The 57,671-nt window shown below is 58.8% G+C and carries 47 protein-coding genes (1 of these 47 running past the window's edge); 34 read left to right on the forward strand and 13 right to left on the reverse strand.

All coding sequences use genetic code 11. The features are described from left to right. Positions 1-419: 419 nt before the first annotated feature. Entirely contained in the window at positions 420-602 is a 183-nt protein-coding gene (csrA, locus tag M5G11_RS16490) for a carbon storage regulator CsrA (RefSeq protein ID WP_273912027.1), read from the forward strand. On the opposite strand, the gene M5G11_RS16495 is transcribed toward csrA, so the two are convergent. The 5 genes from M5G11_RS16495 to mnmC all read right to left on the reverse strand — a co-directional run bounded on the left by M5G11_RS16495 (position 603) and on the right by mnmC (position 7,871). Further along, positions 603-830 (reverse strand): YheU family protein, encoded by a 228-nt coding sequence (locus M5G11_RS16495; RefSeq protein WP_273912026.1) that lies wholly within the window; start codon positions 828-830, stop codon positions 603-605. 62 nt (positions 831-892) lie between these two features. Further along, positions 893-2,080 carry an osmoprotectant NAGGN system M42 family peptidase gene (locus M5G11_RS16500; RefSeq protein ID WP_273912025.1) on the reverse strand — a complete coding sequence of 396 codons (1,188 nt, stop codon included), beginning with the start codon at positions 2,078-2,080 and terminating at the stop codon, positions 893-895. Positions 2,081-2,092: 12 nt separating this feature from the next. After that, positions 2,093-3,838 (reverse strand): N-acetylglutaminylglutamine synthetase, encoded by a 1,746-nt coding sequence (gene ngg / locus M5G11_RS16505; protein ID WP_273912024.1) that lies wholly within the window; start codon positions 3,836-3,838, stop codon positions 2,093-2,095. A 3-nt stretch (positions 3,839-3,841) separates the two neighbouring features. After that, positions 3,842-5,629: an N-acetylglutaminylglutamine amidotransferase gene (locus M5G11_RS16510; protein WP_273912023.1), complete on the reverse strand. Its 1,788-nt coding sequence runs from the start codon at positions 5,627-5,629 to the stop codon at positions 3,842-3,844. A 247-nt stretch (positions 5,630-5,876) separates the two neighbouring features. Beyond that, positions 5,877-7,871, reverse strand: coding sequence for a bifunctional tRNA (5-methylaminomethyl-2-thiouridine)(34)-methyltransferase MnmC2/FAD-dependent 5-carboxymethylaminomethyl-2-thiouridine(34) oxidoreductase MnmC1 (mnmC, locus tag M5G11_RS16515; RefSeq protein ID WP_273912022.1), 1,995 nt, complete (start codon positions 7,869-7,871; stop codon positions 5,877-5,879). 112 nt (positions 7,872-7,983) lie between these two features. On the opposite strand from mnmC, the gene pap reads away from it, so the two are divergent. Together pap and M5G11_RS16525 are read left to right on the forward strand one after the other, a co-directional pair. After that, a complete protein-coding gene (gene pap, locus M5G11_RS16520; RefSeq protein ID WP_273912021.1) occupies positions 7,984-9,477 on the forward strand; it encodes a polyphosphate:AMP phosphotransferase in 1,494 nt (497 codons plus the stop codon). A 75-nt stretch (positions 9,478-9,552) separates the two neighbouring features. Continuing rightward, complete coding sequence (locus M5G11_RS16525; protein WP_273912020.1) at positions 9,553-10,509, forward strand: DMT family transporter; 957 nt, start codon at positions 9,553-9,555, stop codon at positions 10,507-10,509. 111 nt (positions 10,510-10,620) lie between these two features. On the opposite strand, the gene M5G11_RS16530 is transcribed toward M5G11_RS16525, so the two are convergent. Then, entirely contained in the window at positions 10,621-12,015 is a 1,395-nt protein-coding gene (locus M5G11_RS16530; RefSeq protein WP_273912019.1) for a class II fumarate hydratase, read from the reverse strand. 159 nt (positions 12,016-12,174) lie between these two features. On the opposite strand from M5G11_RS16530, the gene M5G11_RS16535 reads away from it, so the two are divergent. The 7 genes from M5G11_RS16535 to M5G11_RS16565 all read left to right on the forward strand — a co-directional run bounded on the left by M5G11_RS16535 (position 12,175) and on the right by M5G11_RS16565 (position 19,939). Then, a complete protein-coding gene (locus tag M5G11_RS16535; RefSeq protein WP_273912017.1) occupies positions 12,175-12,699 on the forward strand; it encodes a DUF2059 domain-containing protein in 525 nt (174 codons plus the stop codon). A gap of 12 nt (positions 12,700-12,711) precedes the next feature. After that, the gene (locus M5G11_RS16540; protein ID WP_273912016.1) at positions 12,712-13,011 is read left to right on the forward strand and encodes a BolA family protein; all 300 of its coding nucleotides are present in this window, start codon (positions 12,712-12,714) and stop codon (positions 13,009-13,011) included. Positions 13,012-13,118: 107 nt separating this feature from the next. Beyond that, positions 13,119-14,057, forward strand: coding sequence for an oxygen-dependent tRNA uridine(34) hydroxylase TrhO (gene trhO, locus M5G11_RS16545; RefSeq protein ID WP_273912015.1), 939 nt, complete (start codon positions 13,119-13,121; stop codon positions 14,055-14,057). 3 nt (positions 14,058-14,060) lie between these two features. Continuing rightward, positions 14,061-14,711, forward strand: a complete 651-nt coding sequence (locus M5G11_RS16550; RefSeq protein WP_273912014.1) for a DsbA family protein — start codon at positions 14,061-14,063, stop codon at positions 14,709-14,711. Further along, positions 14,704-16,536 (forward strand): ABC transporter ATP-binding protein, encoded by a 1,833-nt coding sequence (locus M5G11_RS16555; protein ID WP_273912013.1) that lies wholly within the window; start codon positions 14,704-14,706, stop codon positions 16,534-16,536. Before M5G11_RS16550 ends, M5G11_RS16555 begins: the two co-directional genes overlap by 8 nt. A 106-nt stretch (positions 16,537-16,642) precedes the next feature. Then, positions 16,643-19,102: an EAL domain-containing protein gene (locus tag M5G11_RS16560; RefSeq protein ID WP_273912012.1), complete on the forward strand. Its 2,460-nt coding sequence runs from the start codon at positions 16,643-16,645 to the stop codon at positions 19,100-19,102. A 72-nt stretch (positions 19,103-19,174) separates the two neighbouring features. Continuing rightward, on the forward strand, positions 19,175-19,939 hold the full coding sequence (locus M5G11_RS16565) for an iron-containing redox enzyme family protein (protein WP_420793837.1): 765 nt from the start codon (positions 19,175-19,177) through the stop codon (positions 19,937-19,939). Positions 19,940-19,942: 3 nt separating this feature from the next. Here M5G11_RS16565 and M5G11_RS16570 read toward each other — a convergent pair whose 3' ends face one another. The 4 genes from M5G11_RS16570 to M5G11_RS16585 form a co-directional block, all read right to left on the reverse strand. Then, the gene (locus M5G11_RS16570) at positions 19,943-20,683 is read right to left on the reverse strand and encodes a YciK family oxidoreductase (protein WP_273912010.1); all 741 of its coding nucleotides are present in this window, start codon (positions 20,681-20,683) and stop codon (positions 19,943-19,945) included. Between the two features lie 121 nt (positions 20,684-20,804). Next, positions 20,805-21,476 carry an N-acetylmuramic acid 6-phosphate phosphatase MupP gene (mupP, locus tag M5G11_RS16575; RefSeq protein WP_273912009.1) on the reverse strand — a complete coding sequence of 224 codons (672 nt, stop codon included), beginning with the start codon at positions 21,474-21,476 and terminating at the stop codon, positions 20,805-20,807. Positions 21,477-21,478: 2 nt separating this feature from the next. After that, a complete protein-coding gene (gene ubiG, locus M5G11_RS16580; RefSeq protein ID WP_273912008.1) occupies positions 21,479-22,177 on the reverse strand; it encodes a bifunctional 2-polyprenyl-6-hydroxyphenol methylase/3-demethylubiquinol 3-O-methyltransferase UbiG in 699 nt (232 codons plus the stop codon). Positions 22,178-22,238: 61 nt separating this feature from the next. Further along, positions 22,239-23,570, reverse strand: coding sequence for a TRZ/ATZ family hydrolase (locus M5G11_RS16585; RefSeq protein ID WP_273912007.1), 1,332 nt, complete (start codon positions 23,568-23,570; stop codon positions 22,239-22,241). Positions 23,571-23,679: 109 nt separating this feature from the next. On the opposite strand from M5G11_RS16585, the gene mtnA reads away from it, so the two are divergent. From mtnA to M5G11_RS16685, 20 genes are all read left to right on the forward strand, one after another. Then, complete coding sequence (gene mtnA, locus M5G11_RS16590) at positions 23,680-24,753, forward strand: S-methyl-5-thioribose-1-phosphate isomerase (protein ID WP_273912006.1); 1,074 nt, start codon at positions 23,680-23,682, stop codon at positions 24,751-24,753. A 317-nt stretch (positions 24,754-25,070) separates the two neighbouring features. Then, the gene (gene gyrA, locus M5G11_RS16595; protein WP_273912005.1) at positions 25,071-27,716 is read left to right on the forward strand and encodes a DNA gyrase subunit A; all 2,646 of its coding nucleotides are present in this window, start codon (positions 25,071-25,073) and stop codon (positions 27,714-27,716) included. A 99-nt stretch (positions 27,717-27,815) separates the two neighbouring features. After that, on the forward strand, positions 27,816-28,901 hold the full coding sequence (gene serC / locus M5G11_RS16600) for a 3-phosphoserine/phosphohydroxythreonine transaminase (protein ID WP_273912004.1): 1,086 nt from the start codon (positions 27,816-27,818) through the stop codon (positions 28,899-28,901). Position 28,902: 1 nt separating this feature from the next. Further along, positions 28,903-29,997, forward strand: coding sequence for a prephenate dehydratase (gene pheA / locus M5G11_RS16605; protein WP_273912003.1), 1,095 nt, complete (start codon positions 28,903-28,905; stop codon positions 29,995-29,997). A gap of 40 nt (positions 29,998-30,037) precedes the next feature. Continuing rightward, complete coding sequence (locus M5G11_RS16610; protein WP_273912002.1) at positions 30,038-32,278, forward strand: bifunctional prephenate dehydrogenase/3-phosphoshikimate 1-carboxyvinyltransferase; 2,241 nt, start codon at positions 30,038-30,040, stop codon at positions 32,276-32,278. Further along, positions 32,275-32,961 (forward strand): (d)CMP kinase, encoded by a 687-nt coding sequence (gene cmk / locus M5G11_RS16615; protein WP_273912001.1) that lies wholly within the window; start codon positions 32,275-32,277, stop codon positions 32,959-32,961. The genes M5G11_RS16610 and cmk overlap by 4 nt, the downstream gene beginning before the upstream one ends. Before the next feature lie 125 nt (positions 32,962-33,086). Then, on the forward strand, positions 33,087-34,763 hold the full coding sequence (gene rpsA / locus M5G11_RS16620; RefSeq protein WP_273912000.1) for a 30S ribosomal protein S1: 1,677 nt from the start codon (positions 33,087-33,089) through the stop codon (positions 34,761-34,763). A gap of 239 nt (positions 34,764-35,002) precedes the next feature. Beyond that, positions 35,003-35,302 carry an integration host factor subunit beta gene (gene ihfB / locus M5G11_RS16625; protein ID WP_273911999.1) on the forward strand — a complete coding sequence of 100 codons (300 nt, stop codon included), beginning with the start codon at positions 35,003-35,005 and terminating at the stop codon, positions 35,300-35,302. A gap of 17 nt (positions 35,303-35,319) precedes the next feature. Beyond that, positions 35,320-35,580: a lipopolysaccharide assembly protein LapA domain-containing protein gene (locus M5G11_RS16630; protein ID WP_273911998.1), complete on the forward strand. Its 261-nt coding sequence runs from the start codon at positions 35,320-35,322 to the stop codon at positions 35,578-35,580. Between the two features lie 117 nt (positions 35,581-35,697). After that, positions 35,698-37,125, forward strand: a complete 1,428-nt coding sequence (locus M5G11_RS16635; RefSeq protein WP_273911997.1) for an MBL fold metallo-hydrolase RNA specificity domain-containing protein — start codon at positions 35,698-35,700, stop codon at positions 37,123-37,125. Positions 37,126-37,411: 286 nt separating this feature from the next. Further along, positions 37,412-38,479 (forward strand): LPS O-antigen chain length determinant protein WzzB, encoded by a 1,068-nt coding sequence (locus M5G11_RS16640; RefSeq protein WP_273911996.1) that lies wholly within the window; start codon positions 37,412-37,414, stop codon positions 38,477-38,479. 511 nt (positions 38,480-38,990) lie between these two features. Continuing rightward, complete coding sequence (locus M5G11_RS16645) at positions 38,991-40,358, forward strand: Wzz/FepE/Etk N-terminal domain-containing protein (RefSeq protein WP_273912070.1); 1,368 nt, start codon at positions 38,991-38,993, stop codon at positions 40,356-40,358. 316 nt (positions 40,359-40,674) lie between these two features. Next, the gene (locus M5G11_RS16650; RefSeq protein ID WP_273911995.1) at positions 40,675-41,079 is read left to right on the forward strand and encodes a sugar 3,4-ketoisomerase; all 405 of its coding nucleotides are present in this window, start codon (positions 40,675-40,677) and stop codon (positions 41,077-41,079) included. A gap of 792 nt (positions 41,080-41,871) precedes the next feature. Next, positions 41,872-42,897: an MraY family glycosyltransferase gene (locus M5G11_RS16655; protein WP_273911994.1), complete on the forward strand. Its 1,026-nt coding sequence runs from the start codon at positions 41,872-41,874 to the stop codon at positions 42,895-42,897. 91 nt (positions 42,898-42,988) lie between these two features. After that, entirely contained in the window at positions 42,989-44,101 is a 1,113-nt protein-coding gene (locus tag M5G11_RS16660; RefSeq protein WP_273911993.1) for a DegT/DnrJ/EryC1/StrS family aminotransferase, read from the forward strand. Between the two features lie 9 nt (positions 44,102-44,110). Continuing rightward, positions 44,111-45,358 (forward strand): O-antigen translocase, encoded by a 1,248-nt coding sequence (locus M5G11_RS16665; RefSeq protein ID WP_273911992.1) that lies wholly within the window; start codon positions 44,111-44,113, stop codon positions 45,356-45,358. Positions 45,359-45,367: 9 nt separating this feature from the next. Then, positions 45,368-46,498 carry a non-hydrolyzing UDP-N-acetylglucosamine 2-epimerase gene (gene wecB / locus M5G11_RS16670; RefSeq protein WP_273911991.1) on the forward strand — a complete coding sequence of 377 codons (1,131 nt, stop codon included), beginning with the start codon at positions 45,368-45,370 and terminating at the stop codon, positions 46,496-46,498. Positions 46,499-46,577: 79 nt separating this feature from the next. Continuing rightward, entirely contained in the window at positions 46,578-47,810 is a 1,233-nt protein-coding gene (locus tag M5G11_RS16675; RefSeq protein ID WP_273911990.1) for a hypothetical protein, read from the forward strand. Further along, positions 47,807-48,997 carry a glycosyltransferase family protein gene (locus M5G11_RS16680; protein ID WP_273911989.1) on the forward strand — a complete coding sequence of 397 codons (1,191 nt, stop codon included), beginning with the start codon at positions 47,807-47,809 and terminating at the stop codon, positions 48,995-48,997. Before M5G11_RS16675 ends, M5G11_RS16680 begins: the two co-directional genes overlap by 4 nt. Positions 48,998-49,005: 8 nt before the next feature. Beyond that, complete coding sequence (locus M5G11_RS16685; RefSeq protein ID WP_273911988.1) at positions 49,006-50,265, forward strand: glycosyltransferase family protein; 1,260 nt, start codon at positions 49,006-49,008, stop codon at positions 50,263-50,265. Positions 50,266-50,396: 131 nt separating this feature from the next. Here the strand turns inward: M5G11_RS16685 and M5G11_RS16690 are convergent, their stop codons facing one another. Further along, positions 50,397-51,500 carry an acyltransferase family protein gene (locus M5G11_RS16690; RefSeq protein ID WP_273911987.1) on the reverse strand — a complete coding sequence of 368 codons (1,104 nt, stop codon included), beginning with the start codon at positions 51,498-51,500 and terminating at the stop codon, positions 50,397-50,399. Positions 51,501-51,890: 390 nt separating this feature from the next. Here M5G11_RS16690 and M5G11_RS16695 point away from each other — a divergent pair, with 390 nt between their 5' ends. The 3 genes from M5G11_RS16695 to M5G11_RS16705 all read left to right on the forward strand — a co-directional run bounded on the left by M5G11_RS16695 (position 51,891) and on the right by M5G11_RS16705 (position 55,642). Beyond that, entirely contained in the window at positions 51,891-52,856 is a 966-nt protein-coding gene (locus M5G11_RS16695; protein ID WP_273911986.1) for a UDP-glucose 4-epimerase family protein, read from the forward strand. A 289-nt stretch (positions 52,857-53,145) separates the two neighbouring features. Beyond that, entirely contained in the window at positions 53,146-55,140 is a 1,995-nt protein-coding gene (locus tag M5G11_RS16700; protein WP_273912069.1) for a polysaccharide biosynthesis protein, read from the forward strand. A gap of 169 nt (positions 55,141-55,309) precedes the next feature. Next, the gene (locus M5G11_RS16705) at positions 55,310-55,642 is read left to right on the forward strand and encodes a ComEA family DNA-binding protein (protein ID WP_273911985.1); all 333 of its coding nucleotides are present in this window, start codon (positions 55,310-55,312) and stop codon (positions 55,640-55,642) included. A 66-nt stretch (positions 55,643-55,708) separates the two neighbouring features. On the opposite strand, the gene M5G11_RS16710 is transcribed toward M5G11_RS16705, so the two are convergent. Then, positions 55,709-55,876: a DUF2897 family protein gene (locus M5G11_RS16710; protein ID WP_273911984.1), complete on the reverse strand. Its 168-nt coding sequence runs from the start codon at positions 55,874-55,876 to the stop codon at positions 55,709-55,711. A gap of 179 nt (positions 55,877-56,055) precedes the next feature. On the opposite strand from M5G11_RS16710, the gene pyrF reads away from it, so the two are divergent. Further along, the gene (gene pyrF, locus M5G11_RS16715) at positions 56,056-56,757 is read left to right on the forward strand and encodes an orotidine-5'-phosphate decarboxylase (RefSeq protein WP_273911983.1); all 702 of its coding nucleotides are present in this window, start codon (positions 56,056-56,058) and stop codon (positions 56,755-56,757) included. 126 nt (positions 56,758-56,883) lie between these two features. On the opposite strand, the gene M5G11_RS16720 is transcribed toward pyrF, so the two are convergent. Further along, on the reverse strand, positions 56,884-57,671 hold the 3' portion of the coding sequence (locus M5G11_RS16720; RefSeq protein WP_273911982.1) for an NADP-dependent oxidoreductase. 217 nt of this gene lie beyond the right edge of the window; the window shows 788 of its 1,005 coding nt (coding positions 218-1,005); its start codon lies off the right edge, out of view; it ends in the stop codon at positions 56,884-56,886.

The following is a 57,671-nucleotide window of genomic DNA, read 5'->3' on the forward strand; positions in this document are numbered from 1 at the left end:
ACCCATTGCCTGGAGGGGACAAGCCATGTCGGCTGCGTTTCTGATGTTGCTGTCCAAGCCGGCGCCAACAGGATATTCACTGACCCTGCAGGAGCAACTGTCGCGCACAGATTTTGTAGCCGCTGCCGTAAGGCTGCGCTGGAGCCCGTGAGGGCTCCCAACGGCGGCGCCTGCGTTGCAGGCGAGCGCAGCCTTACGGCAGCGGCTACGTTTGCGAGCGATAGGCCTGTGCAGTTGATGTTGATCTGCCGGCCCCCACAAAAAAAGACTTCGCGAGCTGCTAATACTGTGGCCACACAATAAATTTGTAGGGAATTTCCTGCCGGAAAGTGGGAAATGTCTATTTGATTGCCCGCACATTGAAGCCCATCCGCTCTCGGCGCAGTCTCCAGATTCCCCTGTCTGTGGAGGATCTGAAGATGCTGGTCATAGGACGAGAAGTCGGCGAAGTCATCGCCATCGATCACGAAATCAAGGTCAAGGTGCTGCAAGTAGATGGCAACACCGTCCGCTTCGGTATCAGCGCCCCCCGCAACATCAAGGTGCATCGCGCCGAAATCTACCGGCGCATCCTCGCCCACATGGGCAAGGAGGACGCCTGATCAGTCCAGCAGTTCCTTGGGCACATCGTGCTTGGCCAGCAGTTGGCACTGCTGGCTCTCAAGGTCGAACAGAATGAACGCCTGCCCCTTGGCCAGCGCCTGGCGCACACGCAGCACGCGGGTCTCCAGCGGCGTGTCGTCGCCATTGTCGGTGCCGTCGCGGGTCACGAAGTCCTCGATCAGGCGGGTCAGGGTCTCGGCTTCCAGTTGGTCGTAAGGGATCAGCATAAAAAGGGCACGGTTCGCAGAAGGTTTCGCCCATGCTACGCGAAACCTTCCTCGACCTGTGACTAGCTCTTGTTCCCCACCAGGCTGTCCACCGCCGGCACCCGGGTCTCGCTTTCCATCTGCGCATCGTGTTCCAACTGGTGGCTGAAGCGCTCCAGGGAACTGCCGGCCGGCTGCGAGTCGCTGGCGAACACCGGTGGGCTCAGCAGGTAGGCGCTGAGCAGCCGGCTCAAGGCAGCCAAACTGTCGATGTGGGTGCGCTCATAGCCATGGGTGGCATCGCAGCCGAACGCCAGCAGCGCAGTACGAATATCGTGCCCGGCGGTGATCGCCGAATGGGCATCGCTGAAGTAGTACCTGAACAGGTCACGCCGCGCCGGCAGATTGTGCTCGCGGGCCAGTTGCAGCAAATGGCGGGACAGGTGGTAGTCGTAGGGGCCGGCCGAATCCTGCATCGCCACGCTCACCGCGTGCTCGCTGGAGTGCTGGCCGGGCGCGACCGGGGCGATATCGATACCGACAAACTCACTCACGTCCCACGGCAGGGCGGCCGCTGCCCCGGAACCGGTTTCCTCGGTGATGGTGAACAGCGGGTGGCAATCGATCTGCGGCTGGATGCCGCTTTCGACAATGGCCTTGAGCGACGCCAGCAAGGCCGCCACACCGGCTTTATCGTCCAGGTGACGGGCGCTGATATGGCCGCTTTCAGTGAACTCGGGCAACGGGTCGAAGGCGACGAAATCGCCAATGCCGATGCCCAGCGATTCGCAGTCGGCGCGGGTTGCGCAGTAGGCGTCCAGGCGCAACTCGACATGCTCCCAGCTCACCGGCAACTGGTCGATGGCGGTATTGAAAGCGTGCCCGCTGGCCATCAACGGCAGAACACTGCCGCGTATTACCCCGGTATCGGTAAACACGCTGACGCGGCTGCCCTCGGCAAACCGGCTGGACCAGCAGCCCACCGGCGCCAGGCCCAGGCGGCCGTTGTCCTGCAAGGTGCGTACGCTGGCGCCGATGGTGTCCAGGTGCGCTGAAACGGCGCGGTCGGGCGAGCTTTTACGGCCCTTGAGGGTGGCGCGGATGGTGCCGCGCCGGGTCAGTTCGAAGGGGATGCCCAGCTCTTCCAGGCGCTCGGCCACATAGCGCACGATGGTGTCGGTAAAACCGGTCGGGCTGGGGATCGCGAGCATTTCCAGGAGGACCTTCTGCAAGTAGTTCAGGTCCGGTTCGGGTAGGCGTTGTTCAGGCATGCGGACTCCTCGTTACAACACCGGCCGGCTGTGCGGGAACAGCAGGTCGACGAAGCGTTCGGCAGTGGGTTGGGGTTCGTGGTTGGCCAGGCCGACCCGTTCGTTGGCTTCGATGAACACGTGCTCGGGCTGGTCGGCGGCCTTGATCATCAGGTCCAGGCCGACCACCGGGATATCCAGCGCCCGCGCGGCGCGGATCGCGGCGTCGGCCAGGGTAGGGTGCAAGCGGGCGGTGACATCTTCCAGGCAGCCACCGGTGTGCAGGTTGGCGGTGCGTCGCACCGCCAGGCGCTGGCCGGCAGGCAGCACGCTGTCGTAGTCGACCCCGGCCGCGTGCAGGGTGCGCTGGGTTTCGGCGTCCAGCGGGATGCGGCTTTCACCGCCGGTGGCCGCCTGGCGACGACGGCTCTGCGCCTCGATCAGCGCGCCGACGGCGTGCTGGCCGTCGCCGACGATGGTCGCCGGGTGGCGGATCGCGGCAGCCACCACTTCAAAGCCGATGACCACGATGCGCAGGTCCAGCCCCTCATGGAAGCTTTCCAGCAGCACCCGGCTATCGAAGCGCCGGGCCTGCTCGATGGCTGTGCTCAGCTCATCCAGGGTGGTCAGGTTGACGGCTACGCCATTGCCCTGCTCGCCGTCCAACGGCTTGACCACCACGGCGCCGTGGTCTTCGAGAAAGGCCAGGTTGTCGTCGGCGTTGCCCGCCAGTTGCTGCGCCGGCAGGTTCAGCCCGGCGCCGGCGAGGGTCTTGTGGGTCAGGCTCTTGTCCTGGCACAGGGTCATGCTGACAGCGCTGGTCAGGTCGCACAGCGACTCGCGACAGCGCACCCGGCGCCCGCCATGGTTGAGGGTGAACAGGCCGGCATCGGCGTCCTCGACCTGCACGTCGATACCGCGCCGGTAGGCCTCCTCGACGATGATCCGCGCATACGGGTTGAGCCCGGCTTCGGGGCCGGGGCCGAGGAACAGCGGCTGGTTGATGCCGTTCTTGCGCTTGATCGCGAAGGTCGTCAGGTTGCGAAACCCCAGCTTGGCGTAGAGCCGCTTGGCCTGGCGATTGTCGTGCAGCACCGACAGGTCCAGGTGGCTCAGGCCCCGGCTCATGAAGTGCTCGATCAGGTGGCGCACCAGCACTTCACCGACTCCGGGGCGGGTGCAGTTGGGGCTGACCGCCAGGCACCACAGGCTGCTGCCGTGCTCCGGGTCGGCAAAGGCCTTGTGATGGTTCAGGCCCATGATGCTGCCGATCACCGCGCCGCTGTCTTCGTCCTCGGCCAGCCAGTACACCGGCCCGCCCAGATGGCGCGGGGTGAGCAATGCCGGGTCGATCGGCAGCATGGCGCGGGTGAGGTACAGATGATTGATCGCCTGCCAGTCGCTGTCGCTTTGTGCCCGGCGAATGCGAAAGCCGCGAAACACCCGCTGCGAGGGGCGATAGTCGCTGAACCACAGGCGCAGGGTGTCGGAAGGGTCGAGAAACAGCTGCTGCGGCGCTTGCGCCAGCACCTGCTGCGGCGCTGCGACATACAGCGCGATATCGCGCTCACCGGGACGCTCTTCGGCCAAGGCGTCGGCGAGGCTGGCCGGGTCCGGGTAGGTGTGGCCGATCAGCAGCCGGCCCCAGCCGCAATGCAGTGAGCGCGGCTGATCGTGGGGCTCGCTGCCGTCGCCGGCGAGTTGCGCCTGCAAGCGTTCGTAGGAAGGCACCTGGCCGCGCAGCAGGCGCTGTCCGTAGGGGGAGGCGTGCGCTTTCATTGGTCAGATTCCTTGTTCGCTGAGCCACAGGTTCAGCGCGGCCAGTTGCCAGAGTTTCGAGCCGCGCAGCGGTGTCAGCTGGCCGTGTGGATCGCTCAGCAGGCGGTCGAGTTCTGCCGGGTTGAACAGGCCGCGATCCTGGCTCGGGTCCAGCAGCAGGTCGCGTACCCAGCCCAGCGTCGCGCCTTGCAGGTGCTTGAGGCCGGGCACCGGGAAGTAGCCTTTCTTGCGGTCGATCACCTCGCTCGGGATCACCAGGCGCGCGGCTTCCTTGAGCACCTGCTTGCCACCGTCGGGCAGCTTGAAGCGCGCCGGAATGCGTGCCGACAACTCGACCAGGCGATAGTCGAGGAACGGCGTGCGCGCCTCCAGGCCCCAGGCCATGGTCATGTTGTCGACCCGCTTGACCGGGTCGTCGACCAGCATCACCGTGCTGTCCAGGCGCAGCGCCTTGTCGACCGCAGCGCTGGCGCCGGGCTGGGCGAAGTGCTGGCGGACAAAGTCGCCGGCGGCATCGTTTGGCAACTGCCAGGCAGGCTGCACGGTATCGAGGTAGGCGCTGTGGCTGCGGTCGAAAAACGCCTCGCGGTAGGCCGCATACGGGTCGCTGGCGCCATCGACTTGCGGGTACCAGTGGTAGCCGGCAAACAGCTCGTCTGCGCCCTGGCCGCTTTGCACCACCTTGCAGTGCTTGGCCACTTCCCGCGAGAGCAGGTAGAAGGCGATGCAGTCGTGGCTGACCATCGGCTCGCTCATGGCGCGGAAGGCGGCCGGCAGTTGCTCGATGATCTCGCCTTCGTCGATGCGCAGTTGGTGGTGACGGGTGCCGTAATGGCGGGCGATCAGGTCGGAGTACTGGAACTCGTCGCCACGTTCGCCGCCGGCATCTTCGAAACCGATGGAGAAGGTCGACAGGTCTTCGACGCCGACTTCACGCAACAGCCCGACCAGCAGGCTGGAATCGACACCCCCGGACAACAGCACACCGACATCGACTGCCGCTCGTTGGCGAATGGCGACGGCTTCGCGGGTGCTGTCGAGCACGCGGTCACGCCAGTCTTCCAGGGTCAGATCCTGCTCGTCGGTACGCGGGCCGTAATGCAGGTGCCACCAGGTTTGCTGCTCGCTGCGCCCATGGGCGTCGATGCGCATCCAGGTGGCCGGTGGCAGCTTCTCGATATTGGCCAGCAGGGTGCGCGGGGCGGGCACCACCGAGTGGAAGTTCAGGTAGTGGTTGAGTGCCACCGGGTCGAGCACCGGGTTGATATCGCCGCCCTTGAGCAGCGCTGGCAGGCTGGAGGCGAAGCGCAGGCGCTCGGCGGTGCGCGACAGGTACAACGGCTTGACGCCGAGACGGTCGCGGGCGAGGAACAGCTGCTGGCTGTCGCGCTCCCAGATGGCCAGGGCGAACATGCCGTTCAGGCGTGGCAGCAAGTCAGCGCCCCAGGCGTGGTAGCCCTTGAGCAGCACCTCGGTGTCGCCGTCGGAGTAGAAGGCGTAGCCGAGGTCTTGCAACTCGTTGCGCAGTTCCGGGAAGTTGTAGATCGCGCCATTGAACGCCAGGGACAAGCCCAGGCCGTTGTCGACCATGGGTTGGGCCGAGCCGTCGGACAGGTCCATGATTTTCAGGCGACGGTGGCCCAGGGCAATCGGGCCCTGGCTGTGGAAGCCCCAGGCGTCGGGGCCGCGAGGGGCCAGGTGATGGGTCATCCGCTCGACCGCGGCGAGGTCCGCCGGGCGTGGTGGGGTGGCTACAGGGGTGAAACGAAACTCTCCAGCTAATCCGCACATAAGTCCTTACCGGTTTTGCCGTTGGGGAAGGTGCCCAAAACGACGGGCACCCAGGAACTGACCGGTGAGGATTGTGGGAGTTTTAGATCAATACGTTATAAGCGGTGGTTCAGGCACCTAATGAAAACCTACCAGCCTGACTCTGTGGGAGCCGGCTTTGCCGGCGATGCCTTGCCATTGGGGCTGCTGTGCAGCCCATCGCCGGCAAGGCCGGCTCCCACAGGGTTCTGTGCAGTGTTGGGGGGAGTCAGGCTTTTTTGCCTCGAATCAACTCCCGCAACATGAACCGGTTCGGGTGGCACGCCTCTGCCACGCTGCGTGGCAACGGCAGCGGCGCACCGCTGACCCAAGCGGCAATCAGCTCACCTGACAACGGCGCGGTAATCAGCCCGCGCGAACCATGCCCACTGTTCACATACAAGCCAGCAAGCCACGGGCACGGCGCATCAGGCACCTGCCGGGCATCCTTGGCGAGCACCGCATAGGTGTCGGCAAACGCCACCTGGTCGGCCAGTGGCCCGACGATGGGCAGGTAGTCCGGGCTGGTGCAGCGGAACGCCGCGCGCCCCTGCAAGGTTTGTGGGTCCAGCTCAGCAGCGCCCAAACGTTCCGCCAGGTCATGGGATATCTCTTCCAGCAGCCCCAGGTTGCCCCGGTGTTCAGCGGCGGTGGGCGTCAAGTCGGTACTGTGGAAGTCGAAGCTGGCGCCCAGCGTATGTTCGCCATGACGCGGCGGCGCCACGTAGCCATCGGCACATACCACGGTGGTCAACGCACCACTGGCCTCGGTCAGCGGCAGGCGGGTGATCTGCCCGCGTATGCGCTTGAGCGGCAATCCGGCACACGGCTCGAAACGATGGATCTCGGCCGCGCTGGCCAGCACCACCAGCGGTGCGCTAGCCAGCAGGTGGTCACCGTCCCAGGCCTGCCACAGGCCATTCACCTTGCGCAGGTGCAGCACCTCATGCCGGGTCAGCAGGCGAATGTTCGGCTGCGCCGCCTGCCATTGGCACAGTGCTGGCGGGTGCACCCAGCCACCCTCGGGGTAGAACAGCCCGCCGTTGGCCAGCGCCACCCCGGCGACCGCCTCGGCCTGCGCGCGCTCCAGGCGTTGCAGCAACTCGGGCGGGAACGCCTCGGCAAGCTTGGCCTGGCGCTGGTCTTCCTTGTCGTCAAAGGCCAGTTGCAGCACACCGCAATCATCCCAGTCGCTGCCGCGTTGCAGCGACTCCAGCAGCCGGCGAGTGTAGCCAAAACCGCTGAGGATCAGCCGTGACAGCGCGGTCCCATGGGCCGACAGCTTGAGGTACAGCACGCCCTGCGGATTGCCCGAGGCCTCGGCCGCCGGTGTGGCATGGCGCTCCACCACAGTGACGTTCCAGCCGCGTGCAGCCAGGCTTGCCGCAGTCGCGCAGCCGGCCAGCCCCGCGCCGATCACCAGCGCTTCACGCGGGCCGCTCAGCGGTGTGGGCCGGCGATACCATGGTGCAGTGGGTGGCAATGGCTGGTCTTCTGGCCACCCCAAGAACGCCCCGCGCAGGATCTCCCATTTTTTACCGATGCCCGGAATGCGCTTCATCTTGAAGCCCACCGCGATCAGGCCTCGGCGTACCCAGCCGGTGCTGGTGAAGGTGCCCAGGGTCGCGCCCGGGGCCGACAGGCGGCCGACCTGGGCAAACAATTCCGGGGTCCACATTTCCGGGTTCTTTGCCGGTGCAAAACCGTCGAGGAACCAGGCGTCGATCTGCGCGTCCAGCTGCGGCAGTTGTTCAAGCGCATCGCCAATCATCAACGTCAGCGTCACCCGGCCCTGTTCGAAGACGAACTGCTGAAAGCCTTCATGCACCGCGACGTACTGCGCCAGCAACGGCGTGCTGAAGGGCGTCAGCTCAGGCCACAGGGCCAGCGCGCGGGTCAGGTCTTCACGGGTCAGCGGGTATTTTTCCACGCTGACGAAATGCAGCCGCGCACCCGCAGGCGCGCACTCGGCGAACACCTGCCAGGCGCAGAAAAAGTTCAGGCCGGTGCCGAAACCGGTTTCGCCGATGCTCAGGCAGTCGCCGTCGGCCATGGCCGCGAAGCGCTGGTGCAAGGCGTTCTGGTCGATGAACACATGCCGGGTTTCCGCCAGGCTCTGTTCCTTGGAGAAATAGATGTCGTCGTATTGCCGCGAATGCGGGCGGCCGTGTTCGTCCCAGTCGATCAAGGCATGGCGGGGGGCGGTGGCAGGGGTGTCGGTCATGTTCGGCTCGGCAACGGCAGGTTGCGCATTCTAGCTGATCGGCCATGGCAGTTACTGCCGACAAAAGGTCGCGTCTTCCGCTAGTCTTGCTTATCCATGAAGGGAGCCTGGTATGTTCGAATCCGCCGAAATTGGTCACGCCATCGACAAAGAAACCTACGAAGCCGAAGTGCCGGCCCTGCGCGAAGCCTTGCTGGAGGCCCAGTTCGAGCTCAAGCAGCAGGCCCGCTTTCCGGTAATCGTGCTGATCAACGGCATTGAAGGCGCCGGCAAGGGCGAGACGGTAAAGCTGCTCAACGAATGGATGGACCCCCGCCTGATCGAAGTGCGCACCTTCGACCAGCAAAGCGATGAAGAGCTGGCGCGACCACCGGCCTGGCGCTACTGGCGCGCGTTGCCGGCCAAGGGGCGGATGGGCATCTTCTTTGGCAACTGGTACAGCCAGATGCTCCAGGGGCGGGTGCATGGCGAATTCAAGGACGCCGTGCTGGACCAGGCCATCAGCGGCGCCGAACGCCTGGAACTGATGCTCTGCGACGAAGGCGCGCTGATCTTCAAGTTCTGGTTCCACCTGTCCAAGAAACAGATGAAGGCGCGCCTCAAGGCGCTCAAGGACGACCCCCTGCACAGCTGGCGGATCAGCCCGCTGGACTGGCAGCAATCGGAAACCTATGACCGCTTCGTGCGTTTCGGCGAGCGCGTGCTGCGCCGCACCAGCCGCGACTATGCGCCGTGGCACGTGATCGAAGGGGTCGACCCGCACTACCGCAGCCTTGCCGTCGGCAAGATCCTGCTCGAAGGCTTGCAGGCAGCGCTCAAGTCCACCGGGCCGGCGGAGCGCCAGACCAACATTGCCCCGCTGGGGCACAGCATTGACGGCCTCAGCCTGCTCGGCAGCCTGGACCTGAGCAAGCGCCTGGAGAAGAAGGACTACGAAGAGCAGTTGATCACCGAGCAAGCGCGCCTGGCCGGTTTGCTGCGCGACAAGCAAATGCGTCGGCATGCGCTGGTGGCGGTGTTCGAAGGTAATGACGCGGCAGGCAAGGGCGGGGCGATCCGGCGGGTGGCGGCGGCGCTGGACCCGCGTCAGTACCGCATCGTGCCGATTGCCGCGCCGACTGAAGACGAGCGGGCGCAACCGTATCTGTGGCGTTTCTGGCGGCATATTCCGGTACGCGGCAAATTCACCGTGTTTGACCGCTCGTGGTATGGCCGGGTGCTGGTGGAACGGGTCGAGGGCTTCTGCAGCCAGGCTGACTGGATGCGCGCCTATGGCGAAATCAATGATTTCGAGGAGCAACTGCGCAATGCCGGCGTGGTAGTGGTCAAGTTCTGGTTGTCGATCGACAAGGACACCCAGCTGGAGCGCTTCCAGGAGCGTGAGCAGATCCCCTTCAAGCGCTTCAAGATCACCGAAGAAGACTGGCGCAACCGGGACAAGTGGGAGGTCTATGCCGAGGCGGTGGGCGACATGGTCGACCGCACCAGCACCGAGATCGCACCCTGGACGCTGATCGAGGCGAACGACAAGCGCTGGGCCCGGGTGAAGGTATTGCGTACGTTGAATGAAGCGTTGGAGGCGGCGTTCGCCAAGCACAAGAAATAGGACGGATTGCCTCTTTAGCCGTTCATTCCCCCGTAGAATCCTGCCTATTCACCACAGGCTTTATCGAGGCAGGTCATGCATATCTCTTCCGGTCGCTGGGCCTATGGTCTTTTCCTGGCCCTGCTGACTGCGTTTCTCTGGGGCATCCTGCCAATCAAGCTCAAGCAGGTATTGCAGGTGATGGACCCGATTACCGTCACCTGGTATCGCCTGCTGGTTTCCGGCAGCCTGCTGGCGGCCTACCTGGCAGCTACCCGGCGCTTGCCGTCGTTCAAGCTGCTGGGCCGCAAGGGCAAAGGGCTGGTGCTGCTGGCTACCTGCGGGCTGCTTGGCAACTATGTGCTGTACCTGATCGGCCTGAAACTGCTCAGCGCCGGTACCGCGCAACTGGTCGTGCAGATTGGCCCGGTGTTCCTGTTGATTGGCAGCGTGTTCCTGTTCAAGGAGCGCTTCAGTGTCGGGCAGGGGATTGGCCTGGTGATTTTGCTGCTGGGTTTCGGCTTGTTCTTCAATCAGCGCCTGGAAGAACTGCTGACTTCGCTGAGTACCTACACCACGGGAGTGCTGGTGATCCTGCTGGCCTCGACCATCTGGACCTTCTATGCGTTGGGCCAGAAGCAGCTGCTGACGGTGTGGAACTCGATGCAGGTGATGATGGTGATCTACCTGCTGTGCGCGGCGGTGCTCACGCCATGGGCGCAGCCGTTGGAGGTGTTGCAGTTGAGCCCGCTGCAAGGTTGGCTGTTGCTGGGTTGCTGCCTGAATACCCTGGTGGCCTATGGCGCGTTTGCCGAGGCGCTGGCGCATTGGGAGGCTTCGCGGGTGAGTGCGACGTTGGCGGTCACGCCATTGGTGACCTTTGTGGCGGTGGCTGCGGCGGCGTGGTTGTGGCCGGATTTTGTAGCGGCTGAACAGATCAATGCGCTGGGGTATTTCGGGGCGTTCGTGGTGGTGTTGGGGTCGGCAATGACGGCGCTTGGGCCGTCGATTGTTGCCGGCTGGCGAGCCAGGCGGGCGCGTATAGCCCGCTGAGTCATGTGGGCAAGGCTGTGCCTTGCATCGCCGGCAAGGCCGGCTCCCACCGTATTGGGGTGTACACCACTCCTGTGGGAGCTGGCCTTGCCAGCGATGAGGCCCTGAAAGTCAGCCCTTGCCACCCGCCTCAAGCATCTGCTCCGGCCGCACCCATTGGTCAAACTGCGCATCCGTCAGATACCCCAACGTCAACGCCGCCTCACGCAGCGTGGTGCCTTCGTTGTAGGCCTTCTTGGCAATTTCCGCCGCCTTGTCATAGCCGATATGCGGGTTCAGCGCCGTCACCAGCATCAACCCGCGCTCCAGGTGCGCGGCCATCTGCGCGGCATCCGGCTCGATCCCCGCTACGCAGTGCTGCTGGAAGTTGCTGCAACCGTCAGCCAGCAGCTCGATGGACTGCAACAGGTTGTGAATGATCACCGGCTTGAACACGTTCAACTGCAAATGCCCCTGGCTCGCAGCAAAGCCGATGGCCGTGTCGTTGCCCAACACCTGGCAGGCGAGCATCGACAGCGCCTCGCACTGTGTCGGGTTGACCTTGCCCGGCATGATCGAGCTGCCCGGCTCGTTGGCCGGCAGGCGCACTTCGGCAAGCCCGGCACGCGGCCCCGAACTGAGCAGGCGCAAATCGTTGGCGATTTTCATCAAGGCCACTGCCAGGGTTTTCAAGCCGCCGGCCAGCGTGGTCAAGGGCTCATGCCCGGCCAACGCGGCAAACTTGTTCGGCGCCGTGACAAACGGCAGGCCTGACAGCGCCGCCAGTTCCGCCGCAATCGCCTCGGCAAAGCCGTGCGGGGCATTGAGCCCGGTACCGACCGCCGTACCGCCCTGGGCCAGCTCACACACCGCCGGCAGCGCCGCGCGGATTGCCCGGTCGGCGTAACCCAGCTGCGCCACATAGGCGGAGACTTCCTGGCCGAAGGTGATCGGTGTGGCATCCATCATGTGCGTGCGGCCGGTCTTGACCAGGTGCATGTGCCGCGCCGACAGCTCGGCCAGCCCGCCCGACAGCTCGGCAATCGCCGGCAACAGCTTGTGCTGAACGGCCTGGGCTGCGGCAATGCTCATCGCGGTGGGGAAACAGTCGTTGGAGCTCTGCGAGCGGTTGACGTGGTCATTGGGGTGCACTGGCGCCTTGCCGCCGCGGCCTTTGCCGGCCAGTTCGTTGGCGCGACCGGCGATCACCTCGTTGACGTTCATGTTGCTCTGGGTGCCGCTGCCGGTTTGCCAGACGACGAGCGGGAATTGCTCGTCGTGCTCGCCATCGAGCACCTCGTCAGCCGCCTGTTCGATCAGCCGGGCAATATCTGCCGGAAGGTCTCCGTTGCGGTCGTTGACCCGCGCCGCAGCTTTTTTCACCAGCGCCAGGGCATGTAGCACGGCAAGCGGCATACGCTCCTTGCCGATGGCAAAATTGATCAGCGAACGCTGCGTCTGGGCACCCCAGTAGGCGTCGTCAGGAACTTCGACGGGGCCCAGGCTGTCAGTTTCGGTACGACTCATGCGGCTGTCACTCCTTTGTTGGTGCTGATTTCGCAGTTTAGGCCCTGATTCGTCAGGCCGGTTCCATTGCCTATCGAGCCACTTGAGCAGCGTGCCCGACTCAGCGCAGAATGCTCTACTCTGGGTACACCCCCTTTTACAACTTTTCAAGGAATTCAGATGACCCGTCTTCGCGCTCTCTGCACGGCTGTTGCGCTGGTCTGCGCCAGCGGCCAGGCACTCGCCGATACCGCCAGCCACAATGCCAGCGCCGAGAAATTCCTGGTGATGGCGCACGCCGACAAACTCGGCACCCCGGTCTACATGCAGGTGCAACAGATGTTCGCCCAGCGTTTCGAGCAGACCAAGGCCCCGGCTTCGAAAAAATCCGTGCTCGACAGCTACCAGGCCAAGGCCAACGCCGCCCTGGACCAGGCCATCGGCTGGAACAAGCTCAAGCCGGACATGATCAAGCTGTACACCACCACCTTCACCGAGACCGAACTCAAGGACCTGGTCGCGTTCTACCAGTCGCCACTGGGCAAGAAAGTCCTCGAGAAAATGCCACAGGTTACCCAGCAGTCGGCCCAGCTGACCCAGCAGAAACTGGAAAGCGCAGTACCGGTGGTCAACAAGCTGCTGGCTGACATGACCAACGAACTGGACCCGTCCGCCGGCAAGGCCGCTCCGGCCAAGAAACCGTAAGCGGAGCCGTTTATGTCCATGCAGCAGAAGATCGAACAGAGCCTCCAGGCCTTGGCCCCGCAGCACCTTGAGGTGCACGACGAGAGCCATATGCACAGCCGTGGTCAACAGACCCACTACAAGGCCGTGCTGGTCAGCGAGCAGTTCGAAGGGCTGAACAGCGTCAAGCGCCACCAGAAGGTCTACGCCACCCTTGGCGACCTGATGGGCGAGTTCCACGCCTTGGCGCTGCACACCTACACCCCACAGGAATGGCAGAAGGTCGGCATCGCGCCGGCCTCGCCGACCTGTGCCGGAGGCAGCAAACACTGATTCCTGATCAGCTTTTTGCTAGAATCCGCAACGCGCCGCCTGTCGGCGCGTTTTTATTTGTCATCCGGTCCGCCCTTTGCGAGGGCAACCACCTGGAGAGTTAACGCATGACCCAGAACATCGTCGTGGCGGCGCTGTACAAGTTCGTCACCCTGAAAGACTACGTAGAGCTGCGCGAGCCTCTGCTCCAAGCCATGGAACAGAACGGTGTCAAAGGCACCCTGTTGCTGGCTGAAGAGGGCATCAACGGCACGGTTTCGGCGACCCGCGAAGGCATCGACGGCCTGCTGGCCTGGCTGCGCAGCGATGAGCGCCTGGTCGATGTCGACCATAAAGAGTCGTACTGCGACGAACAGCCGTTCTACCGCACCAAGGTCAAGCTCAAGAAAGAGATCGTCACCCTCGGCGTGCCAGGCGTAGACCCGAACCACAAGGTCGGCACCTACGTCGAGCCGCAGGACTGGAACGCCCTGATCAGCGACCCGGAAGTACTGTTGATCGACACGCGCAACGACTACGAAGTGTCCATCGGCACCTTCGAAGGCGCCATCGACCCGAAAACCACCAGCTTCCGTGAGTTCCCCGAGTACATCAAGGCCAACTTCGACCCGGCCAGGCACAAGAAAGTCGCGATGTTCTGCACCGGTGGCATCCGCTGTGAGAAAGCCTCCAGCTATATGCTCGGCGAGGGTTTTGAAGAGGTCTATCATCTTAAAGGTGGCATCCTGAAATACCTCGAGGAGGTGCCTCAGGAGCAAAGCCGCTGGCAGGGCGACTGCTTCGTCTTCGACAACCGCGTCACGGTGCGTCACGACCTGACCGAGGGCGATTACGACCAGTGCCACGCTTGCCGCACCCCGATCAGCGTGGAAGAACGGGCCTCCGAGCACTACTCGCCCGGTATCAGCTGCCCGCATTGCTGGGACAGCCTGAGCGAGAAGACCCGGCGCAGCGCCGTCGATCGGCAGAAGCAGATCGAGCTGGCCAAGGCCCGCAACCTGCCACACCCGATTGGCCACAACTACCGCAAAGCTGCCGAGGTGTAATGCATGACCGCGCGCCTGCTGTATGTGATGGACCCGATGTGCTCCTGGTGCTGGGGCTTTGCACCGGTGGCCGAGGCCTTGATCGCGCAGGCGCGCGATGCTGGCGTGCCGACCCACTTCGTGGTGGGCGGCCTGCGCACCGGTGGCAGCGCGTTGGACGCGTCCACCCGGCGCTACATCCTTGAGCACTGGCAGGCGGTCAACGAGGCTACCGGCCAGCCGTTCCTGGTGGAAGGGGCGATGCCGGACGGCTTCATCTACGACACCGAGCATGCCTGTCGTGCCCTGGTTGCTGCGCGCGGCCTCGATGCGCAGTGCGTCGGGCCATTGCTCAAACTGATTCAACAGGCGTTCTACCAACGCGGCGAAGATGTCACCGCCGTGCCCAAGCTGGTTGAGCTGGCCGAGCAGGCCGGCCTTGAGCGCCATGCATTTTCCGATGCCTTCATCAGCACCGAAACCCGTACGGCGACGGCGGCGGACTTCACCTGGGTCCAGGACCTGGGCATTGCCGGCTTCCCGACCTTGCTGGCCGAGCGCAACGGCCAACTGGCCTTGCTGACCAACGGCTACCAGCCGCTGAGTGAGCTGGCGCCACTGCTCGGGCGCTGGCTCGAACACCTGAAGGATCAGGAGCGCACCGCGCATGCTTGACCTGCCAGGCTCGCCCGACCCGCTGCCAGGGCCTGCGACAGCACCTGTCGATCGTCTGAGCTGGGCTGAGATCCGTCGCCTGGCGCTGCACCATAAAAAAGCCCTGTGGACCGCCAACGGCGTGGCCGTGCTGGCGGCGTTCTGCAGTGTGCCGATCCCGCTGCTGCTGCCGCTGCTGGTCGACGAAGTGCTGCTGGGCCATGGCGATGCCGCGCTCAAGTGGATGAACAATTTCCTGCCGGGCAGCTGGCAGGTGGCGGCGGGCTATATCGGCCTGATGCTGGTGGTGACCTTGACCCTGCGCTGCGCCGCACTGGCGTTCAACGTGGTGCAGGCCAAGCTGTTCGCCGGCCTGGCCAAGGACATCGTCTATCGCTTGCGGATCCGCCTGATCGAGCGGCTCAAGCGCATCTCCCTGAGTGAATACGAAAGCCTGGGCAGCGGCACGGTGACTACCCACCTGGTCACCGACCTGGACACCCTGGACAAGTTTGTCGGCGAAACCCTCAGCCGCTTCCTGGTGGCCATGCTGACCCTGTGCGGCACCGCGGGCATCCTGATGTGGATGCATTGGAAGCTGGCGCTGTTGATCCTGCTGTTCAATCCGCTGGTGATTTTCGCCACGGTGCAGTTGGGCAAACGGGTCAAGCACCTGAAGAAGCTTGAGAACGACAGCACCTCGCGGTTCACCCAGGCACTGACCGAGACCCTCGATGCCATCCAGGAAGTGCGCGCTGGCAACCGCCAGGGGTATTTCCTCGGCCGGCTTGGCCTGCGTGCTCAGGAAGTGCGCAACTACGCCGTGGCCTCGCAGTGGAAAAGCGATGCCAGCGGGCGCGCCAGCGGCCTGCTGTTCCAGTTCGGTATCGATATCTTCCGCGCGGCGGCGATGCTGACCGTGCTGTTCTCCGACCTGAGCATCGGCCAGATGCTGGCAGTGTTCAGTTACCTGTGGTTCATGATTGGCCCGGTCGAGCAACTGCTCAACCTTCAATACGCCTACTACGCGGCAGGTGGCGCGCTGAGCCGGCTCAACGAGCTGCTGGCGCGCAAGGACGAGCCGCAGTACCCGGGCGGCGCCGATCCGTTCAAAGGCCAGACTACGGTCGGTATCGAGGTGCGTGGCTTGCGCTTCGCCTACGGCGAGGAGCCGGTGCTGGACAATCTCAACCTGTCGATTGCGCCGGGTGAGAAGGTGGCCATCGTTGGCGCCAGCGGCGGCGGCAAGAGCACCTTGGTGCAACTGCTGCTGGGGCTCTACACCGCACAGGCCGGAACCATCCGCTTTGGCGGCGCGACCTTGCAGGAAATCGGCCTGGAAACCCTGCGCGAACAGGTGGCGGTGGTGCTGCAGCATCCTTCGCTGTTCAACGATACCGTGCGCGCCAACCTGACCATGGGCCGCGACAGCAGCGACGACGCCTGCTGGAATGCCCTGCGCATTGCCCAGCTCGACGCCACCATCGCCGCCTTGCCGCAAGGCCTGGACAGCGTGGTCGGACGCTCCGGCGTACGCCTGTCAGGCGGGCAGCGCCAGCGCCTGGCAATTGCCCGGATGATTCTGGCCGAGCCTAAAGTGGTGATCCTCGACGAGGCCACTTCGGCCCTGGATGCCGCCACTGAATACAATCTGCACGAAGCCATGGCGCGCTTCCTCAGCGACCGCACCACGCTGATCATTGCCCACCGCCTGTCGGCGGTGAAGCAGGCTGATCGTGTGCTGGTGTTTGATGGCGGGCATGTCGCCGAGGACGGCGATCACCAGCAGCTGATCGCTGAGGGCGGGCTGTACGCCAAGTTGTACGGACATCTTCAGCAGAGCTGAGCCGCCAATTGTTGCAAGGACCAGAAATCGTTTTTGGTCTTCATGGCAAATGGCCTAGGCTGTGCTGATATGGTTGCGATTCATCCGGCTCTGCGGCAAGGACCACATGAAGCGAAAACGGACTCTCGAAGCGCCCCGGTTGTTGGGCATCATCTGGCCATTCGTTGCGGTAGTGCTGTTCCAGGCAATGCTGGGCGGTATCAGCCTCTATGCGCTGTCGGCCATGCGCGGCTATGTGGCCGGCGAGAGCCTGTGGTCCAAGGGCCAGAAAGACGCCATCTATTACCTTAATTTGTACACCGAGACCGGCGACGAGGCGGTGTTCCAGAAGTACCATGGGGCGATTGCCGTGCCGCAGGGCGGGCATGACTTGCGCACCGCTCTGGACCGCGAGCCGATTGACATGGACGGCGCGCGCCGGGGCTTCCTGCAGGGTGGCAACCACCCCGATGACGCGACGCGGGTGATCTGGCTGTACCAGAACTTCCGGCATGTCAGCTATATGGAAAAAGCCATCGAGCTGTGGGCGATTGGCGATGGTTTCCTCTCGCAGCTCGACGCGTTGGCCAACGAAATTCATATCGGCTTCAAGCAGGGGCGGCCCAGTGCTGCCAGTGTCACTGCCTGGAAAAACCGCATCGCCACCATCAATGAGGGCGTGACCCCGGCCGCCAAGGCCTTCAGTGATGCCCTGGGCGAAGGCTCGCGGGTATTGCTGCGCCTGCTGCTGTTGACCAACCTGGCCACGGCAGTGTTCCTGATTGGCCTGGCCTGGTTGCGCTCAAGCAAGCTGCTGGCCCAGCGCCAGGCGTTTGCCAGCGCCTTGCAGGCGGAAAAAGACCGCGCGCAGATCACCCTGGAGTCGATTGGCGATGGGGTGATCACCACCGATGTGGAAGGCAACATCGTCTACATGAACCCGGCGGCCGAGCACCTGACCCACTGGAATGCCGAGCAGGCCCAGGGCTTGCCGCTGGCCGCGCTGTTCAGCCTGCTTGATGACAATGCCGAGAAAGACCACCTGACCCTCACCGAGCACATCCTCAATGGTGCGCTCAGGGGCGGCAGCGAGCACGCCAAGCTGATCCAGCGCCTGGACGGCAGCACGGTGTCAGTGACCTTGGTTGGGGCGCCGATCCTCAGTGAAGGGCAGATGGGCGGGGTGGTGCTGGTGTTGCACGACATGACCCAGGAACGCCAGTACATCGCCAACCTTTCCTGGCAGGCGACCCACGATGCATTGACCGGCTTGGCCAACCGCCGCGAGTTCGAATACCGCCTGGAGCAGGCGCTCAACGGGCTGTCCCGGCAGTCGGCGCGGCATTCGCTGATGTTCCTCGACCTTGACCAATTCAAGCTGGTGAACGACACCAGCGGGCATGCGGCGGGTGATGAACTGCTGCGGCACATCTGTGCCGTGCTGCAATCAGGGCTGCGTGAAGGCGATACCTTGGCCCGTCTGGGTGGGGATGAATTCGGCATCCTGTTGGAAAACTGCCCGGCCGAGCACGCCGAACGCATTGCCGAAGGGCTGCGCCAGGCGGTGCAGAGCCTGCATTTCGTATGGAAGGGCAGGCCGTTCATGACCACCGTGAGTGTCGGCCTGGTGCACCTGGCCCAGTCTCCTGGCACGCTGGAAGCTTCGCTGCGCGCGGCAGACATGGCGTGCTACATGGCCAAGGAAAAGGGCCGCAACCGCGTGCAGCTGTACCATCCCGACGACACCGAGCTGTCGATGCGCTTCGGTGAAATGGCCTGGATCCAGCGTTTGCACATTGCCCTGGAAGAAAACCGCTTCTGCCTGTACGCCCAGGAAATCGCCCCGCTCGGGGTCGAGGAGCATGCCGGCGGACACCTGGAAATCCTCATTCGCCTGCACGATGAAGGCGGCCGGATCATCCTGCCGGAAAGCTTCATCCCCGCCGCCGAGCGTTATGGCCTGATGACCGCGCTGGACCGCTGGGTGGTGCGCAGCGTATTCCAGGTCATTCGCCAATGCCTGGACGAAGGGCGAGACGGCCCGTTGGCCATGTGCGCGATCAATTTGTCCGGCAGCAGCATCGGTGACGACAAGTTTCTCGACTACCTGCAACGCCAGTTTTCCGAATTTGGGATCCCACCGGAGCTGATTTGCTTCGAAATCACCGAAACCAGCGCCATCGCCAATTTGGGCAGCGCCATCCGTTTCATCAATGAATTGAAAGGCCTGGGTTGCCGATTCTCCCTGGATGACTTCTGTGTCGGGATGTCGTCGTTCGCGTATTTGAAGCATTTGCCTGTAGACTTCCTGAAGATCGACGGAAGTTTCGTCAAGGACATGCTGGACGACCCGGTCAACCGCGCGATGGTCGAGGTGATCAATCACATCGGTCATGTCATGGGCAAACGCACCATTGCCGAGTTCGTCGAGACGCCGTTGATCGAGCAGGCACTGCAGGAGATAGGTGTCGATTATGCCCAGGGCTACCTGATTGAGCGCCCGCAAGTGTTCACTTGCGCCAGCTTGCAGCGTAAGCGCAATACCGCGAGGCCATTGATGTTCAAGGCGCCGGGAACCTTTCGCTGAAGCTTTCCTGCCTAAATCACAAGGGACAAGGAGTTGACAGTGATTGACGCGTACGTTCGGACCGGTCCATTGATGGACCCCTCGAGTTACCCGCTATGGGCGCAAAAGCTGATCCGCGACTGTAGTGAGAGCAAACGTCGGGTAGTGGAGCACGAACTGTATCAGCGGATGCGCGACAACCAGCTGAGCCTGGCGACGCTTCGCCAGTACCTGGTCGGTGGTTGGCCGGTGGTCGAGCAGTTTGCCCTGTACATGGCCCAGAACCTCACCAAGACCCGTTTCGCCCGCCACCCCGGCGAAGACCTGGCGCGACGCTGGCTGATGCGCAATATCCGCGTTGAACTCAACCATGCCGACTACTGGCTGAACTGGTCGCGGGCCCACGGCGTGACCCTCGAAGACCTGCAGGAACAGCGGGTGCCCGCCGAACTCAATGCCTTGAGCCATTGGTGCTGGCACACCAGTTCGTCCGATTCGCTGATCGTCGCCATCGCGGCCACCAACTATGCCATCGAGGGTGCCACGGGGGAGTGGTCGGCATTGGTCTGCTCGACCGGTGCGTATGCAGAGGGGTTCCCGGAAGAGCAACGCAAGCGCGCCATGAAGTGGCTGAAAATGCATGCCCAGTACGATGATGCGCACCCGTGGGAGGCGCTGGAAATCATCTGCACGCTGGCGGGCAACAACCCGCCGAAAACCTTGCAGGCCGAGTTGCGCCAGGCCGTGTGCAAGAGCTATGACTACATGTACCTGTTCCTGGAGCGCTGCCTGCAGCTGGAACTGGCGCAGCCCAAGCGCCAGGGCGCCGCAGTGCGGGTGGCCCTGGCCGAAGGCTGACGCTTACTGGGCGTTGAACGCCTGGCCGTTGATGCCGGTGCTGTCCGGGCCCATGAGGTACAGGTAGACCGGCATGATTTCCTCGGGCATTGGGTTGTTTGCCGGGTTTTCCCCGGGGTAAGCCTGGGCGCGCATGCTGGTGCGGGTGGCGCCTGGGTTGATGCTGTTGGCGCGTACCGGTGCCACACCTTCCAGTTCGTCGGCCAGGGTCTGCATCAGGCCCTCGGTGGCGAACTTCGACACGCCATAGGCGCCCCAGTAGGCCCGGCCCTTGCGCCCGACGCTGCTGGAAGTGAACACCACCGAAGCATCTTCCGACAGCTTGAGCAGCGGCAGTAGCGTGGCGGTGAGCATGAACATGGCGTTGACGTTGATGTGCATCACGCGCATGAAGTTCTCGCCCGACAGCTGCTCGATCGGTGTGCGCGGGCCGATGATCGAGGCATTGTGCAGCAGGCCGTCGAGGCGCCCGAACTCGTTTTCGATCATTACCGCCAGTTCGTCGTACTGATGGGGCAGGGCGGTTTCCAGGTTGAACGGGATGACCACCGGCTGTGGGTGGCCGGCGGCTTCGATCTCGTCGTAGACCGCGGTCAGGTTGGCTTCGGTCTTGCCCAGCAGCAGTACGGTGGCGCCGTGTGCGGCGTACGCCTTGGCAGCAGCAGCGCCGATGCCGCGGCCGGCACCGGTCACCAGGATGATTCGGTCTTTGAGCATGCCTGGGCGAGGGGTGTAATCGAACATGGGGTGTGCCTCTTGAATAGGGGGGACTTCATCGCGGGACCAGCCCGCTCCCACAGGATTCGATGGTGTGCACTGTGGGAGCCGGCCTTGCCGGCGATGTAAGGCGGAGCCTTACCAGATATCAGCAGCCGCAGAGCGCGTTATCGAGCACCGTGCGCAGCTCCAGCGGGTGGTCGACGACCACGTCCGCACCCCAGTTGTTGGGGTTGTCCTCTGGATGAATATAGCCGTAGCGCACCGCAGCAGTGCGGGTGCCGGCATCGCGGCCCGACTCGATGTCGCGCAGGTCGTCGCCGACGAACAGCACGCTGGCCGGGTCCAGGTTCAAGGTCTTGCAGGCAAGGATCAGCGGCTCCGGGTCGGGCTTGCTGTTTTTCACGTGATCGGGGCAGATCAGCAGGGCCGAGCGTTCAGCCAGGCCCAGGCGCTGCATGATCGGCTCGGCAAAGCGCAGTGGCTTGTTGGTCACCACGCCCCACAGCAGGTTGCCCTTCTCGATGTCGGCCAGCAGTTCGGCCATGCCGTCGAACAGCTTGCTGTGGACCGCGCAATCACGCTGGTAGCGCTCAAGGAACTCCAGGCGCAGGGCCTCGAATTCAGGTGCTTCAGGGCTTAGGCCGAAGGTTGCTTCGACCATCGCCCGGGCGCCACCGGAGATCACGTCACGTACCTTGTGCTCGTCGATCGGCGGCAAGCCTCGATCACTTAGCATTGCCTGGCAGATGGCGATGAAATCCGGCGCCGTGTCGAGCAGGGTGCCGTCCATGTCGAAAAGTACTGCTCGCAAACGCATGCTTATTCCTCGCGCAGAGTCTGGATCATGTAGTTGACGTCGACGTCGGCGGCCAACTTGTAGTGCTTGGTCAGCGGGTTGTAGGTCAGGCCGATGATGTCCTTGACCTCAAGGCCGGCAGCGCGGCTCCAGGCACCGAGTTCGGAAGGGCGGATGAACTTCTTGAAGTCGTGCGTGCCGCGCGGCAGCAGCTTCATGATGTATTCGGCGCCGATGATCGCGAACAGGTAGGCCTTCGGGTTGCGGTTGATGGTGGAGAAGAACACCTGGCCACCCGGCTTGACCATGCGGAAGCAGGCGCGGATCACCGAGGACGGGTCCGGGACGTGCTCGAGCATTTCCAGGCAGGTCACCACGTCGAACTGCTCGGGCATCTCTTCGGCCAGGTCTTCGGCGGTGATCTGCCGGTATTCGACGCTCACGCCCGACTCCAGCTGGTGCAGTTGGGCCACGGCCAGCGGGGCTTCGCCCATGTCGATGCCGGTGACGGTGGCGCCGCGCAGGGCCATGGCCTCGCTGAGGATGCCGCCGCCGCAGCCGACGTCGAGGACCTTCTTGCCGGCGAGCTTGACGCGCTCGTCGATCCAGTTGACCCGCAATGGGTTGATGTCGTGCAGCGGTTTGAACTCGCTTTCGCGGTCCCACCAGCGGTGGGCCAAGGCCTCGAATTTGGCGATTTCGGCGTGGTCGACGTTGCTCATGGAACAGTCCTCTGAAACTTTGATAATTCGCTACATGCCGGCAGCCGGGGCTGCCGACGGGTTATTCGTGCTGGCCGCCGATGCGTTGGCCCCAGGCGCAGGCGCTGGCGTGCAGCGCTTGTTCGTCCATCCGGGTCAGGCGGCCGTTGTCGAGCAGTTGCTTGCCGGCGACCCAGACATGCTTCACGCAGTCACGGCCGCTGGCGTAGATCAGTTGTGACACCGGGTCGTAGATCGGCTGTTGGGCCAGGCCCGTCAGGTCGAACGCGACGATGTCGGCTGCCTTGCCCAGCTCCAGTGAACCGGTCAGTGCATCCAGGCCCAGTGCGCGGGCGCCGTTCAAGGTTGCCATACGCAGCGCCCGATGGGCGTCCAGGGCGCTGGCCGAACCGGCCACGGCCTTGGCCAGCAGGGCAGCGGTACGGGTTTCGCCCAGCAGGTCCAGATCATTGTTGCTGGCCGCACCGTCGGTGCCGATAGCCACGTTGACGCCCGCCTGCCACAAGCGCTCTACCGGGCAAAAGCCGCTGGCAAGCTTGAGGTTCGACTCAGGGCAGTGCACCACGCTGGTGTTGCTTTCTACCAGCAGGGCCAGGTCGTCGTCGCTGATCTGGGTCATGTGCACCGCTTGCAGGCGCGGGCCGAGCAAGCCCAGGCGGGCCAGGCGGGCCATCGGGCGTTCGCCATGCTGCTCAAGGGCTTGCTGCACTTCGAAGGCGGTTTCATGCAGGTGCATGTGGATCGGTGCATCCAGCTCTTCGGCGATCACCCGCAGTTTTTCCAGGTTTTCGTCATTCACCGTGTACGGTGCGTGCGGCCCAAGGGCTACGCTGATACGTGGGTGATGGCGCAGATCGCCGAACAGCTCTACGCCCTGGTGCAGGGCTTCATCGAAGTTGCGCGCACCGGGAATCGGGAAATCCAGCAGCGGCACGGCAATTTGTGCGCGAATGCCGCTGTTGTGCACGCAATCGCTGGCCACCTTGGGGTAGAAGTACATGTCCGAGAAGCAGGTGATGCCACCCTTGAGCTGTTCGGCGATGGCCAGGTCGGTGCCGTCGCGCACGAAGGCCTCGTCGACCCAGCGTCCTTCGGCCGGCCAGATGTGCTCCTGCAGCCAGGTCATCAGCGGCAGATCGTCGGCCATGCCGCGGAACAGGGTCATGGCAGCGTGGCCGTGGGCGTTGATCAACCCGGGCGCGAGCAGGCAGCCGGGCAGTTCGCGGGTCTCGCTGGTGGTCAGCTTGAGGGCTTCGTCGCGCGGGCCGATATAGGCAATCTGGCCGTCGCGGATACCCAGTGCATGTGCCTTCAATACCACCCCGGCCGGTTCGACAGGCACCAGCCAGGTAGGCAGGAGCAGCAGGTCGAGGGGTGGGGCAATCTTGGGCATGGGCGGTTTTCCCGGCGTTGCAGAAAATGAGCGCGAAGTATACCCGAGCGCCCGTGGCGGGGGCTCGTTATAATCGCCGGCTTTTGATGTCCGAATGACGGGGTGAGGCATGCGCGATCGACTTTTGGCTGCGGAGAAGGTGAAGGCCATCGATTGGCGGGACGGTGCCTTGTACCTGCTTGATCAGCGCGCGCTGCCGTCCCAGGAAAGCTGGCTGGTTTACAGCGACGCGGCAGGGGTGGCTGAAGCGATTCGTTCGAGGGTGGTGCGCGGCGCATCGGCCATTGGTATCAGTGCGGCCTATGGCCTGGTACTGGCGCTGCGTCAGCGCCTGGCCCAGGGCGATGATTGGGAGCAGGCGCTGGAGGAGGACTTCGAGGCGCTGGTCGAGTCGCGCCCGACCGCGGCGAACCTGTTCTGGTCGTTGAACCGCATGCGTGAGCGCCTGTTGCGCCTGAAAGAAGGTGACGACGTGCTGGCGCTGATGGAGGCCGAGGCCGTCGTCATTCACGAAAGTGATCGTGAGGCCAACCTGACCGCCGCCCAGCTTGGGGTCGAGCTGATCCGCAAGCAGCAGGGTAGCGAGCAGGCGGTACTGACCCACTGCAATGCCGGTGCATTGGCGGGTGGTGGTTTCGGTACGGCGCTGGGGGTGATTCGCGGGGCGTTCCTTGAGGGCATGATCGAACGCGTCTACGTCGATGAAACCCGGCCCTGGCTGGAAGGTTCGCGCCTGACGGCCTGGGAGCTGGCCAATGAAGGCATCCCGGTGACCGTCAACGTCGACTCGGCCGCTGCGCACCTGATGAAAAGCAAGGGGCTGACCTGGGTGATCGTCGGTGCGGACCGCATCACCGCCAATGGTGATGTGGTGAGTGCGATCGGTACTTACCAGTTGGCGGTGAACGCCATGCACCACGGCGTGCGCTTCATGGTAGTGGCGTCGAGTTCGGCGATTGATCTGAACCTGGCCAGTGGTGAAGACATCCTGCTGGAAGAGCGCGAAGGCGACGAGCTTTTGGAGTTGGCAGGCCAGGTAGCAAGTGGTGTGGAAGCGTTCAATCCGCTGTTTGACGTCACGCCGGCGGACCTGATTGACGTGATCGTCACCGAAAAAGGCGTAGTAGAGCGCCCGGACACCGCCAAAATGGCGCAATTGATGTGCCGCAAGCGCCTGCACTAAGCGCATCGCGGGACCAGCCCGCTCCCACGGTGCGGTGTGCGCCGGCTGGTGTGGGAGCGGGCTGGTCCCGCGATGAATCCACCGCTATCTCACTTCACGCCCAGCGGCGGTTTGCCGTACTCCCATGCCCCCTGTGATTGTGGTAACATCCGGCGGTTTCCAAGACCGCCCGTTTGGGCTGTCTTTACTGCGCAGATCCATGGCATAACTCGTTGATTTGTCGTAAGTCGCTGCAGGGCGTTTCCCTGTGGCGGCGAGCTTCGTTCGTCCCATATGGATGTGACGAGGTTTCACCAGAAAAAGGAATCAGGCTTCTCATGGGCGAACTGGCCAAAGAAATCCTCCCGGTCAATATCGAAGACGAACTGAGACAGTCCTACCTCGACTACGCGATGAGCGTCATTGTCGGGCGTGCACTGCCCGATGCGCGTGATGGCTTGAAGCCCGTGCATCGCCGTGTTCTGTTTGCGATGAGCGAACTGGGTAACGACTGGAACAAACCGTACAAGAAATCCGCCCGTGTGGTCGGTGACGTCATCGGTAAGTATCACCCGCACGGTGATACTGCGGTCTACGACACCATCGTACGTATGGCGCAGCCGTTCTCGCTGCGCTACCTGCTGGTCGATGGCCAGGGCAACTTCGGTTCGGTTGACGGCGACAACGCCGCAGCCATGCGATACACCGAAGTGCGCATGACCAAGCTGGCTCACGAGCTGCTGGCCGACCTGCATAAAGAAACCGTGGACTGGGTACCGAACTACGACGGTACCGAACTGATCCCGGCGGTCATGCCGACCAAGATCCCCAACCTGCTGGTCAACGGCTCCAGCGGTATCGCCGTGGGCATGGCGACCAACATTCCGCCACACAACCTCGGTGAAGTCATCGACGGTTGCCTGGCGCTGATCGACAACGCCGACATCACCATCGATGAATTGATGCAGTTCATCCCGGGTCCGGACTTCCCGACCGCCGCGATCATCAACGGCCGCCAGGGCATCATCGAGGCCTACCGCACCGGTCGCGGCCGCATTTATATGCGTGCGCGCTCCAGCGTCGAGGACATCGACAAGGTCGGTGGTCGCCAGCAGATCGTCGTCACCGAGCTGCCGTACCAGCTGAACAAGGCGCGTCTGATCGAGAAGATCGCCGAGCTGGTAAAGGAAAAGAAACTCGAAGGCATCACCGAGCTGCGTGACGAGTCCGACAAGGACGGCATGCGCATCGTGATCGAGCTGCGTCGTGGCGAGGTTCCAGAGGTCATCCTCAACAACCTCTACGCCCAGACCCAGCTGCAGAGCGTATTCGGCATCAACGTGGTTGCCCTGATCGATGGCCGTCCGCGTGTCCTGAACCTCAAGGACCTGCTCGAAGCCTTCGTTCGTCACCGCCGTGAAGTGGTCACCCGCCGTACCGTCTTCGAGCTGCGCAAAGCCCGTGAGCGTGGCCATATCCTTGAAGGCCAGGCCGTTGCCCTGTCCAACATCGACCCGGTCATCGCCCTGATCAAGGCTTCGCCGACGCCTTCCGAGGCCAAGGAAGCACTGATCAGCACGCCGTGGGAATCCAGCGCCGTGCAGGTGATGGTCGAGCGCGCTGGCGCCGACGCCTGCCGTCCGGAAACCCTGCCTGAGCAATACGGCATGCGCGACGGCAAGTACTTCCTGTCGCCGGAACAGGCCCAGGCCATTCTTGACCTGCGTCTGCACCGCCTGACCGGCCTGGAGCACGAGAAGCTGCTGGCCGAGTACCAGGAGATCCTCAACCAGATCGGCGAGTTGATCCGCATCCTCAGCAGCGCCGAGCGCCTGATGGAAGTGATCCGCGAAGAGCTGGAGCTGATCCGCGCCGAATACGGCGACGTGCGTCGCACCGAGATCCTCGATGCCCGCCTGGACCTGACCCTGGGTGACATGATCCCGGAAGAAGAGCGCGTGGTGACCATCTCCCACAGCGGCTACGCCAAGACCCAGCCGCTGGCGGCCTACCAGGCCCAGCGTCGTGGCGGTAAAGGCAAGTCGGCTACCGGCGTCAAGGACGAGGACTACATCTCGCACCTGCTGGTTGCCAACAGCCACACCACGCTGCTGCTGTTCTCCAGCAAGGGCAAGGTGTACTGGCTCAAGACCTACGAGATCCCGGAAGCGTCCCGAGCTGCACGCGGTCGCCCACTGGTGAACCTGCTGCCGCTGGACGAAGGTGAGCACATCACCACCATGCTGCCGGTCGAGGAATACACCGAAGGTCACTTCATCTTCATGGCGACCGCCAACGGCACCGTGAAGAAGACCCCGCTGGAATCGTTCAGCCGTCAGCGTAGCGTCGGCCTGATCGCGCTGGAGCTGGATGAAGGCGATATCCTGATTTCCGCAGCCATCACCGATGGCGAGCGTGAGGTCATGCTGTTCTCCGACGCCGGCAAGGTCACCCGCTTCAAAGAGTCTGATGTGCGCGCCATGGGCCGTACGGCTCGCGGTGTACGCGGCATGCGCCTGGCTGAAGGGCAGAAACTGATCTCGATGATCATCCCGGAAGAAGGCAGCCAGATCCTCACCGCTTCCGAGCGTGGTTTCGGCAAGCGCACCGCGATTGGCGAGTTCCCTGAGTACAAGCGTGGCGGCCAGGGCGTGATCGCCATGGTCAGCAATGATCGTAACGGTCGTCTGGTAGGTGCGGTACAGGTGCTGGAAGGTGAGGAAATCATGCTGATTTCCGACCAGGGCACCCTGGTACGTACCCGTGTAGGTGAAGTCTCCAGCCTGGGCCGTAACACCCAGGGCGTGACCTTGATCAAACTGGCCAGCGACGAGACCCTGGTGGGTCTGGAGCGGGTCCAGGAGCCTTCGGATGAGGAAGGTGATGAAGATTTCGAAGGTGAGCTGGATGCAGAGGCTGGCACCGACGTCGTCGAAGGGTCGCAACTGGATGCTGCTGCCGACGAAGAGACACCGCAGGAATAAACTGTAGAAGTGCACCCTTTGGGAGCGGCTGTGGGAGCGGGGTAGCCCGCGAAAGCGGCGTCCGCTCCCACTGTTATCTAGAGCAGAGCGAGAGTGGATGTGAGCAAACGAGCCTTTAACTTCTGCGCAGGCCCTGCTGCGCTTCCTGAAGCTGTGCTGCAACGTGCCCAGGCCGAGATGCTGGACTGGAACGGTAAAGGCCTGTCGGTCATGGAAATGAGCCACCGTAGCGATGACTACGTGGCCATTGCCGAAAAGGCCGAGCAGGACCTGCGCGACCTGTTGTCCATCCCCTCCAACTACAAGGTGCTGTTCCTCCAGGGCGGTGCCAGCCAGCAGTTTGCCGAGATCCCGTTGAACCTGCTGCCGGAAAACGGCACGGCGGACTACATCGAGACCGGCATCTGGTCGAAAAAAGCCATCGAGGAAGCGCGTCGCTACGGCAACATCAATGTTGCGGCCAGCGCCAAGCCTTATGACTACCTGAACATTCCGGGCCAGAACGAGTGGAACCTGACCCCGGGCGCCGCCTACCTGCACTACGCCTCGAACGAGACCATCGGTGGTCTGCAGTTTGACTGGGTACCGCAGACGGGTGATGTGCCGCTGGTGGTCGACATGTCCTCCGACATCCTTTCGCGTCCGACCGATGTGTCGCAGTTCGGCATGATCTACGCCGGCGCGCAAAAGAACATCGGCCCGAGCGGCCTGGTCGTGGTCATCGTCCGTGAAGACCTGCTGGGCCATGCGCGCAGCAGTTGCCCGACCATGCTCGACTACAAGGTCGCGGCTGACAACGGCTCGATGTACAACACCCCGGCTACTTACTCCTGGTACCTCTCGGGCCTGGTGTTCGAGTGGCTGAAGGAGCAGGGCGGCGTCGCGGCCATGGAGCAGCGCAACAAGGCCAAGAAAGATCGCCTGTACGGCTTCATCGACAATAGCGACTTCTACACCAACCCGATTGCCACCAATGCCCGTTCCTGGATGAACGTGCCGTTCCGTCTGGCGGACGAGCGCCTGGACAAGGCATTCCTGCTGGGTGCTGATGCCCGTGGCCTGCTCAACCTGAAGGGCCACCGTTCGGTGGGCGGCATGCGTGCCTCGATCTACAACGCCCTGGGCCTGGACGCTGTGGAAGCGCTGGTTGCCTACATGGCCGAATTCGAGAAGGAGCATGCCTGATATGTCCGAACAGGAACTCAAGGCGCTGCGCGTACGCATCGACAGCCTCGACGAGCGAATCCTCGAACTGATCAGCGATCGTGCGCGTTGCGCGCAGGAAGTGGCGCGGGTCAAGACCGCTACCCTGGCTGAAGGCGAGGCGCCGGTGTTCTACCGGCCCGAGCGTGAAGCACAGGTGCTCAAGCGTGTCATGGAGCGCAACCAGGGGCCGCTGGGTAACGAAGAGATGGCGCGGTTGTTCCGCGAAATCATGTCCTCGTGCCTGGCCCTTGAGCAGCCGCTGAAAATTGCCTACCTGGGCCCTGAAGGGACCTTCACCCAGGCGGCGGCCATGAAGCACTTTGGTCACGCCGTGATCAGCAAGCCGATGGCGGCTATCGATGAAGTGTTCCGCGAAGTGGCCGCTGGTGCGGTGAATTTCGGTGTGGTGCCGGTGGAAAACTCTACCGAAGGTGCGGTCAACCACACCCTCGACAGCTTCCTTGAGCACGACATGGTGATCTGTGGTGAAGTCGAGCTGCGTATCCACCACCACCTGCTGGTGGGCGAGAACACCAAGACCGACAGCATCAGCCGGATCTACTCCCACGCCCAGTCGCTGGCTCAGTGCCGCAAATGGCTGGACGCCCATTACCCGAACGTCGAGCGCGTGGCTGTTTCGAGCAACGCCGAGGCGGCCAAGCGGGTCAAGGGTGAGTGGAACTCCGCCGCTATCGCCGGTGACATGGCGGCTGGCCTGTATGGCTTGACTCGCCTGGCCGAGAAGATCGAAGACCGTCCGGACAACTCCACGCGCTTCCTGATGATTGGTAGCCAGGAAGTGCCGCCGACTGGCGACGACAAGACCTCGATCATCGTCTCGATGAGCAACAAGCCGGGCGCGTTGCACGAATTGCTGGTGCCCTTCCATGAGAACGGCATCGACCTGACGCGTATCGAGACCCGTCCGTCGCGCAGCGGCAAGTGGACCTACGTGTTCTTCATCGATTTCGTTGGTCATCACCGCGACCCGTTGATCAAGGCCGTGCTCGAGCAGATCAGTCAGGAGGCGGTAGCCCTGAAAGTCCTGGGCTCCTACCCGAAAGCGGTGCTCTGAGGTATGCCAATGCGTGTTGTTCTGAACAGGGTCCTGCTCCGTGGTTGATGTCGTAAAACAGCAAGGCGGTCCTGTCGTCGGGCGTCTGGTCGTGGTAGGGCTGGGTCTTATTGGCGGGTCTTTCGCCAAGGGCCTGCGTGAAAGCGGCCTGTGCCGTGAAGTGGTCGGCGTCGACCTGGATCCGCAGTCGCGCAAGCTGGCAGTGGAGCTGGGTGTGGTCGATCGTTGCGAGGAAGACCTCGCTGCGGCGTGCGTGGGGGCTGATGTGATTCAGCTCGCCGTGCCGATCCTTGCGATGGAAAAGCTGCTGGCCAGGCTGGCGCAGTTGGACCTGGGCCAGGCCGTGCTCACCGATGTCGGTAGCGCCAAGGGCAATGTGGTGCGCGCTGCGCGTGAAGCGATGGGTGGTCTGCTGCCGCGCTTCGTGCCGGGGCACCCGATTGCCGGCTCCGAACAGAGCGGCGTGGAAGCCTCCAATGCCGCGCTGTTCCGCCGACACAAGGTGATCCTCACGCCGCTGCCCGAGACCGATCCTGCGGCCCTGGCCCTGGTTGATCGACTCTGGCGTGCGCTGGAGGCTGACGTCGAGCACATGCAGGTCGAGCGTCATGATGAAGTGTTGGCTGCAACCAGCCACCTTCCGCACCTGTTGGCATTCGGCTTGGTCGATTCGTTGGCCAAACGCAATGAAAACCTCGATATCTTCCGTTACGCTGCCGGTGGGTTCCGCGATTTCACAAGAATCGCCGGAAGCGACCCGGTCATGTGGCATGACATCTTTCTCGCCAACCGCGAAGCTGTCCTGCGCACTCTGGATACATTTCGCAGCGACCTCGACGCCTTGCGTGACGCGGTCGATGCAGGGGATGGGCACCAGCTGCTGGGTGTATTCACCCGCGCCCGGGTTGCCCGCGAGCATTTCAGTAAAATCCTGGCCCGCCGGGCCTATGTGGACGCTATGAACTCCAACGACCTGATTTTCCTGGCACAACCTGGTGGCCGCCTGTCCGGGCGTATTCGCGTCCCAGGCGACAAATCTATTTCCCATCGCTCGATCATGCTCGGCTCCCTGGCAGACGGCACCACCGAGGTGGAAGGCTTCCTCGAGGGTGAAGATGCCTTGGCAACGCTGCAGGCGTTCCGCGACATGGGCGTGGTCATCGAAGGGCCGCATCACGGCCGCGTGACTATCCATGGCGTTGGCCTCAACGGCCTGAAGCCGCCACCGGGCCCGATCTACCTGGGTAACTCCGGTACCTCGATGCGCCTGTTGTCCGGCCTGCTGGCAGCACAGCCGTTTGATACCGTGCTGACTGGCGATGCCTCGCTGTCCAAGCGTCCGATGAACCGCGTTGCCAACCCGCTGCGGGAAATGGGTGCGGTCATCGAGACGGCCGCCGAGGGGCGTCCGCCAATGACCATTCGTGGTGGCCACACGCTCAAGGCGCTGGACTACACGCTGCCGATGGCCAGTGCGCAGGTTAAATCCTGCTTGCTGCTGGCTGGCCTGTATGCCGAAGGCAAGACCACTGTCACCGAGCCGGCACCGACCCGTGACCACACCGAGCGCATGCTGCGGGGCTTCGGCTATGACGTCAGCGTCAACGGCCCGAGCGCTTCGCTGCAATCGGGCGGCAAGTTGAGTGCAACGCACATCGAAGTGCCGGCCGATATTTCCTCGGCGGCTTTCTTCCTGGTCGCAGCATCGATTGCCGAAGGCTCCGAGCTGCTGCTGGAGCACGTCGGCATCAACCCGACGCGCACCGGTGTGATCGATATCCTGCGCCTGATGGGCGGCGACATCACCCTGGAAAACCAGCGTGAAGTGGGCGGGGAGCCGGTGGCAGACCTGCGAGTGCGCGGCGCCAAGCTCAAGGGTATCGAGATCCCTGAAGCCCTGGTTCCGCTGGCGATTGACGAGTTCCCTGTGCTGTTCGTTGCCGCCGCCTGCGCCGAAGGGCGTACCGTGCTGCGTGGCGCTGAAGAGCTGCGGGTGAAGGAGTCGGACCGTATCCAGGTCATGGCCGACGGCCTGCTGACCTTGGGCGTGAAGTGCGAGCCAACCCCGGACGGCATCATCATCGATGGCGGCGCGATCGGTGGCGGCGAAGTGCATGGTCACGGTGACCACCGTATTGCCATGGCCTTCAGTGTTGCCTCGTTGCGTGCTACGGCGCCGATCCGCATCCATGACTGCGCCAACGTTGCCACATCGTTCCCGAACTTCCTGTCGTTGTGCGCCGAAGTCGGTATCCGTGTGGCTGAAGAGGGCAAGTCGTGAACGTGAATGCACCGGTCATCACCATCGACGGCCCAAGCGGCTCGGGTAAAGGCACGGTTGCCGGCCTGCTGGCGCGCGAGTTGGGCTGGAAACTGCTGGACTCCGGTGCGCTTTATCGGTTGTTGGCGTTCGCTGCCGGCAATCATGGCGTCGACCTGACCAACGAAGAGCTGCTCACCAAGCTTGCCGCGCATCTGGATGTGCAGTTCATCGCCGCCGAGCCGGGCAAGTTGCAGCAGATCATTCTCGAAGGTGAGGATGTCAGTCATGTCATCCGTACCGAAACCGTCGGGGCGGGCGCCTCCATGGTGGCGTCGCTGCCGGCGGTGCGTGATGCATTGCTGCAGCGCCAGCGTGCCTTCCAGGAATCGCCGGGCCTGATCGCCGATGGGCGGGACATGGGCACGGTGGTGTTCACCGATGCACCGCTGAAGATTTTCCTGACGGCCAGTGCCGAGGAACGGGCGCGTCGTCGTTACTTGCAGTTGAAGGCAAAGGGCGATGATGTTAGTCTGTCGAGTCTGCTAGATGAGATACGTGCGCGCGATGAGCGCGACACCCAGCGCGCAGTGGCCCCGCTTAAGCCGGCGGCCGATGCAATTCAGCTGGATTCCACGGAATTGTCCATCGAACAGGTGTTGCAACGCATCAGAAGCGAGATCGCCCTGCGCGATATCGCCTGATGATCAGGGAGGCAGGCAGGGGCACCAGTCAACGTCCTGTCGGCATCCCTTTATATGAACGAAACCCACATTGTCTGGAATGTGGCTGATGGGCGTATGTTTCGCCCTAATTGACAGGAATTAAAATGAGCGAAAGCTTTGCGGAACTCTTTGAAGAAAGCCTGAAAACCCTCAACCTTCAGCCAGGTGCGATCATCACCGGTATCGTTGTTGATATCGACGGTGACTGGGTTACTGTCCACGCCGGTCTGAAGTCCGAGGGCGTCATCCCGCTCGAGCAGTTCTACAACGACGCTGGCGAGCTGACCATCAAGGTCGGTGACGAAGTTCACGTTGCGCTGGACGCGGTCGAAGACGGCTTTGGCGAAACCAAGCTGTCCCGTGAAAAAGCCAAGCGCGCCGAGTGCTGGATTGTTCTGGAAGCAGCTTTCGCCGCCGAAGAAGTGGTCAAGGGCGTTATCAACGGTAAAGTTAAAGGCGGCTTCACTGTCGACGTTAACGGTATCCGTGCGTTCCTGCCGGGCTCCCTGGTTGATGTCCGCCCAGTGCGCGACACCACCCACCTCGAAGGCAAAGAGCTGGAATTCAAGGTCATCAAGCTGGACCAGAAGCGCAACAACGTTGTCGTTTCCCGTCGCAGCGTCCTGGAAGCCGAAAACAGCGCCGAGCGCGAAGCTCTGCTGGAATCGCTGCAGGAAGGCCAACAAGTCAAAGGTATCGTCAAGAACCTCACCGACTACGGCGCATTCGTTGATCTGGGCGGCGTTGATGGCCTGCTGCACATCACCGACATGGCCTGGAAGCGTATCAAGCACCCATCGGAAATCGTCAACGTTGGCGACGAGATCGATGTCAAGGTTCTGAAGTACGATCGTGAGCGTAACCGCGTTTCCCTGGGCCTGAAGCAACTGGGCGAAGACCCATGGGTTGCTATCAAGGCACGTTACCCAGAAAGCACCCGCGTCATGGCGCGCGTCACCAACCTGACCGACTACGGCTGCTTCGCAGAGCTGGAAGAAGGCGTGGAAGGCCTGGTACACGTTTCCGAAATGGACTGGACCAACAAAAACATCCACCCTTCGAAAGTCGTACAAGTCGGCGACGAAGTGGAAGTTATGGTTCTGGACATCGACGAAGAGCGTCGTCGTATCTCCCTGGGCATCAAGCAGTGCAAGTCGAACCCATGGGAAGACTTCTCTGGCCAGTTCAACAAGGGCGATAAAATCTCCGGCACCATCAAGTCGATCACCGATTTCGGTATCTTCATTGGTCTGGACGGCGGCATCGACGGTCTGGTTCACCTGTCCGACATCTCCTGGAACGAAGTGGGCGAAGAAGCCGTACGTCGCTTCAAGAAAGGCGACGAGCTGGACACCGTTATCCTGTCCGTAGATCCAGAGCGTGAGCGCATCTCGCTGGGTATCAAGCAGCTGGAAAGCGATCCGTTCTCCGAGTACGTCCTGGTTAACGACAAAGGCGCTATCGTCAAAGGTATCGTCAAGGAAGTTGACGCCAAAGGCGCTATCGTTACTCTGGCCGACGACATCGAAGCTACTCTGAAAGCCTCCGAAATCAGCCGTGACCGCGTTGAAGACGCGCGTAACGTTCTGAAGGAAGGCGAAGAGATCGAAGCTAAGATCATCAGCGTTGACCGTAAGAGCCGCGTAATCAATCTCTCCATCAAGTCGAAAGACGACGCTGAAGAGAAAGAAGCTATCCAGAGCCTGAAACAGGCTCCAGAAGCTGCTGCCGATACCACCATGGCTGCACTGCTGCGCGAAGCAATGGCCAAACAGAACTAAGTTCTGCTTGATCATGAAAAAGGGCGACTTCGGTCGCCCTTTTTTGTGCCTGCGATTTGAGGGTGGCAAGCGGCTGGAAGTCCCGGCTTTGAGGGGTTTGGCTTTTTTGTAGCTGACCCGGCAGTTTGTAACAAATCTTGAATAATTGATTAAGTCAATAACCGAGCTGTTCAAATCCCTCGGGGCGTGCTAAAAACAATGAAGCAATGATCTAGCTGCTTGATAAAGAAGGGAAAAGTATGACGAAGTCGGAGCTGATCGAACGAATTGTCACCCATCAGGGGCTGCTTTCATCCAAGGATGTGGAGCTGGCCATCAAGACCATGCTTGAGCAGATGTCCCAGTGCCTGGCTACTGGGGATCGCATCGAGATCCGTGGTTTTGGCAGTTTTTCGCTGCACTATCGCGCGCCGCGGGTTGGGCGTAACCCCAAGACCGGGCAGTCTGTCAGCCTTGACGGCAAGTTCGTGCCGCACTTCAAGCCGGGCAAGGAGCTGCGTGACCGCGTCAATGAAGAAGACGAGCAGCATCCAGCCTGACGTATAGGGAATTCAGTATGCACAGCATCAAGCGCCTTGCGCTGGCACTTTCCATACTTGCAATAGCAGCGGCAGTTCTGTTTTTCGTTTTGGAAAACCAGCAGTCGGTTGCCTTGGTTCTCTTCGGTTGGTCGGCTCCGCCTGTTCCTCTTGCGATACTGGTTTTGGTAGCGCTCTTGGCGGGGTTGGTAGTCGGGCCGTTGCTATCAGGGTATATCGTTCTGAGATCCAGGCGGCGGTTGCGTCGTTCGCTCAGACGAGCTGAGCAGCCAGGTTAAGACTACGAAATAAACAGAAATTTCCTACGGTCTTGTTTCTTGTTTGCTCGCTTCACAGTTTTGTTATTTGTGGGGTAATACCGCTCTTGTCACTACGAGCAGAGCGAGCAGGTTTTTATGGATTATCCCTTCATCGTTCATCATGGCGCCACCTCAGGCGTCAGTGGTTCATGTCACCAGTTGCACTTGGATGCAACCCGTAGTTTGTTGGTTGATTGTGGGCTCTTTCAGGGTGTTGAGTCCTGCCCGGCGGAGGGGCTGGGGTTTACCCTTGGTGGGGTAGAGGCATTGCTGGTTACTCATGTGCACCTGGATCATGTCGGTCGTATCCCCGCTTTGCTAGCGGCGGGCTACGAAGGTCCGATCATCTGCAGTGAGCCTTCAGCGGCGTTGTTGCCGATTGTCCTGGAGGATGCGTTCAGGCTCGAGATCAGCCGAAACCCCGCTCGGGTAAAACGTTATGTTCAGCAGATTGAGCAAGCAATCTTGCCTTTACCATTCGGCACCTGGTATGACCTGGTTGAAAGTGCTGAGCTTAGCTGTCGCGTGCGGTTGCAGCCTGCTGGCCATGTGTTGGGTTCGGCATACATCGAATGTGATGTCTGTGACCTCGCCACGGGTAGTAGCCAGCGGATCATCTTTTCCGGAGATCTTGGCTCTGGGCGCAATCCAATGCTTTCTGCACCGGTTTCACCTGAACGGGCCGATACCTTGGTGCTGGAGAGTACCTATGGCAATCGAGTGCACGACAGCGTAAATGATCGCCAGCAGGCGCTGGAGCGGGTAATCGAAAGGGCGTTGCTTGATCAGGGGACCATCTTGATTCCAGCGTTCAGCGTAGGTCGTACTCAAGAACTGCTCTATGAGATAGAAGCGATTCTGCACCGAAAATCACTTGTTCAAGCAGGCGGGCGCACGGCTGAGGGCCCTGTAGATTGGCCACAGTTGCCGGTCATTCTGGATTCGCCTTTGGCTGGAAAGATGACGCGAGCGTATCGCCAGCTCAATGAATTCTGGAGTGATTGTGCTCGCCAGCGCTTGCTTGAGGGGCGTGCGCCGCTAGGCTTCAGTCAGCTCATCAGCATTGAAACCGTTGCTCAGCATCAAACGGTTGTGAATTATCTGGCCAGCACGGGACGCCCGGCAATCGTAATCGCTGGAAATGGCATGTGTTCAGGAGGCCGCATCGTCAACTATCTCAAGGCTATGCTTGGGAGCCCTCGTCATGAAGTGGTCTTTACAGGTTATCAGGCCAAAGGCACGCCGGGCGCAGTGATAAAAGCGAGCGAGGGGGCGTCAGGTTTTGTGAAAATTGATCTGGATGCGCAGATGTATGAAATCAACGCCAAAGTGATCACACTGACTGGGTATTCGGCGCATGCTGACCAGGCAGGATTGCTGGGGTTTGTGAGTGCGATGAGTGGGTGGCCCTCTAAGGTCGTGTTGGTGCATGGTAGCGAGGGTGACAAACAAGGGCTTGCTGCGGCGTTGCAGGGGCTCTATCGGCAGGCTGGAAAGCAGGTTGTTACGCTCATACCGAGCTGAGTTGCCATTGTGGACGACGGTCGGTGCGAGCAGGGTGGAACTCATTAATGAGAAAACACTCTAAATGTCAAATTGCACGATGGATTTTGTTTTATATGGGTATTTATTATAAGGTTTTTTAGGTGGCAAGAGAGGGGGGGCAGCTAAGCTCAGGTCAGGAGCTGACGTTAACGAAAGACGTTAGTGAGACTTCCTGGTCTTGCGCTCTCCTTCCTTGGTGGATGGTAGTGAAAAGCCCTTAAGGCATAAAATTAAACAAATCTGGGCTTAAGGAAAAACAGATTAAATGCGCATTGATCGTGAGCGTTCGCAAGATACTGATGAAGTTGAACTCAAGAAATATGTTAGGGAGTTGTGGGACAAGCGTTTACTGATTGCATCGATTGCAATCATTTCGACATTGCTTGCTGCTGTATATATTTATTTTGTGAAGCCCGTCTATGAGGCCAAGGCATTTGTTCAGCCGCCCACGCAGAATGATATCGCTGCCTTGAATTATGGGCGCGGTGGTGATTCGGGATTGCCGCTTTTGACCGCGAAGGGCATCTATGATGTTTATCTTCGAGCGTTACACTCCGAATCCCTGCGCCGTGAATTTTTCAGGAAGTACTACCTTCCTGTTGTCGCTAGCAGTGGCTCGGCGTATTCGAGTGACGAGTTGTATGAGAAATTTTCTAAGGTGGTTGAAGTAGCGCAAGCGAGTAAAAGTTTTCAAGATAGCTACTCTGTCAGTGCGCGGGCTAACAATCCGGATCGAGCTGCAGAGTGGGCTGGTCGGTATACCGAGATGGCCGCTGGCTATGCGAAGCAAGAGGTGTTGAATGGCGTTAAAAGTGATGTACTGATGATCGTCAGCAACATCGAGCAGCAAATTTCTATCGCGCAGGAAAGTGCCCAGAGGCAGCGTGAGGATAGAATTGCGCAACTGAAAGAAGCACTGCTTGTTGCAAAGTCTATCGGGCTTGAGCGGCCGCCTATTATTGCCAATAACCTTTCTGGCGAGCTTTCCGCGAGCATGGAAGGTTCGCTTACCTATATGCGTGGCAGCCAGGCATTGCAGTCAGAAATCGACAATCTTGAAAAGCGCCCGTCTAACGATCCCTACATCAAGAGCCTGCGTAATAAGCAAGCTGACTTGGCGTTCTACCGGGGCCTGAACATCAAGCCAGATGATATACAGGTGTTCCGTCAGGACGGCGTTATTGAGTTGCCCGACCAGCCAATCAAGCCGAATCCACCCCTGGTGTTAGCCATTGGCGTCTTGGGCGGTTTGCTGCTTGGCGTGGGTCTGGTGTGCATTCTGCTGATCTGGCGCGAAACCTTTAGAGGGGAAGGGGGGCGCGCCGTCAGGTAGCGATCAGCGAACTGGAGGGGGAAGGATGCTAAGTGGTCGTCAAGGTTAATAGGCGCTGCTGTGCTGCTTTCTCCTTGCCATGTGATAGGGGGGCTTGGGGTTACAAGGTTTTGATCGTAGTGATAGGAAAAAGTATTGAAGTACACCCAACGTCATTGAGCATCCTTGAATATCGTTGATCATCAGATTTTCAGGTGGGATTAGTAAGTCAAAAGCTTAGGTGCCGATCCTGATACCCCGAAGTTTTCATTTTCGGGTTGATGGTTCATCTCGGGGGAAGGGAAAGACAGTAGTCTTGACTGGCGAGGCTGTTTTGGATGCTAAGGGGTCGTCTCAGGTTAAAGCCTATTTTGTCAAGTCTTGAAAACTCCCCAATTGATGTCAGACTGCCAGAGAACACGGTTACAGTGAGATCCCTAAGCGCATGGAGGTCTGAGTGAGCTCCTTGGCCCTATTTTCCTTCGGAAATGTTATTGCTTAGGGGGCAACCAGGTAGTCACACCTTTTGACGATGGGCAAAACATTGAGCGGTTTTTTTGAAGCACCGACGCACTCCCCTGGTACCGAAATTGATTTTTACGCCTTGTCTCAAGCCATCTGGCGACAAAAGCGTCTGGTCATGGTTGTGGCTCTGGTCGGGTGTGTTCTCTCCTTGGGCTATGCTTTTCTGACTACGCCCGTCTATCAGGTTAGTAGTGTCTTGCGGCCGGCAGCTGTGAATGAGCTGGATGCCTTGAATCGCTCGGAAATCTACAGCCTCCCTCCCAATGCCGCGCTTTCCAGAGTCGCCGTGTCGCTAGGCTCATACGAAACGCAGTTGAACTTCTTCAGGGACAATGAGGAGCTTTTTAGTAGGTATATTAAGCCGGGTCGCTCACTCGAGCAAAACTTCAGGGCATTTAACAAGGATTCTGCAGCGTTTGATTTGCAGGATGTCAATCAAGTAGATGAGTTCAGGCGATTAATTGAGCTCAAGTTTGATTACGTTGAAGGCGTCGATGGTGCAGCAGTGCTCAATAAGTTTGTGGCTTATGCAATCGATGTCGAGCGCCAAAAAATCACCGCCGATTTGAATGTTTTGATAAAAAACAGATTATCTGAAATTAACGGGAAGATTGACTTTGCCCGCGCTACTTATCAACTCGACAAGGGCGCAAAAATCGCAGTTTTGCGTGAGTCAGATAACCTGAAGCGTGCAAGGCTGCAGGATGAGTTGAAAGCACTTCGGCTGCAGTTGAAAATATTGCGTGGCGATCGAGCCAGTCAACTCAATGAGGCGATCGCTATCGCTCGCAGCCTGGGTATTAAGAAGCCCTCGACGCCTTCATCGCTCACGGATTCCGATCTTTCGAGCGGGGCTAATATTATCAGGACTGAAGTGAGCAGCCAGCAGGCACCGCTTTACTTCTTGGGGACAGACGCGCTGGAGGCAGAGCTCTCGACGTTGCAAAAGCGCACCTCGGATGATTTTGAGGGCGGGCGCATCGCCGAAATTGCCAAGGAGTTGCAGCTGCTTCAGGCAAACCGAGAGATAGAGGTGCTGAACAGTCGCTCGAATGAAGATATATTCCTGCGTGATGTTCAGGCTTCGCGGGCTGAGGCAGCGCGTCTCGGTAGTCTGGGGACAGATCTCAGTCGAGTTCAACTGGTCTCTGTCGATCAGCGAGCGATGCCTTCCGACTCTCCCATTAGGCCCAAGCGTCTGCTTGTCGTGCTGTTCGGCACGGCATTGGGATTGATTCTTGGTTTGTTGCTTGCATTCGTGCGCTACCAGTTTTCGGTATTGCGAGCTCGTTCTTACCTGCATCCTGCGACGCAAGTACTTGACGTGCAAGCACCTGCTGGTGTTTCACAGCGAGAATCGGCCCGTCTGGGGTGAAGCCACCGAACAGTTGCATGGATGGCAGGTTGCATTTTTTGCCAAGCGCTCAGTGCTGGCCCCCCGTATAGTCGGGAGGGTTTAAAGTGACGGTGGCGATTACGGCGGGCGCCAGTTTCGTGCAGGCAACGTCCTGTATCGTGTCCTGGGGCGAGCTGAAAGTGTTACGCAGGTGTATCACCCGTCAACGTGTGGTCTGAGACTCACCCGGTAAGCGCGGTAGCGTATCGTTAAGGCTTTTGATGCGTACAGCGATTGCATGGCGACGTTAAGGGTGTATGGAATATTTACTCGCATTAACAGTTGAGGCTTAAAAATGAGTTTGATCAACCTTGTGGACGTTCAAGTCTTAGGTGATGAACGTGGTCATCTTAACGTTCTTGAGGCAAATAGAAATATTCCGTTCGCTATTCAGCGTGTCTATTACTTGACCGCGACGCAGCCGGGAGTTTCGCGCGGCTTTCACGCGCACAAAGAGCTGGAGCAGATGGCCGTCTGTGTGGCTGGGCAGTGCCGCATGATCATGAATGATGGTCACTCTGTTGAAGAAGTCATGCTCGACTCCCCTGCCAAGGTGCTGCACGTCGGCAAGATGATTTGGCACGAAATGCACGACTTCAGTGATGACTGCGTATTGCTGGTACTGGCCAGCGATTATTACGATGAGCAAGATTACATTCGTAATTATGAAGATTTCCTCGCGTTGGCTACTCGTAACTAACATTCAGTTCATGCGCTGACGCGCAGCGTATTACTATCTGAATACGTTCTGAGGTCTCCTGGTGGGCATGCTCCCCGGCGCTTTGCCGTCGTGAATGTACGCAACGGTGCTGTTGTGTCCAGCGGGCCCATCCAGGAAGCCTTGATGAGCCCGCTCAGTAGACTCCCCATCTCAATCCGCCGGCATCCTCAGGACATCCTTAGGCTTGGTAAGGCGTGCATGCATCCAATTAAATTACCTTCTTCGGCTCGCCGAGGAAGTGCATTTCTACGCAGTCGGACAGGGGCGTGAGTCGCAAGTGAACTGGTCGCCACCGAGCAGTGTCAGTAGGGCTGACTGCATTTATTGAGCGTTGCGTGGGCGCTGCGCTTTGGCGATCGTCTTCAGGGCGCGATCCGGTTCAGTTCGGTGAGAAGCGGCTGTTGACGTATTGGCTTGTACTTACCAGCGTATTCGGCTCGGAAACAGCGCATTTTGTAGTATTACGTGGTTTCTGATCGACGCAGCGAGCCAAGCGCAAAGCGCATGGACTGGGTTACAGGCACATCCAGTAGGCCGTATAATAAATTTCAGTGCGGGCCTTTCGCGGGGCACCAGGCCGGTTAGCTTCACCAGACCCAGGCTGATCCGCAGGCTCTGGATCATGGCAGGTAGCGGTGCTTATGATGATCTGGCTCGTGTCGGAGGCTTGTTGGCAACTCATAAGCACTTAACGAACAATGTACTCGATGTCGTAGCTGCCCTAAACGCTTCAGGTTAACGGGCGAAATTTTATCGGTAGAAAAGGTAGTTATGCAGAGCTATTTTTGGCTATATGGAGTGGTGGTCTTTTTTACCTCATTTCTTCTGACAGCGTTATTACGTAAATACGCGCTGTCCCGCAGTATATTGGACGTACCCAACAGCCGAAGCTCGCACAAGGTGCCGACTCCTCGCGGCGGAGGGGTCGCAATTGTCCTCACGTTTTTACTGGCGCTGTGTGCACTTTGGTTGAATGCCGCGATTTCTGCTGATTTTGCGATCTCTTTGGCCGGCGCCGGGGCTGTTGTCGCGATCATCGGATTCCTTGATGATCACGGGCATATTGCTGCGCGCTGGAGGCTTTTGGGGCACTTCTTTGCGGCCTTCTGGGCGCTTTGGTGGATGGGCGGAATGCCCTCGGTGACGATTTTCAACGTTACCCTCAGCCTTGGCGTTCTGGGGTACGTGTTCGGTGCGCTCTATCTGGTGTGGATGTTGAATTTGTTCAACTTCATGGATGGTATTGACGGCATCGCCAGTATTCAGGCGCTTTGTACATGCATAGGTGGGCTCCTGCTTTACTTGTGCGTGGACGCCAGTGCCTCTGGGTTACCGAGTATTGTCCTGGCCATCGCAGTAGCAGGTTTTCTTGTCTGGAATTTTCCTCCTGCACGCATCTTCATGGGGGATGCCGGCAGCGGATTTCTCGGGATAACCCTTGGCATATTGTCGCTGCAGGCGGCATGGATTTCCCCGGCCTTGTTCTGGGGGTGGCTGATATTGATGGGCGTGTTCATCGTTGATGCAACCTTTACCCTGATCAGGCGGTTGGCACGGGGCGACAAGGTCTATGAAGCGCATCGTAGTCACGCTTACCAGTTTGCATCGCGACATTATAATAGCCACCGCTGTGTCACCTTGGCGGTGTTGGCGATCAACGTGCTTTGGCTGATGCCGTTGGCTGGTATCAGTGTGTTTTACCATCTCGATGGGCTGTCGATGACGGTGCTTGCGTACCTGCCCCTGATTTTTATCGCTTTCAAGTTCCGTGCGGGCGAACTCGAGAAGCAGTCTTGAGCCAGGCTTGGCTGGCTGCCAAGGAGCCGTCTCGATAGGTCGGCGCGGACAGCGCCTGGTTCAGTTCCCAAAATTATTTTAAGGATTAACTATGAACGTCCCTTTTCTGGATCTTAAAGCAATAAACCAGGGTTGCCGCGAGCAACTGATCGAGGCCATGACCCAGGTGCTTGATTCGGGTTGGTATATTCAGGGGAAAAGCCTCGAAGCGTTTGAACAGCGCTTCGCTGAGTACTGTGGTACCCAGTATTGCCTTGGCGTCGCCAATGGTCTGGACGCACTGACCCTTACCTTGCGCGCCTGGAAAATCATGGGCAAGTTGCAGGTGGGTGACGAGGTGATTGTTCCTGCAAATACCTATATCGCTAGTATTCTGGCCATCAGTGAAAATGGACTGGTGCCGGTATTGGTCGAGCCCGATAGCCAGACATTCAATCTTTGCCCGGAAAACGTCAAGCGCGCGTTGACACCGAAAACCCGAGTCCTGTTGCCGGTGCACTTGTACGGTCAGCTTGCCGACATGCCAGCCCTGTTGGACATAGCGACCGAGCACCAACTACTGGTTCTCGAAGACTCAGCTCAAGCGCACGGCGCGGCGATTGCCGGGCGCAAGGCAGGAGGCTGGGGTGATGCATCTGGTTTCAGTTTCTATCCAGGTAAAAATTTAGGGGCCCTGGGTGACGCCGGTGCAATTACCACCAGCGACCCAGCGCTGTACGACGTATTGAAAGCACTGCGTAACTACGGCTCGCATGAGAAATACAAGAATATTTTCCAGGGCGTGAATAGCCGGTTGGATGAAATGCAAGCGGCTATTTTGAGCGTTAAGCTGGGCCTGCTGGACAGTCAAACTGCTCACCGTCAGCACATCGCTGAGGTGTACCTGAATAATATCGTGTGCGATGAAATTACATTGCCCACGCTGGTCAGAAGCGAACAGCATGTATGGCACCTGTTCGTTATTCGCACGGCCAACCGCGAAGCATTGCAGCGTCATCTGGCGGACAACGGTGTACAGACGCTGATTCACTACCCGATCCCACCGCACAAGCAGCAAGCCTACCCTGGGTTGCAGCACCTTGAGTTGCCAATTACTGAAGAAATACATGAGCAGGTTCTCAGCCTGCCAATGGGGCCGACCTTGACCGTGGAAGAGGCCCTGTACGTCGCTAAGGTGTGTAATAGCTTCGTCAGCAAGGGCTAGTCCGCGACTATGAACTTGATCAAGACAAGCGTGCTGAATGCGATAGCAGTACTTGTAAAAATGCTGACCTTGTTGGGGATCAATAAGGTGTTGGCCATTTATGTCGGGCCATCGGGTTATGCAGCATTGGGGCAGTTTCAAAACGCTGTCCAGATGATTACAACCTTTGCCAGTGCATCCATTAATACCGGCGTGACGAAATACACAGCTGAGTATTACGATGACGAGAGCAAACAGCATTCAATCTGGCGTACCGCGGGTACGTTGGCCCTGATCGGTTCGATCGTGTCAGGGGCGCTTGTCGCCGCGTTCAACAAACAACTAGCGGATTGGTTTCTAAAGGACCCTGCGCTAGGTGGGGTTTTCATTTGGTTTGCTGTAGGCCTGGTGTTTTTCAGTTTCAATACGTTGCTACTGGCGGTGCTCAACGGTAAAAAGGAAATCCCTCGCTACGTCGCTGCTAATATCTCAGGTAGTTTGTTTGCCTTGGTCATCACGGCGGTCATGGCAATGCAGTTTGGCTTGTACGGCGCGTTGGTGGCGTTGGCAATATACCAGTCACTGGCGTTTTTCGTCACCGTTGTAATTTGCAGTAAGTTGAATTGGTTCAAGCTTCGTCATTTTGTTGGGCGTATCGATAAAGACTCGGCGCTGAACCTTTCAAAGTATGCCGCGATGGCATTTACTTCCGCGACCTGTGTGCCACTTAGTCTTATTTTAGTTCGTGATCACTTGGGTGAGTCGTTTGGCTGGTCGGCCGCAGGGTATTGGGAGGCCATGTGGCGCCTGAGCGCCGCCTACTTGATGTTGATTACCACGACCCTGAGTGTGTACTACTTGCCGCGGCTGTCGGAACTTAAAGATAAAGCAGCCATTCGGCAGGAGTTGGCGCTCGGCTATAAAGTGATTATGCCGGTCACCATGGCGGGGGGGATCACGTTGTATCTTATGCGTGACGTGGTCATTGCGCTGCTGTTTACCAGCGAATTCTCGCCGATGCGTGAGTTGTTCGCATTGCAGATGCTCGGGGACACGTTAAAGATTGGTGGGTGGATCCTCGCCTACCTGGTTCTGAGTAAGGCGATGTACAAGTTCTATATCGCTGCTGAAATTATTTTTTCGATCAGTTTTGTTGGCTTTACTTGGCTGCTCTCGGATTTCTACGGCATGCAAGGTGTGGTCATGGCGTATGTTGTCAATTACGCGCTTTATTGGCTGGTTATGGCTGTATATACCGCAAGATTTTTAAAGGTTTAGGGGGCAGTAATGTTAAAGACTCTATGTGTTTTTGGTACCCGGCCGGAAGCGATCAAAATGGCACCGGTCGCTATTGCACTGGCGAACGATACCGGAATAGAAGCGAGGATCTGCGTCACTGGGCAGCATAGGGAAATGCTGGATCAAGTGCTTAACTTGTTTGACCTGACGCCAGACTTCGATCTGAATATCATGAAACCTTCGCAGGACCTGACAGATGTGACTGTCAGGATTCTTGAAGGGCTCAGGGGTGTGTTTGCTGATTTCGTGCCTGATGTGGTGCTCGTTCATGGTGATACCGCCACGACCTTCGCTACCAGCCTTGCCGCCTACTACCATCGAATTCCTGTTGCACATGTGGAAGCAGGGTTGCGCACATGGGATATCTACTCTCCCTGGCCAGAGGAGGGCAACCGAAAACTGACCGGCGCGTTGGCTAATCTGCATTTCGCACCTACGGCAACTTCTCAGAGTAACTTGCTCAGGGAAGGCGTGGCGCAAAGCAATGTCATCGTGACTGGCAACACGGTCATTGATGCATTGATTTCTGTCATTGGCCGCTTGAAGAGCGACCCGGTCTTGAGTGCGGAAGCCGCCAAGCCGTTCTCGTTCATCTCATCTGATCGGCGCATCATCTTGGTAACCGGGCATCGACGCGAGAGCTTCGGTGATGGCTTCGAGCGTATCTGCAAAGCGCTTGCACATATCGCCAATGCCCACCCGGACGTCGACATCATTTACCCGATGCACATGAACCCCAATGTTCGCGAACCGGTCAACCGGATTCTCAAGGGCATCAACAACGTTTACTTGATCGAACCATTGGACTATCTGCCCTTTGTCTACCTGATGGAGCGCTCCTACCTGATCCTTACCGATTCGGGAGGCATTCAGGAAGAAGCACCTTCCCTTGGGAAGCCGGTGCTGGTTATGCGTGACACGACGGAGAGGCCCGAAGCGCTGCAGGCGGGAACGGTCAAGCTGGTGGGGACGAATGAAGAGGTGATGATCGCTGAGGTGGAAGAGCTGCTGAATAGCCAGGAGGCTTACGATAAGATGTCGTTTGCCCATAACCCCTACGGTGATGGCAACGCCTCTGGCAGAATTGTCGAGACATTGAAGCAGTTTTTCGGTAAGTAACTTGGCAACAGCGGTGGTATCGGTAGTTAAAAGCCTAAACTTAGCAAGTTTAGGTTTTTTATTTAGGGAAAGGTGCGCAGTGGATCACAATCATGTAAAGAAGCTTGACAGGGGAGTTGTGCTGCAAAACTTGTTTTTGTTATCTATTTCGCTGATTTTTTTTCCTATCTTGCCCGGTGTTTCAGAGACGCAGCCTATTTTGTTGTTGCTATTGGGTGGCCTGTGTCTGCTCACTGGGCGTATGAGTGTTAATATTTATGCTGCACTCTTGTATTATTTTTTTATACTATTTTTGATGGTTTTGTTTTTATCGGATTTTAACAGCGAGTATTTAGCTGAGGTGTCCAAGCTGCTGCTCGTATTGCTGTTGGTGGTATTGGCTTACCCGTGGATAGGGTTCGGTAGCAAGGGGTTCTATAAGCTATTCATTGCGGCGCATTTATTGATTGCAGTGCTTGCTATGCTGGGGCTCACGGCATGGATGGAAAGTTATTTCGGTCGTTACACGACACTTGAGGGGGGCAGGGGAATATCCTACCTCGCCAGTGAGCCCTCCTATGCGGCAACTTATATATTTTACGTGGCCTTGGTGTACACCTTGGGGTTGAATAAAGGGATTTTCAACTCGCGCGTGATGCAGGTCATGTTGTTGTTGATATTGCTCAGTACCTACTCACTGATGGGTTTTTTGTTTTTTGTGCTGATTTTGGCGGTGGATATATCACTTGGAAGGATGTATAAAAAAATCATTATGGGTGTGCTGGCTGTCTTGGGCGGCGCGCTGTTTTTCGTTACGGTGGACCGGGTGTCAACCGAGTTGATTCCCCTGGCGACGTCAGTGTTCTCGAGTGACGAAGGTGTATTGCAATTGGCGCTGGGCTTTCCCAGTGCGAGCACTCGATTCATCCTGAATGGCGTGGCTATTCTTGATGGTCTTCAGCGGGTATTTTATTTCCCAACAATCTCTTTTAATGGTGCACTGCCGACCATACTGAGCGATTACGGACTGGGCCCTGTTCTCTATCAGCATGAGGTGATTGGCGCTTTGTATAAGGCGGGTGTCGAGTTGAAGCCGCAGGCGCTATTCCCCTATGTTGTTTACATGTTTGGGGTGCTGGCAATCCCGCTGCTGTTGAACCCGCTATCTGTGGCATTTAAAGTGCTGGGGCAAAGGAAGTATCTTTTCTTCATGGTGTGCCTGGCATTGATATTTATCTTTTTTTTCTACCAGTCTCAGTACGTAAACCCCATACAGTTTTTTGTATTCATCATAATTCATAAGTTTCTAAAAAAGACGGAGGGGGTCGTATGAGTTTCGTTTTTTATAGCCCAAGCCGAGTGGTTGGCGGCGCGGAGCATCTGTTTTTCAGGTTGTACACGCTTTACAAGCATCAAGGCTACGAGTGCAAAGTGGTGGATTACGCCGATGGGGCATTTTCCAAGCTGGGTGTGCCTGATGAAGACATCGTTGTTATTAGCTCTATTCGGCAGGCTTTTCAGGTTGACTGCGATTATTTTGTATTGCCACCGAATATGGCTTATGAGGCGTTGTGCAATGCAGTGATGCAGGACCGTACCAAGATTATTTTTTGGTCACTCCATCCCTATAACTGCATCCCTATTCTGCCGCTTGCGTTCTATAAAAAACTTGATGCGTCGAGCTTTTTGAAGCGAATGATCGATCTGTTCGTACTGCGTAAACAGATAAATTACGCTCGTGCCTTGTTTACCGACGCGTCGAAAAAAAGCGCACTGATTTTCATGGACGGAGAAAACTACAGCTCTGGCCAGCGCTTCCTTCAGTCCCCCGTCGACCGAAAATTCTTACCCCTCCCGTCCCCGGTGATATTTGAGACTCGCGCGCAGCGTCATACTCGACCAACCGTGCTGAATTTTTTCTGGGTGGGTAGGCTGGTTGACTTCAAAATTGGCTCACTGAACAGGTTGATTCAGGATCTAGATACGTGGAGTCAGGGGCAGCAGTTGCCAATCACTTTGCACGTAGTGGGCAGCGGGGACGCAGAAGGGCAAATGCTCTCTGCAGCCCATTTCAAAATTGAAAAGCACGGCTACCTGGATAACCAGGCTCTACATAAGGTACTCGCCACGACAGCGGATGCAGTGTTCAGTCAAGGCACCTCTGTATTGGAGAGTGCAGCGATCGGGCTGCCATCTTTTATCGTCATGCCGACATACGAACCGGTGGGGAACGAATGTTCTTATATGCCGTTGTCTGAGACTAGAAATTTCGATCTCGGCAGTTTTTCAGCCACTGAAGGTTTGCGCACATTCGCCGAGTTGAGCGAAGGCAGGTACTTTGACGGCACCTATGGTGCCGCGTGTCGGGCATATGTACTTGAGCACCATGATCTATTGCAGGTTGCTGCCCAATTGTTGTTGATGGCACAACATTCCAATTTCTTGTTTAGCGATGTTCGCTCCGCTTACAGGCAGCGTTTTCTTTCCAGGTATGTATTCTCAGCGTTAAAAGGGAAGTGAGATCGGTTATGCGTATTCTATTTGTGGGAACTGAGGTTTCCTTGAAAAATAGTCCTGAAGGGATCGTATCTCGGGCCCTGGTAGAAGGCTTCATTAAAAATGGCTGCTCGGTTGATCTGATATCGCCGCGCTTGCCAGAGGTTATCGACGGGCTTGCTCAGCATTTCTCTTACGACGCCAAAGAAAATTTTGTTATTAACAAGCTGCACAAAAAAATCACTGGCCTGGAAGGCGGCGGTTTTTATGACTATTGCTGCACACTGATCAGCGAAATTTCTGTAGCGACCTATGACCTGATCTTCATTAGAAGTGACCCGGTCTCACTGCATAAGATCGCGCTTTTCATTAATCAGACGTTCGGCATCAGCTGTGTATGTTCCTTCGGCGATGTCGGATCGGTTAACCCCTACTATTCAGGTGGCTTGTTGACGCGTCTGCGCAAGAAGAATCTGGTTGCGCTGGAGCGACAACTGATTTCGGCAGGCAATATCGTCACGCAGACGAACCAGCGGAGTATTGACCTTTACCGTGATGCGGGCTTTGATGTCTCACGCTTCTGTGTATTGCCAAACCCTATCGTGAGTACCGTTGACAGGAACCAGGCGCTGTTGAGCGCTGAAGAGCTGGCGGTTTTTCCCGAGACGGTGGCGGCGTGTTACCGTGACGTGGTCGCCACGTCGTCTCAGCATGCGCACAATGTTGCGTTTATCGGGTCTTTCTACGGGGAGCGTAAACCCGATGCAATGCTGGATTTCTTTGCGGGTCGCGAAGATGTCGCGTTGCATGTGTTTGGTGGTGTGCGGAATATTCTATTTGAGAAAAATGGTATTGCCTATCGATGGATGCGTGAGAAGGGCCTCAAGGCGTTGATGGACAGCGCCAAGGAAAAAGGGGTTAAAAACTTTTACATTTGGCCGTTTATGCCAATAAAGTTGATTAACAGTCTGGTGGTTAATCGCTTTGATGGATTAATTAATGTCGATGCAGACTTCAAGCCCAACCCTTTCCTGTCGTCCAAGGTTGTGCAATACCTGAGCTACAATAAATCCGTGTTTAACTTCAGCAATGAGGGGGCGACTGTCGACTTGCTGAAAGAGGCGGGCATTGAGTATTTTATCGACTATTCGAACCCGCTGCCTGAGCGCTGCGCGTTCGAGGTGCTTTCCGAGCGGACTCGTCCGACCGTCGACTTGGCTGATCACTACTCTCGGGAAGCTGTTATTCGGCGCTTTCTGGATGAGCGGGTGATTGCTGAACGTTGCGCATGAGCGGACGTTGAGAGCCCCCTAGGAGGGGCTTTCGTAAAGCGTTTGCCTGGCAATATGGGTTCATTGACTCTCTTGCTGTGCAGCATGAGAGTCAATGAACAGGCCGGCTGCATCGGCTGGAGGATGCCGGGTCAGGCGGCAGTGGCGACACCGTCTTGTGCGTTGTTGGGTTGCTTACGAGTAATGCGCGCGGTTATAAACTGACTCAGGGCCGTGCTCAGGCGTTGTTCGATTAGAGCATGGGGCAGGGTCGACAGTAGCAGAACCACCACGATCAAAAAGACAACGTAGCCAATGCCAAGGTGGTCGGCAAGCGGGGTGTTTTTTAATACCCGGGTGAGGGCTAAGCCTACCGTGGTATGCAGTATGTAAATCGAAAAAGAAATATTACCCAGCCACATCAACACCGCTCCAGGCTTCCAGCCGGCGCCAGACTTCTCAGCGATGGCAAAACCCAGCACCAGCGCGATAGCACCTGCGCCCATTCCGTAGATCCCAGGTTTATTGTAGAAGCCGTCCAGATACTGCCAGACAGCAAACGAAACAAGCAGCCCCGCGATTGGCAGGCCCATGCGTTTGCTGACGGTAATGTTGGACATGAAGAACGCGGCAATGACCATCCCGGCGAAAAACTCTGGGATACAAGGGTGTATGGCTTGGCCGAGTAACGGCGTCAGGAAACTAAGGCTGGGTGGGACAAAGGAAAAGTCCGTTACCATGGATTGTACGGCAACAGTTAGTGTTATCCAGGTTCCGGCCACAAGCCAGCGCAGTCGATTAAATAACAAGCAAAAAGAAAAAACGAGGTAGAAATATATCTCAATATTCAAGGTCCATCCGACATCAAGTGTCGGTGCGGGAGCGACCGGGTAAAATACTAGGCTAAGTGCGGTTTTTATATATTCTTCCGTTGTCATCCAGCCAAGGCTGATGAGGAACAAGACATACAGTATCGTACCGAATGCGTAAAGTGGCCAAATCCTTGCGAAGCGTTTTGCCAGGAAGACCAGGGCATTTTTAGCGCCCCCAGATCGGCCGCCAGTGGAATAGACCATGATGAATCCGCTGATGACAAAAAACACATCAACGCCAGAAAAGCCGTTGGCAAAAAATAGTGTCAGCACGGAAGACTCGATATCTCCCTTCACGGCAGGCCGAAAATGCCAAATCAACACCATCATTGCCGCAAGGGCTCTCAGTGCTTGAATAAAATGGATCTGGGGTTTATCTGTCATTGCGGGTCTGACGGTTGAATAATGGAGCCGCATCTAAGCATTTCTCCGACTGTTTTTCCATCGGCGGACCTTAAAAAGGCCTGTTGCATACTTCAGGTATCAACCCACGGATCAGCCCGATCTCAGGTGTATTGAATCAGCTCCTGGCATTACTGGCGATCTCGTTGCAGCATGGGCGAAGGGTAACGAAACCCAGTAGGCTGCAAGCCGCTCGGGCATGTCAATGATTCAGGGGCGACTGCTGGCAGCGCGTTTTATTCGGCAAGAATAGAGGTTGCTGTCATCCTTTGAATTTATCGATAATCAGAGGCAGCGCATCCGCACGCCAAGCAATGATGTGTTGCACAGCAAAAATTTTTGCGATGCCATCAGGTACAAGGTCAGCATTTAATGAATTCTTCAGTTCTATTGACTGGTGCAACCGGCTTTGTCGGCAAGGCGACCCTTGACAGTCTTATCGCTAGCGGACACCCCGTCGTTGCCGCGTTGCGTGGAAACGCCAGCTTGGATTGCCCAAGTGCCACAATCATGCGTATTGACTCGTTGGACGAGCAAACGCAATGGCAGGACGGCCTCTCCGGTATCGATATTGTTATCCATTCAGCCGCTCGGGTTCATGTGATGGACGACACCGATACGGACCCGTTGGCGGCCTACCGCAAAGTGAACGTTGAGGGGACGTTGAACCTGGCGCGCCAAGCAGTGGCTGCCGGTGTCAAACGTTTCATATTCATCAGTTCGATCAAGGTAAACGGCGAGGGCACGCTTAAAGGGCAACCCTATCGTGCCGACGATACTCCGGCGCCGGTTGGCCCCTATGGTATTTCGAAAATGGAGGCTGAACAGGGCTTGCGTGCGCTGGCAGAGCAATCATCGCTGGAAGTTGTCATTATTCGCCCTGTTCTCGTCTACGGTCCCGGGGTCAGGGCCAACTTTCTCTCTATGATGCGTTGGCTGGATAAAGGTGTGCCTTTACCGTTTGGCGCAATTGACAATCGACGCAGCCTGGTCGCTCTGGACAATCTGGTCGACTTGATTATCACCTGCATCGATCATCCTGCTGCGGCGAACCAGACATTCCTGGTCAGTGATGGCGATGATCTGTCGACCACTGGGCTGCTCAAAAAAATGGCCAGCGCGCTTGGCAAACCGGCACGGTTGCTGCCGGTGCCATCGGTACTGTTGAAGTTTGCCGCCACTGCACTTGGCAAACGCTCGTTGTCTCAGCGCCTGTGCGGATCACTGCAAGTGGATATCGAAAAAACCCGGTCACTGCTTGGCTGGGAACCGCCCATCAGTACGGATGACGCATTAAAGTTGACCGCTCGCAGCTATCAGGGCAGCGACAGAGGTTGATTGCCTCAGGGCAGCCGGCTACCTATGGCGCTCTGGCCCACGAGGGTGGCCTGTGAGTTTTCTGCTAAGTCCCTGGCACTTTTTTTCAGTTGTTACAGTAAACTCTGTGGGTCATGCTGCTGGGGTTGTGGCTTGAGTGTGCAATGAGGTGGAACGTTACTGCGGTTCTTGCCACCGTGGTTATGGTTAAACCGCTTTGGCTCGACGGGATTACCCACGAGCTGAAGTGCCCACCTCAACGAAGAAAGACGGATTCGATACGGGAGCAGTAAAGGTGTTCGAGAGGTTTATGGATAGGATGCGGGCATCATTGCTGGGGCTGCCGCGTGGCAAGAAGCGGCTGGTTCAGGTATTGACCGACGTTGTGCTGGTTTGGGCTGCGTTGTGGCTCGCGTTTGTCGTGCGCCTGGGGATCGACGAAGTAGCCAATCCTATCAAGGACCATTTGTGGCTGTTCCTCAGTGCTCCGGTGATTTGCATACCTCTATTTATTCGGTTCGGCATGTACCGCGCCGTCATGCGGTATTTCGGTAATGACGCCCTGATCGTGATTATCAAGGCAGTCAGCCTGGCCTCACTGATTCTCGGCTTCGTCGTGTATTGGTACAGCGCCCATCAGAATATTGTGCCTCGCTCGATCATCTTCAACTTCTGGTGGTTGAGCCTGATCATGGTGGGCGGGCTTCGCTTGGCAATGCGCCAGTATTTTCTGGGTGATTGGTATGCCGCCTCTCAACATGTACCGTTCACCAGCCGTGATGATGGACTACCGAAAGTAGCCGTTTATGGTGCCGGTGCAGCTGGTAATCAGCTGGTGGCGGCATTGCGACTTGGCAAGGTCATGCGTCCGGTGGCATTTATCGATGACGACAGTAGTATTGCCGACCGGGTGATCTCCGGCCTGCAAGTGTACAAACCTCGCCATATCCAGCGCATTATCGATATGACCGGAGCCCAGGAAGTACTTTTGGCTATTCCTTCAGTCAGTCGAGCGCGGCGGCGCGAGATTCTTGGTTTTCTAGAAGGTTTCCCGCTGCACGTACGAAGCATTCCCGGCTTTATGGATCTGGCCAGTGGACGCGTCAAGGTTGATGATATTCAGGAAGTCGATATCGCAGACTTGTTGGGGCGCGACGCTGTGCCTGCCCAGGATGATTTACTTGAGCGCTGCATTGTTGGCCAGTCGGTAATAGTGACCGGGGCCGGGGGCTCGATAGGGTCAGAGCTGTGCCGGCAGATTCTAGGGCTTGGCCCCAAGACCCTGCTGCTGTTCGAGCACAGCGAGTTCAATCTTTACAGTATTCTCTCGGAGCTTGAGCAGCGCATATCGCGTGAGTCGCTGCCTACCCGTGTGCTGCCGATTCTCGGTTCGGTGCGCAACCAGGGGCAACTGCTCGACATCATGAAAACCTGGAGCGTGGACACGGTGTATCACGCGGCCGCCTACAAGCATGTGCCCATGGTTGAGCACAATATTGCTGAAGGTGTTCTGAACAATGTCATGGGTACCTTGAGTACGGCGCAGGCGGCACTACAGGCTGGCGTCTCCAACTTTGTGTTGATTTCCACAGACAAGGCCGTGCGGCCGACCAATGTCATGGGAAGTACCAAGCGCTTGGCAGAACTGACTCTGCAAGCGTTGAGTCGCGAACTGGCCCCGGTTTTGTTCGCCGATTCAAGCAATGTGTCTCAGGTCAACAATACTCGCTTCACCATGGTTCGATTCGGCAATGTACTGGGCTCATCTGGTTCGGTTATTCCACTGTTTCATAAACAGATTACTTCAGGTGGCCCGTTGACGGTCACGCACCCGAAGATCACTCGCTACTTCATGACCATTCCCGAGGCAGCACAACTGGTCATCCAGGCCGGTTCAATGGGGCAGGGCGGGGACGTATTCGTTCTGGACATGGGCGAGCCAGTGCGGATCGTCGAGCTGGCGGAGAAGATGATCCACTTGTCCGGCATGAGTGTGCGTTCAGAGCGCAATCCGCACGGTGATATCGCCATTGAGTTCACCGGCTTGCGTCCAGGTGAGAAACTCTATGAAGAGCTGTTGATTGGTGACAATGTGGCTGCCACACGTCACCCCAAGATCATGAGTGCCAATGAAGATTATCTTTCATGGGACGCCCTCAAAGATAAACTCACGCAGTTACTGGCTGCTGTCTCCATCGACGATTATGACCGTGTTCGGCAGTTGCTCCGAGAGACCGTGAGTGGCTACGCCCCCGAGGGTGAAATAGTCGACTGGATTTATCTGCAGCGTCGTCTTGACCCTTGAAGATCTATTTTTCAAGTAATTGTTTTTTAATGGTTTTTAGTGTGTTGGTCGCACTTGGTAAAACCTTGATGCCCCCCACCATTTGACGCATGCGCTCCAGCATCTAGGTTTCAAAGGCAGCCAAGGAAAAGCTGCCTTCGAATCTACTAGACACCATGGAGCACACCCTATGCGTCACACCTACCTCGCTTCCCTGCTGATGGCCCTCGTTACCACTTTCTCCCTTTCGGCAGGGGCCGTTCCGGCCTCGCCGCCGGTAACGGTACTGGCGCCTGTCAGCGTGACTGCAGCACAAGCCATTGACAAGCTCGACCTCAACACCGCAGACGCGACGACCTTGCAGCGTGAACTCAATGGCGTCGGAAAATCCAAATCCGAGGCCATCGTTGCCTACCGTGAGGCCAACGGAAACTTTGCAACGGTGGACGAGTTGCTGGAAGTGAAAGGGATCGGCAAGTCGATCCTGGAGCGCAACCGCGACAAGGTGACGGTCAACAACTAAGCAAGACAGGGGCGGGTGTGCAGGCGTTGCGCCCGCCCTCTAAGCGATGTGAAGCAGGGCCCCGGATCAACGGTCCTGCGCATCCTTGGCATCCATTTCTGCATTGCGCTCATGAACCCGTTTGAGCTGCTCCTCGGTCAACGGCAATTTCTTCGCCGTATCGCGCAACATCATCAGGCCACCTACAATCGAGCCGATCGCAACCAGCAATATCAACCAGGCATACCAGGGCATGGAATTCTCCTTTGGACGGCGAATGACGCCGCACCTGAAGTTTCGAGTGATGGCGCCGGGCTTTGGTTCAATTATAGGAGGGCTGGCCCTGATGGCCTAATTAGCGATCATCGGCCCCCCTTGCTACGCTGCATCGGCTACAATGCGCGCCGATTTCGACTTGCCCAGAGAGCCTGCCCATGTCCGTCTGTCAGACGCCCCTCATCGTCGCCCTGGATTTCCCCACCCGTGACGCCGCCCTGAAACTGGCCGATCAGCTGGACCCCAAGCTGTGTCGGGTCAAGGTCGGTAAAGAGCTGTTTACCAGCAGCGCGTCCGGCATCGTCGAAACCCTGTGCGACAAGGGTTTTGAAGTGTTTCTCGATCTGAAATTCCATGACATCCCCAACACCACCGCGATGGCCGTCAAAGCCGCCGCCGAGATGGGGGTGTGGATGGTCAACGTGCATTGCTCCGGTGGCCTGCGCATGATGTCGGCCTGCCGTGAAGTGCTGGCCCAGCGCAGCGGCCCGCAGCCGTTGCTGATCGGTGTGACCGTGCTGACCAGCATGGAGCGCGAAGACCTGGCCGGTATTGGCTTGGACATCGAGCCGCAGGAGCAGGTGTTGCGCCTGGCGGCACTGGCCGAGAAAGCCGGGATGGATGGTTTGGTGTGCTCTGCGCTGGAAGCAACTGCGCTGAAGGCGGCGCACCCATCGCTGCAATTGGTAACGCCGGGTATTCGTCCCGCCGGCAGTGCACAGGATGACCAGCGCCGCATCCTGACCCCGCGTCAGGCACTGGATGCAGGCTCGGATTACCTGGTGATCGGTCGTCCAATCAGCCAGGCGGCTGACCCTGCACAAGCGCTGGCAGCCGTGGTTGCTGAAATCCGCGCGTGATCCGCTTTGCCAGGTCTCTAACGGGAACTGGCTGGCGAGAAAAACTGTGGGAGCTGGCCTTAGCGGGCCCGATCGCCGGCAAGGCTGGCTCCCACAGAGTTGATGTGATGCTGTGAGGGGTGGTGGTCAGACCTTCAGCACCAACTTGCCGAAGTTCTCGCCACTGAACAGCTTGAGCAGGGTTTCGGGGAATGTTTCCAGCCCCTCGACCACATCTTCCTTGCTCTTGAGCTTGCCCGTCGCCAACCAGCCGGCGATTTCCTGGCCCGCTTTACCGTAGTTGGCCGCATGGTCCATGACCACGAAGCCTTCCATCCGCGCACGATTTACCAGTAGCGACAGGTAGTTGGCCGGGCCTTTCACCGCCTGCTTGTTGTTGTACTGGCTGATCGCCCCGCAGATCACCACGCGGGCCTTGAAGTTCAGGCGGCTGAGCACGGCATCAAGAATGTCGCCGCCGACGTTGTCGAAGTACACGTCCACGCCTTTCGGGCACTCACGCTTCAAGCCCTCCAGCACGTCCTCGGCCTTGTAGTCGATCACCCCGTCGAAACCCAGCTCATCCTTCAGGTACTGGCATTTCTGCGCACCCCCGGCGATGCCCACCACGCGGCAGCCCTTGATCTTGGCGATCTGCCCGGCAATGCTACCCACCGCGCCTGCTGCGCCGGAGATAACCACGGTTTCGCCGGCCTTTGGTTGGCCCACATCCAGCAGCGCGAAGTAGGCAGTCATACCCGTCATGCCCAATGCCGAAAGGTAGCGCGGCAGGGGTACCAGTTTCGGGTCGACCTTGTAGAAACCTTGTGGCTCGCCCAGGAAGTAGTCCTGCACCCCCAGCGCACCATTGACGTGATCGCCCACGGCATAGCCGGGATGCTTGGACGCCACTACCTCGCCAACCCCCAGCGCAC

This window comes from Pseudomonas fontis, from assembly GCF_028656955.1.
In the GTDB taxonomy this organism is placed as follows: Bacteria; Pseudomonadota; Gammaproteobacteria; order Pseudomonadales; family Pseudomonadaceae; genus Aquipseudomonas; species Aquipseudomonas fontis.

Coding starts and splice junctions, on each gene's coding strand:
- csrA (WP_273912027.1), top strand. CDS start 420: ATGCTGGTCATAGGACGAGAAGTCGGCGAAGTCATCGCCATCGATCAC.
- M5G11_RS16495 (WP_273912026.1), bottom strand. CDS start 830: ATGCTGATCCCTTACGACCAACTGGAAGCCGAGACCCTGACCCGCCTG.
- M5G11_RS16680 (WP_273911989.1), top strand. CDS start 47,807: ATGAGTTTCGTTTTTTATAGCCCAAGCCGAGTGGTTGGCGGCGCGGAG.
- M5G11_RS16650 (WP_273911995.1), top strand. CDS start 40,675: ATGAGTTTGATCAACCTTGTGGACGTTCAAGTCTTAGGTGATGAACGT.
- ngg (WP_273912024.1), bottom strand. CDS start 3,838: ATGAAAGCGCACGCCTCCCCCTACGGACAGCGCCTGCTGCGCGGCCAG.
- M5G11_RS16560 (WP_273912012.1), top strand. CDS start 16,643: ATGAAGCGAAAACGGACTCTCGAAGCGCCCCGGTTGTTGGGCATCATC.
- M5G11_RS16530 (WP_273912019.1), bottom strand. CDS start 12,015: ATGAGTCGTACCGAAACTGACAGCCTGGGCCCCGTCGAAGTTCCTGAC.
- M5G11_RS16690 (WP_273911987.1), bottom strand. CDS start 51,500: ATGACAGATAAACCCCAGATCCATTTTATTCAAGCACTGAGAGCCCTT.
- M5G11_RS16525 (WP_273912020.1), top strand. CDS start 9,553: ATGCATATCTCTTCCGGTCGCTGGGCCTATGGTCTTTTCCTGGCCCTG.
- M5G11_RS16665 (WP_273911992.1), top strand. CDS start 44,111: ATGAACTTGATCAAGACAAGCGTGCTGAATGCGATAGCAGTACTTGTA.
- M5G11_RS16635 (WP_273911997.1), top strand. CDS start 35,698: ATGGATTATCCCTTCATCGTTCATCATGGCGCCACCTCAGGCGTCAGT.
- M5G11_RS16550 (WP_273912014.1), top strand. CDS start 14,061: ATGACCGCGCGCCTGCTGTATGTGATGGACCCGATGTGCTCCTGGTGC.
- M5G11_RS16570 (WP_273912010.1), bottom strand. CDS start 20,683: ATGTTCGATTACACCCCTCGCCCAGGCATGCTCAAAGACCGAATCATC.
- M5G11_RS16655 (WP_273911994.1), top strand. CDS start 41,872: ATGCAGAGCTATTTTTGGCTATATGGAGTGGTGGTCTTTTTTACCTCA.
- M5G11_RS16705 (WP_273911985.1), top strand. CDS start 55,310: ATGCGTCACACCTACCTCGCTTCCCTGCTGATGGCCCTCGTTACCACT.
- M5G11_RS16695 (WP_273911986.1), top strand. CDS start 51,891: ATGAATTCTTCAGTTCTATTGACTGGTGCAACCGGCTTTGTCGGCAAG.
- pyrF (WP_273911983.1), top strand. CDS start 56,056: ATGTCCGTCTGTCAGACGCCCCTCATCGTCGCCCTGGATTTCCCCACC.
- M5G11_RS16555 (WP_273912013.1), top strand. CDS start 14,704: ATGCTTGACCTGCCAGGCTCGCCCGACCCGCTGCCAGGGCCTGCGACA.
- M5G11_RS16510 (WP_273912023.1), bottom strand. CDS start 5,629: ATGTGCGGATTAGCTGGAGAGTTTCGTTTCACCCCTGTAGCCACCCCA.
- M5G11_RS16535 (WP_273912017.1), top strand. CDS start 12,175: ATGACCCGTCTTCGCGCTCTCTGCACGGCTGTTGCGCTGGTCTGCGCC.
- mtnA (WP_273912006.1), top strand. CDS start 23,680: ATGCGCGATCGACTTTTGGCTGCGGAGAAGGTGAAGGCCATCGATTGG.
- M5G11_RS16565 (WP_420793837.1), top strand. CDS start 19,175: ATGGACCCCTCGAGTTACCCGCTATGGGCGCAAAAGCTGATCCGCGAC.
- M5G11_RS16640 (WP_273911996.1), top strand. CDS start 37,412: ATGCGCATTGATCGTGAGCGTTCGCAAGATACTGATGAAGTTGAACTC.
- mnmC (WP_273912022.1), bottom strand. CDS start 7,871: ATGACCGACACCCCTGCCACCGCCCCCCGCCATGCCTTGATCGACTGG.
- M5G11_RS16700 (WP_273912069.1), top strand. CDS start 53,146: ATGGATAGGATGCGGGCATCATTGCTGGGGCTGCCGCGTGGCAAGAAG.
- ihfB (WP_273911999.1), top strand. CDS start 35,003: ATGACGAAGTCGGAGCTGATCGAACGAATTGTCACCCATCAGGGGCTG.
- M5G11_RS16630 (WP_273911998.1), top strand. CDS start 35,320: ATGCACAGCATCAAGCGCCTTGCGCTGGCACTTTCCATACTTGCAATA.
- pap (WP_273912021.1), top strand. CDS start 7,984: ATGTTCGAATCCGCCGAAATTGGTCACGCCATCGACAAAGAAACCTAC.
- M5G11_RS16540 (WP_273912016.1), top strand. CDS start 12,712: ATGTCCATGCAGCAGAAGATCGAACAGAGCCTCCAGGCCTTGGCCCCG.
- M5G11_RS16500 (WP_273912025.1), bottom strand. CDS start 2,080: ATGCCTGAACAACGCCTACCCGAACCGGACCTGAACTACTTGCAGAAG.
- M5G11_RS16645 (WP_273912070.1), top strand. CDS start 38,991: ATGGGCAAAACATTGAGCGGTTTTTTTGAAGCACCGACGCACTCCCCT.
- M5G11_RS16585 (WP_273912007.1), bottom strand. CDS start 23,570: ATGCCCAAGATTGCCCCACCCCTCGACCTGCTGCTCCTGCCTACCTGG.
- ubiG (WP_273912008.1), bottom strand. CDS start 22,177: ATGAGCAACGTCGACCACGCCGAAATCGCCAAATTCGAGGCCTTGGCC.
- M5G11_RS16660 (WP_273911993.1), top strand. CDS start 42,989: ATGAACGTCCCTTTTCTGGATCTTAAAGCAATAAACCAGGGTTGCCGC.
- pheA (WP_273912003.1), top strand. CDS start 28,903: ATGTCCGAACAGGAACTCAAGGCGCTGCGCGTACGCATCGACAGCCTC.
- M5G11_RS16685 (WP_273911988.1), top strand. CDS start 49,006: ATGCGTATTCTATTTGTGGGAACTGAGGTTTCCTTGAAAAATAGTCCT.
- gyrA (WP_273912005.1), top strand. CDS start 25,071: ATGGGCGAACTGGCCAAAGAAATCCTCCCGGTCAATATCGAAGACGAA.
- M5G11_RS16710 (WP_273911984.1), bottom strand. CDS start 55,876: ATGCCCTGGTATGCCTGGTTGATATTGCTGGTTGCGATCGGCTCGATT.
- mupP (WP_273912009.1), bottom strand. CDS start 21,476: ATGCGTTTGCGAGCAGTACTTTTCGACATGGACGGCACCCTGCTCGAC.
- trhO (WP_273912015.1), top strand. CDS start 13,119: ATGACCCAGAACATCGTCGTGGCGGCGCTGTACAAGTTCGTCACCCTG.
- rpsA (WP_273912000.1), top strand. CDS start 33,087: ATGAGCGAAAGCTTTGCGGAACTCTTTGAAGAAAGCCTGAAAACCCTC.
- wecB (WP_273911991.1), top strand. CDS start 45,368: ATGTTAAAGACTCTATGTGTTTTTGGTACCCGGCCGGAAGCGATCAAA.